Source organism: Burkholderia sp. HI2714 (genome assembly GCF_002223085.1).
GTDB lineage: Bacteria > Pseudomonadota > Gammaproteobacteria > Burkholderiales > Burkholderiaceae > Burkholderia > Burkholderia lata_D.
In genome coordinates this window covers 1-57,671 of sequence record NZ_NKFM01000065.1, presented here as the reverse complement: position 1 = coordinate 57,671, position 57,671 = coordinate 1, and the positions used below count along the sequence as shown (strand labels likewise).

The window sequence follows — 57,671 nt, the reverse complement described above, 5'->3', positions numbered from 1 at the left end:
CTCGACGGCGCGAGCGCGCGCTTCGTGTGTCGCAACGTCGGCCATTACGAAGGCGGCGATCACCTGCTCTTCATCGGCCAGATCGAACAGTTCGACACGTTCGGCCATGCGCCGCTGGTGTTCCATGCGGGCCAGTATCGCTCGATCACCGATCATCCCGATCTTTTTCGCGCCGTTTGATTAGTTATACAAATAAATAAACAGGAGGTGGTGAACATGAAATTCGGCTCTCGCGTGCTCGTCGTCGCAGGCCTCACGATCGCCGGCATGGCCGCAGGCGCGCCGGCCGGCGCAGCCGACCTGCCGGCGGTCAACCTCGGCATGACCAGCTTCCTCGACGGGATGCCGCCGGCCGGCTCCGGCTGGTACGGCACGCAGTACCTGCAGTACTACACGGCCGGCCGCGTCAACGACAATGCGGGCAACAAGGTCGGGCTGCCGAAGCAGGACATCGACCTGTTCGCGGGGCTGAGCCAGCTCGTCTATCAGTCGCCGCTGACGTTCGCGGGCATGCATCCGGGCCTCGACGTGATCCTGCCGTGGATCGCGTCCGCGCGAACCGACGACGGCATCGGCAACGTCGCGCTGAATGCGCGTGCCGGCTTCGGCGACCTGCTGATCGGCCCGTTCATCCAGTTCGACCCGGTGATGGGCGCGCAAGGCCCGCGCTTCGCGCAGCGTGTGGAATTCCAGGTCATCGCGCCGACCGGCGCGTACGACCCGTCGCGCGCGATCAATCCCGGCAGCCATTTCTGGTCGTTCGATCCGTACTGGGCGGCGACGCTGTGGCTCACGCCCAAGTGGACCGTGTCGTGGCGGCTGCATTATCTGTGGAACGCGACCAACCACCAGCCGGCCACGTCGCTCGGCCCGGACGTGACGTCGACGCAGGCCGGCCAGGCGATCCACGCGAACTTCGCGACCGAGTATGAAGTGCGCCCCGGCCTGCGGCTGGGAATCAACGGCTACTGGCTGCGGCAGACCACCGACATGAAGGCAAACGGGCAGGACGTGGCGGGCACGCGGGAGGCCGTGTTCGCGATCGGCCCGGGGGCCATGTATAGCTTCTCGCCGCAGGATCATCTGATGTTCAACGCGTACTTCGAGACCTATGCGCGCAACCGTCCGCAGGGCACGCGGATGGTGCTGCGCTACGTGCATCACTTTCAGTGACGGCCGCGACCGGATGAACGGGCCGGATCGCTATCGTCAGACCAAAAATGCGTGCTGCCGGCGGCAACGCGCCTGTCCTATAGTTTTGGAGGAGACAACGCAGGCAATACGTCACGACCACGGAGGGTCCGCATCATGGTTACGTCAGCAACCTCCCGGTTTTTGTCGAACGTATCGCGACGGCTGATGCACGGCCTGGTTGCCGTCGCACCAGCCGCGGTCATCGGCCTCGCCGTTTCCGCATGCGGCGGCGACAGTTCGCCGGCCTCGAGCACGCCCGCGTTCGCGAACGCCGCGCGCTCGCAGATCAACGCGCTGCTCACGGACACGCTGACGCCCGGCGCGGTCGTCTATGTGCAATCGCCGCAAGGCAACTGGCTCGAATCGTTCGGCACGGCCGTGCGCGGCACGAACATGCCGATCCCGACGAATGCGCACTTTCGCGTCGGCAGCGTGACGAAGACCTGGACCGGCACGGTGATCCTGCAACTGGTGCAGGAAGGCCGGCTGAGCCTTGGCGACTCCGTGAGCAAGTTCGTCACGAACGTGCCCAACGGCGACACGATCACGATCGAGCAGTTGCTGACCATGCGCAGCGGCCTCTACAACTATTCGACGAATCTCGCGTTCAACCAGACGCTCGATGCGCAGCCTGACAAGGTGTGGACCCCGTCCGAGCTGCTGGGCATCGCGGAAGGCCAGCCGGTCTATTTCCCGCCCGGCACGGATTTCCGCTACTCGAATACGAACACGGTGCTGCTCGGCCTCATCATCGAGCACCTGACCGGCATGAGCGCGGCCGATGCGATGAACGCGCGCCTATTCGCGCCGCTCGGCCTGGCCAATACCTTGCTCCCGCCGCAGCAGAACACGTCGCTGCCGGCGCCGGCACCGCAGGGCTATCAATGGGGCACCAATGCCGAGACGACCAACAGCGACGCGCTGTCGCCCCAGCGCCAGGCTGACGCGAAAAGCGGCGTGCTGCAGCCGACGAACGTGACCGGTGTCAATACGTCATGGGCGTGGACGGCCGGCTCAGGCATTTCAACCGTGACGGAACTGGCCGCCTACGTGCAGCGGATGGTCGGCGGCGGCTACCTGAACGCCGACCTGCAGGCGCGACGGCTCGCCAGCTGCACGCCGATCGATGCGACCGATCCGATGTCGGCGAGCTACTGCATGGGCCTGGCCAAGTTCGGCACGTTCTACGGACATACCGGCGAGATACCGGGCTTCAACACCTTCATGGGCTACGACCCGGTCACGAAAACGACGATCGTCACGTGGGCGAACACGGCTGCCGCGCCCGATGGACGCGCACCGGCCAACGAGATCGCGCGGATCATCATGGGCGAGCTCAGCAAGGCGGCCGAGGTGCCGAGCGAAGGGCGGCCGTGATGCGGTGAAGAGGCACGTTGCGACAGGGGATGAAGTGCGCCCTCCAGTGCTCACGCGTCGCGAACATCCTCATCGATCCGCAGCAGCCGCCCGGCGTTCGCGATCACGATGAACGTGCCGACGTTGTGCAGGATCGCCGCCCACACCGCGCCGAGCGTGCCGATCGCGGCGAGCGCGATCACCGCGAGCGTCCATGCGAGGCCGATCGCCGCATTGGTCGTCGCCGTGCGCCGGCATTGCCGGCCGAGGCGGATGCAGGTCGGAATCCGCTTCAGGTCGTCGCCCAGCAGCACGACATCGGCCGATGCGATCGCAATGTCGACGCCACGCTCGCCCATCGCGATGCTGGTCGAGCCGGCCTTGATCGCCAGCACGTCGTTCAGCCCGTCGCCGACCACGAGCGGATGCAGGCCCGCGCCGATCTCGCGCATCACGTAATCGAGCTTGTCGTGCGGCAGCGCCTGCGCGACCACCGTCTCGATGCCCGTCTCGGCCGCGACCTTGCTCGCGACGCGCTCGAGGTCGCCCGTCAGCAGCGTCTGCCGCGCAAGGCCCAGCGCCCGCAGCTCGGCGAGCACGTCGCGCGCGTCGGGCCGCAGCGTGTCGGCAAAGCCGAACCATGCGAGCAGGCGCCCGTCGAGCACAAGGCCGACGAGCGGCCCGTCGAATCCGTCCGGGGAAGACGGCAAGTCACCGGCATGGTCGGCAAGCAGCGCGGGCCGGCCGAGTACCGCCGTGCCGTCCGGCGTGTCGGCGACGACGCCGAGCCCGCGCAATTCCCGCGTGCGTTCGAACGGCGCCACGGCAACACCGGTGAGGCCGGACGCGGCGGCATCGCGGACGAGCGCGCGGCTCGCCGGGTGCGCGCTGCTTTCGCCGAGCCGCGCGGCCAGCGCACGCGCGCGCGCGCTGTCGACGCCGGGCTGCAGCCACACCTGCCGAACCTGCAATTCCCCGCGGGTGAGCGTGCCGGTCTTGTCGATCACGAGCGAATCGACTTCGGCGATCTTGTCGAGGAACGCGGCATTGCGAAACAGGATGCCGTGCCGCGCGCCGACCGCGATCCCGGCGATGGCCGTGGACGGTGCCGCGAGCACCAGCGCGCACGGGCACGCGGCCACGATGACCGCGAGCATCGCCGATGCATTCGAGGACGTGAACCAGACGATCGCCGCGATCAGCAGGACGAGCGCGAGATACGCGCCCATGTGCCGCTCGAGCACCTGCGTGACGGGCGGTTTCGCCTGTTCCGCGTGCTGCATCAGCGCGATGATCTTGCCGAGCGTCGAATCCTTGCCCGTGTGCGTGACGTCGATGCGCAGCACGCCGTCGAGATTCAGCGCGCCGCCATACACGGCGCTGCCTGCATCGACGTCGTGCGGTACGGATTCGCCGGTGATCGGCCCGTTGTCGACGCTCGACGTGCCCGCGACGACGACGCCGTCGACCGGAATGCGCGCACCGGCCACCACTTCGATGCGGTCGCCCGCACGCAGTGCGTCATACGCGACTTCGACGACACTGCCGTCGGTGCCGATGCGACGCACGCGGCCGGCCGTCAGCCGGCCGAGCGCGCGGATCGCCTCCTGCGAACCGAGCACGCTGCGCTCTTCGAGCGCGTGGCCGAACGTCATCACGATCGGCAGCAGCGCGGCCGTCGTCATGTCGCCGATCGCCCAGGCGGCCAGCATCGCGAGCGCGATCAGGCGATCGGTCACGCCGTGCAGGCTCGGCGCGCGCAGGCTGTGCCACGCACTCGCGAACACCGGCCCCGCGACGATCAGCGACGCAAGCGCGGCGAGCAGTTGCGCGAGCGTGTCGCCGCCCGACAGCATGCGCCACGCGAACGACAGCACGAGCAGGCCGCCCGCGAGCAGCGCCAACGCGATCTGCCGCGTGATCGTGCGGCGCTCGTCGGAGGACAGCGCGTAGGCTGTCGCACCGGCGGGCGCGGTGTCCGGCTGCGTAGCCGGTTCGGCGAGCGAATTCATCGGGCGGTTCCGGGCAGGATCAGGTTCGAGGTGTCGTGCGGATCGATCGTCGTCACGCGTCCGGCTTTCGACAGCACGCGCTGCACGCGATCGCGATACAACCGCGCCAGCAGCCCCGGATCGCCGTTCTCGCGGAGCGTTGCGTCGAGCTGCCGGATCTCCAGCGTGTCGGTCTGCGCCGTCGCGACGCGTTCGGCCGCATGGGCCCGCGCGTCCTGCACGATCCGGTCGGCATCCTGCTGCGCGTCCTGCCGCCGCTGTTCGGCGGCGGTGCGGGCTTCGGCGATGGTCCGCTCGGCGACCTGCAGCGACGTCAGCACCGCGTTGAACGCATCGGCGGCCGCGCCGGGAAACGCGGGCTGCACGTCGACGCGCGCGACTTCGACGCCGAGCCCCGCGTGCGCCGCGTCGAGTGCACGCAGGTGCCGCGCGATCGCATCGGCGAGATCGCCGCGCAACCGTTCGCGTCGCGTGGCCATTTGCCGGTCGGCGGCCAGCTGTTCGGGCCGCGCGACCAGGATCGCGTCGAGATCGCGGGTCGCCGCGACCTCGACGGCCGATGCGGACACGATCCGCTCGAGCGCCGCGTCGAGGCGAGCCTGCTGCAGCACGTACGCGTACGGATCGCTGACCCGGTAGTAAAGCACCGCGCTCAACGCGACCGCCCCGCCGTCGCCCGTCAGCACGTAGCCTGAACCGGCGAGCGCGTCGGACAACCGCGCGACGCCCTCCGCGGACGGCGCGAGCGCTCGCGGATCGCGGTCGAGCGAGCGGATCCGCTGCTCGAGCACGCGCGCGGCGCCCGGCACGAGCAGGACCGATTCGAACGGCCGCGGCCAGGCGATCACGAGCCCGGCGTCCTGGGTGCGCACGAGCGCGCCGAAACGCATCACGACCGCGCGGCTGTCCGCCGGAATCCGCCGGATGTTCGAGCCGGCCCACGCGCAGGCGGCGAGCACCGCGAGCGTGGCGACGAACCAGAACGACAGGCGCACGGCCTGTGCGCCCGGCCCGAGCGGCGATGCGGACGGCTCGCTCATCGCGCGGCCTTGTGCGTCTTGGGCGCCGGCGCGGCCTGCCCCGACGTGTCGGCCGGGCCCTGCACGAGCACGCGGAACGGTGCGGCGTCGGTACGCAGGATCAGGTTCGTATTGGTACCGACCACCGCGTTCAGCGTGTCGAGCGAACGCAGCATCGTGTACAGGTGCGGGTTGCCCGCATAGCTCTTGCCGTAGATGTCGGCCGCATCCTTGCGCGATTGCGCTTCGATGCCGGCCGCTTTCACGTTCGCGTCGGCCAGCGCGATGCGCGCATCGCGCTCGGCGTCCGAGCGGATCTGCGCGGCCTCGCGATTGCCGTCCGCGGTACGCTGCGCGGCCACGGTCTCGCGTTCGGCGCTCATCCGGTCGACTGTCGCGGCGAGCGTGACGGCCGGCAGCGTGAGCCGTTCGAGCCCGACCTGGGCGACGCGCACGCCGTAAGCCGCATAGAGCTGCGCATCGATCTGCCGGCGCAGCGCATCTTCGAACTCGCCGATCTTCACCTGGGCCGGATCGGTGTTCACGAGCGACGCGAGATCGTACCCGGCGGACGTCGTCTGCAGCGCGGAGCCGACGAGCGAGCGGATCTGCCGCGCCGCTTCGTCCGGCTCGTTGCCGACCGCCCGCATGAAGCGCCCGATGTCGCGCGCATCGGCCGGCACGCGCCACGCGACGTAGGCCTCGACGATGATGCGCAGCCCGTCGCGGGTGCCGACGTCCTGCAGGCCGCTCGACGTGGTGTGCAGGCGCAGGTCCACGGGCGTCACCGCGTCGATCGGCGCTGGCAGGCGCCACGCGAGCCCGGGTTCGAGCAGCACGCGCACGGGCCGCCCGAAGCGCGTGATCACCGATGCCTCGCCGGCGCGCACCTGCACGAAGCTCGCCACCGCGAGCGCGACGATCACGCACAGCAGCGCGACCGCGACGCGCAGGCGGAACGCGCCGGGCGGCTGCGGCGCACCGTGATGCGCGTGATGGTGGTGGTCGTGGCCATGGCCGTGGTGCGCATGATCATGCGCGTGCGAATGAAACAGACTCACGATGTCGTCCCGGGTGCGGCGTCGCTCGCGTGCGGTGCGGCGGCACGGCTCGTTGCCGTGTCGCGCCGTCCGTGCGGAAATTGCCGCGACATGTCAATGGATGCCGGCCAGGTCGCCGGCAGGCGTATTGCGAAGATCGACGGTCGCCCGCGTGCCGTCGGCAAGCCGGTCGTCGATGATCGTCATGCGCGCGTCGCGCAGGCCGCGTTGCAGCCGGTCGAGGTAATACTCGAACGGAAACGCGGGGCCGCCGAGCCGGTACGCGACCAGGTCGGCGTCGAAATCGATCTGCTGCACGCGCGCCGACGACACCGTGTCGCCGGCCTGCGCTTCGGCATGCGCGACCCGTTCGAGCGCCTGCTGCTGCGCGTTGCCGAGCAGGCCGGCCGCGAAGCCGCGCGCCTGCGCGACGCTGCCCTGCGCGCGGATCTGCGCGGCCTGCACGTCGTGGAACGCGGCCGCTGCGCCGGTCGGCGGATGCACGCTCTCGATCACGACCGCGATCACGTCGACGCCGCTTTGCAGCCGGTCGAGCTGCTGCTGGATCGCGCGCTTCAACTGGCCGGCCATCGCGGCCTGATTCGTTTCCAGCAGCGATTCGAGCGTATGCGACGCGAGGTAGTGCACGAGTTCGCGATTGGCGCTCGTGCGCACCGTGCTTTCCGGGTCGATCGCGCGATAGAGCGCCGCGCGTGCGTCGGCATCGGTCAGGCCGAGCCGGTAATCGACCCGCACGTCGGCGTTGACGATCTGGAAGTTCTGGCGGTCGCCGTTCGCGCCGGCGATCACCTGGGTGGTTTCCCACGGATGCGGCACATCCCACAGACGGTCGAGACGTTCGGGCGTCGGGCCATCGGCCGGCACGGGCGACGTATCGGCGCCGCCGTCGTTCGCGCTGCCCGCGATCGCGACCTGGTGCACCGCGCCGTTGTCGACGATGCGCGCGCGCCCGAACGGCCAGGGCAGGCCGACGTGCAGGCCCGGCTGCCAGACCGCGACCGGCGCGCCGAAGCGCTCATAGACCGCGCGCTGCTCCGGGTTCAGCACGACGACGGCGGTAAGCAGCCATGCACACGCGACGGTGGCGGCGAGCGCGCCGGGCAGCAGCCGCACGAAGCTGCGCCAGCCCCAGCTCTGCCGCAGGTCGATGCCGTAACGATGGCGCAGTTCCGCGCCGAGCGACGCGAACGGCGACGGGCGCCGGCTCAGCAGCCCGGCGATCGCGCTGGTCGGCACGACGGCGCCGCGCGGCCCCGCAAACCACGACAGCACGCCGCGCAGGGTCAGTTCGGCGGCGACGGCGGCATTGAGCAGCGCGACCGACTGCACGAGCCAGTCTGCCGTGCGGTGCCGGAACGCGAACCATGCAGCGGCCAGCGCACCCGCGAGCGCGGTGACGAGCGCAACGCGCAGCATCCGCGTGAGCGACGCGGACACCGCCGAACGGCTGACGGCCGCCGCATGGTGGCGTTCAGCGACGAGGGTCAGGAAGGCGAGAACGATGCAGGCCGCGCCGGCCGCGAGCGTGGGCTCGGGCGCACTCATCGCGCGCACCAGCATCACGGGCGACGGCGGCTGCCACGCGAGCACGGCAAGCGCGACGGAAAGCACACCGCAGCCGGTGACAGCCCACGGCCGCCAGTCGATCGCAGCGGCGATCGCCGGCCACGGGTTGTCGTCGTGCTCCGGTTCGTGCTTTCGGCTGAACGCATTGCGCAGCCAGTCGCCGATCAGCGTGGCAGCCGATATTTCCGGAGGATGGCGGCGTGCGCGGCCGGCGAGCAGCACGCCGATCGCGACGACGAGTACGTTGCACCATGCGCTGGCAAGGGGTGCGCACCAGCGCAGGTCGGCGGGCAGGACGTCGACGGCGCCCAGCGCGCCGAGCGTGGCGACCAGCAACGCGGCGGCGCCTGCGACCGGCGCGAGTGCGTCGCGCCCGGCCGGGTTGCCGGGAATGTCGTCGGTGCCTTCCGCCTGTTGCCCCATCGGGATTCCTTACGTACGAATTACAGGGTGTGCAGGCGTCCGTACGGAATTCTGCGAGCGGCAATGTAGCGCGGCGGATGATGAAACTCAAGGCATCGATGCGATTGAAGCGACGGATGAAACAGTCTGCGGACCGGACTTTTCCGCCGCATGGCGGGCAACGCGTCCGTCGGCCGCCCGCGCGGCGAATCATCCCGGATTCAGATCAGGTGTCGGGCCGCGGCCGACTCGATCTTCCAGCACGCGGCCGGAAATCGGCACGAACGCGATACCGATACGCTCGCCGTTGCGCAACGGTCAGGGACGGCCTTGTCGATCTGGAAGCGCCGGCGCGGCACATCGGGGCCGTCGTCGGCTACGTTCAGGCAGTCGCTCGACATGCCGCGAAAATACCGCTCTTCGAGCCGGACGATCGTGGTGTCGAGCACGAGCTTCCGATTGGCTTTCAGGTCGAGCGATGCGTTGTGCTCGCTCCGCAGGTAGATCACGCGAGCGTCAGGAGCACCAGGCCACCGCCTTTCGTGCCGCGCCGCGATTGCCGACCATGCCATAGCGCGGCGTCCATCCTGTCATCGCCGCGATTGCGTACGGGATGACCGTGGGAAAACTGGCAGCGATCCCGGATCAGGGCATCCCATGTTCCGAAACCGTGCCGTTGCCTAGCTCGCCCCCGGATCGCGACCATCGCGATCGACTCGCAGGCGCTGGCGAAATTCGTCGAAGCCCTCACCGAAGAACCGGAAGAAAAGTGCCGTCGGACGGTCTTTCGAGTCCAGCAACTCGAAATGGCGACCGACGTTTCGTCCGGCGGTCATCAGCGTTTCAGCCGAATTTTCCGTGCCTGCGAATCCTCCAGCGATGAGACGCTGCCTGCGTGCAGCGGGCGTCGTATCGGCTAGGTTGCAATAGCCGGCAAGCCCCGCGTCGACTAGCAAAACCTGAGCACGTTCATCACCGGGAATAAACTCGCACTCACCGTAGTTCGCCGTGTGCAGGCCCGTCTCGCCACCCTTTGCGATCTCCTTGACGTCCTTCAGCGAGCGATCGTACAGATTGAGTTCCCGCTCGCCGAACGGATAACAGTAGCTCCCGAAATTATTCCTGAAACTTTCGTACCGGGACGCATGTTCAGGCCGGTCAAGCCATTGCCGGAACGCGTTGGCATCGTGAATCGCCGGACCGGTTTCGACGTATGCGCAATAAGTACTCAGCGCATCTTTGAACGGATGGCCCGTCGGCACCCAGTTTCCCCGCCTGGCGGACTGGGGCGGCTCGTCCGTGGGATGCCCGACATCGCCGCCACGGTCGCCGTCGGTCACGTTGCGGATGTCATACCCGATCATGAAAAGTGCGGCTTCGAACGCGTGACAACGCGCCGCGATCGAGCTCACATCGTCGCCATGAGGCTCGCCCGCAAACAATGTCGTCCGTTCGAGCACTGCGCGAATGATCCAGCCCGCGCGCACCTGCCAGCGCGCCCAGCATTCCGCGGGCACCTGGTGCGTATAAAACTGCGGTGCGGCCGCGAAACCCAAATCGCCCGGATCGCGGATCTGATCGCCGCGCGCCTGCCCCGACGGAAAGGCGAGTGGATCGTGATGGACGCCGGACTGTCTAGCGTCATGCCGAAACAGCTCGTAAAGCATCGCCAATGCTGCGCCAACCCGGCTGTCGTAGATCGGCGACCCGGTCGTATCCAGCAACGCATGCACCTTGGTCAGCCCCGCATCGAAACGCTGGACATTTCGCGCATGCAAATCGTTCGTCGTCTGCGAGCCATCCAGCGCGAACAGCAGCTCAAGCGACTGCAGGTACGCACAGAATGTCCGGTTCCGAACCTTCGATTCGATAAAGGGGATCGCGCCGAATACACCACCCCATCGCAATATTTCGCGCGCGATCGCACCCGCACGACCGTCGTCGCCGCTGGCAACGGCAGCACGCAACAGGATGCCCAGTTGTCGAAGCGAGGCCCGCGTCGTCCGCCAATCGTGCGACTCCATCCGTCGCCCCGTGCCCGGATCGATCCACGCACTGTTCCAGCAGTAATTGGCGAGAACGTTTTCGATGCCGTTCACGTGCAGATCCAGTCCACCGGGAACGAACTTGCTGCGGGCAAACCGCAGTTGCACGGGCAGTGTCGGCAGATGCTCCGCGAGCCACGTCACAAAGTCCGCTACCGGACGTTGCGCAACGAAGTCATGGCGATTCATTGATTTCCTTGTTTCTGATTGACGCAACATCCGCGCCGTCACCGCCCGTGACACCCTATCGAGACGGCCGCGAGATCTGTCGCTTGCGCGTCACGAGTGACGCGATCTGTTCATCGAACAACAGGCGGCAGATGCCGTCGACCGTGTGGCGCGCGTGTACCTGCTCGGACTGTGGCAGCGCGTCCACCACGTCGAACAGCTTCGCACGCTGCTTCTTCGCGTCAACGATTGCCAGCGTCAGTGCATGGACGGTCTGTTGACGATCCTCGAAATGCGACTGCTGCGCGCCGCGCCGCGCCGCCTGCGCGAGCTGGGTCGCGCGCTCGAGCTCCAGCGCGCGAACCAGCTCGACGAGATCGACGGCGATCGAGGAAAAATCGGCGATCACGGCCGCGGCACCGACGATGCACCCGGATCCGCGACGACCACCTCGACCATCTTCGTCAGCATCTCCAGCGCCTGCTGACGCGACTGCGGATCGGATTCCGGAATGCCGGCCAGCACTTCACGGATCAGCTTGACCGCCGTGTCGCCGCGGGTAACGATCGTGTCCCGCATGACCGACAGGCGCTCGACTTCGGCGCGGAACGCTTCGCGTACCTGACGGGTGCGTGCCTCGATCTGATCGACCTGTGCCTGCGAGTTCGCGCGAATTTTCGCGATCTCGGAGAGATTGGTCGCGATCGTCAGCATGTTGGCTGCCGCCTGCGTGCCGCCGGCGATCAGCCCGTCGACCTGACTTTCGGTGAGGCCTCCGCGGCCGGTCGCCGGCGTGCCGGAACGTTCGGCAGGCACCGTTGCCGGCCGGCGGCCCGGCAGATCAATCGAATCATCGCTCATCATCTATTCCTTTCGTGTTCAGGGATTGACCGTTTGTGTCAGTCGGGTACGCAAACCTGCCAACTGCTGGCGCGTGCCCTGCACATCGGCCAGGCGGGCGGCGCGCTCGGGCGCCGCCACCGGATTGTTCTCAAATTCGCCGTACAGCTCGTCGACGATCGCCACGTTGGACGTGCGCAGCAACGGCAGGTGTTGATCGCTCAGCACCCGATCGATATCGGCTCGCCAATTGCCGACGGCCTCGCGGCTCTGCTCGATCAGCTTGCGCTGCCAGACCTGCGCCTCGTAGACGAACGAGCCGATCTCGACGAGCACCGTCACCGCGACGGCCAGTCGCTCCATCAAGCGCTTCGTGAAAGTGCGGCCGATCCAGTCATAGACTTCGCGCCCGAACCGCTGGCCGAACAGTTCGCCGATCCGTTTGACCGCCATCTTCGCGAGGTTGCCCGCGCCCGCGGCCGCGCCCCCTACACCACCGATTCCTTTCAGCATCGTATTCACGGCGTTGCCGGCCAGGCGCTGCGCGATCGTGCGCGATACGTTCAGCGTGAAGCGCCGCACCGGATCGTCCGGCCGCAACGACACGGTCTTGTCGAGCTCACCGATCGCGGTATTCGCGATTTCCTCGAGCCGCCGGTTCAGCGCGACCATCTCGACCTCCATGTGCGCCTCGAGCTGGCGACCGATCCGGCGCACCTCGAACGGCAGGCAATGGCTTGCGACCCATTCCGCGCAATCGGCATAGCCGAGCCATTTGTCCGCACCCAGAACCTCGGCTTCAACCTGCTGCAACGACGCGGCAACGAGCGAATCCAGCAAACGCGGCAGCGCGGTTTCGAGGTTCGCCATCGTCCGTTCGATTTCGACCAGCGACTCGGCTCTCGCCGCGCGCGTGATGTCCAGTGCGCGCACGATCGCCTCAGCTTCGTCGGCATCGGCCGACAGCGCGGCTTCCTCGCGCTCGAGCACAGTGTCGGCATCGTCGAGCACGGCCAGCACGTTCTCCTGCAGCCGCTCTTGCACGGTCTCGAGCACGGTGGAATCGAATGCGTGCCGGCGCACTTCGTCCCACAATCCGTCGGCCGCAAGCGGTGCCTGTGCGACCGGCACGCCGTTCGCCGACGCGACGAGCTGCAGCGTCAGCGGTCGCCGGAGTCCGTCTTCCGCCAGCCGGCGGATCTCGGTCACGCGCTTGTCGTCGAGGCCGCAGCCTGCCGGCACGCGGTTGATCGCCAGCACCAGGGGAATCGTGGTGTCGTGCGCGGTCGCAGCCGCGATTGCCTCGAACAGATCCTGGTCGGACTGGCCGAAGCCGGTGCGGTAGCCCACGACGAAGACGATCACGTCGCTGTTCGGCAGGAAGTTCATCAGCACTTCCTCGTGCTCGCTCAGCACCGCGTTGTAGCCCGGCGTATCGAACACGTGCAGGCCGACGTTCCCGGCTGCCTTGGGTCTCGTCCGGACCTGCAGACGCAACACGTCGCCTTCGGGCGCCTCGCTCAGCGCACGGAACCGCGCGTAGTCGATCGTTTCCTGCGTCGCGTCGCGATAGATCGCGAAAAAGCGCGATGCGGCCTCGTCGCGGCACGCGACATGGGTGACCATGCCGGTCGTCGGACGCGCGCTCGAGGGCAACAGATCCTGCCCGAGGAGCGCGTTGATCAGCGACGATTTACCGGTGCTGGTCTCGCCAACGACGGTCACATACGCCTGCGGCAACGTCAGACGATTCAGCAGCAGGCGCGCGAGGCTCGCCCGCGTGTCGTCGCCACTGTGTTCGAGCAGGTCGACGAGCTGGCCGGCCCCGTCGATCCAGTGGTGGGAGCGAGTCGTCATGCGCGTGCCTCCGTCAGCTTGCCGCGCAACGCATCGATTGCGTCGAGATCGGCGGTCAGGCCGTCAGCCGCGCGCGCTTTCTCGTCGGCCGACAGGTTCATCATCGACAGCGAACTCTGCCGTTCCTGCTCGTATGCGGCCGACTTCGCCGCGCGCCAGTGTTCGAGTACCGCGTCGAGATGGTCGACGAATTCATCGGCGATCCGATTGAGCGCGGCCGACGTCTCCGACACGTACCGGTCGATGGCGGCAAACACTTCAGGCTCCACAGCGCGCGCGCGAAGCTCGGTCACGCCCTCCTTGGCCTTGCCGCCCAGCCATTGGCCCGCCATCGCACCCAGCAGGCCGCCGACGGCACCGCCGATCAGCGCGCCGATCGGCCCGCCGCCCAGACTGCCGACCAGCGCGCCTGCTTCCACGGCCGCCCACACGCCGCCTGCGGCGCCTGCGATACGGCCAGCCACATTCTCGAATCGCGTGCTTTCCGCCTTGTCGACCGTGAATGTGATCTCCGGCATGTCGGCCGACCACGCGTCGAGGCCATCTAGATCCATGCGCAAGCGCTCCTGCATCGCGAGCGCGTCTTCCTGCACCTGATTGAAGATGTCGTCGGTCGCGTCAGACTGCTCGTCCTTCAGCGCGCGCGACAGGCGCGGCCCGTCGACAATGCCCGCCCGCATCTTGGTGCGCATGCGATTGCGCAGTTCCGCACCCTTCTCGTCCGCCCATGCCCGCAACTGCTGGCGCACCGTCCGACGAAATGCGTCCGCATCGTCCCGCATGCGCGCACCGCGCTCGTCGAGCGCCTTCAGGCGATCCATATGCAGACGCGCATCCTCGGCCATGCGGGCCGCGTGCGCGCTGCGATCGAGCTTCGTTTCGGCCAGACGGCCGCCGACGACGGCGGCCACCCGGTCGAGATCCGCCCCGATCGCCGTCGCGACGACGTCGGCCACGCGCACTGCCCATTCGGCGCCGAAGCGACCGAGTTCGGCGCCCAGTGCGGCCAGCCCCGACGCCTCGACGAGTCCGTCGTTCCGGCTCAGCGCGCCGCGCAGCGCATCGAATCCGTTCACGACATGAATCGCGGGCGGCGCGTCAAACGGAATGCCCGCCTGCTCGGCAATCTGCCGCAACACTTTCTCGTTGTGCTCGCGGCCGGCTTGCGCCTCATCGTCGGACTCGTCGTTCCAGCGGTTCTGCACGAAGATCGCCGTGCGCAGCGACGCCCACTGCAACCGGACGAACACGGCTTCGGAACGAGTCAGCGGCGGAACCGTGCGCAGCATGAAGATCACGCCGACCGCTTCCGCGAGGTACCGCTGCGTGGTTTCCCGGTTGGCCTGCGTCAGGCTGCCGACGCCCGGCAGATCGACCAGCACCAGCCCATGCCGGAACAGCTCCCGGTTCGACGTGAGCACGACGCGCGTCACCTGTTTCGCGTTACCGGGATTGTGCTCGTTGTGCACGACCGAGCGCAGTGCATCCTCGGTGCAAGGCAGCGTCTCGACGCGCCCATCGGCGAAATGAACCTGCGCGTGCGGGCTCGATTCGGCCGCCCAGGCAATTTCGACCGGCACGCAGGTGGTTTCGTCCGCATCGATCGGCAACACGGGCTCGTCGAATGCCAGTGCGTTCAGCAACGTGCTCTTGCCGCTCCCCTGGATACCGGCGATCGGCAACACGAAGCGCTCGGCCGACAGCTGGCCACGGTACGCGCGCAAGCGCTCGACGAGGCCTGGTGCGGCCTGGTTCGGATCCTGCGGATCGTAGCGTTCGCCGAGCGTCTGCCATTGCGGCGCGGCCAGCAATTCGAGCATCATGGTGCGATTCGTCATCGTGCGTCCCCCGCGGCGCCGAACAGACGCTTCCACCAAGGCTTCGACAGGTGATCAACGCGCCGCAGTATGGTTTGCAGCACATCCCGCTGGGTGGCCTGGGCCGTTTGCACGTCGAGCAACAGCGCGTGCGTCCCAAGCAACGCTTCGGTGGCCGCACCCAGCTTCTGCGCGTGATCGATCAGGGTGGCAAGCTGACGTTCATGCACCGCGGCGGTCGCGCGCAACGCGTCCGCCTTGTCGTTCGTCGTCTGCGACTGCTGCTGCAGCTCGGCGATGGTTCGCGTCTGCGCGGCCGCCGCCTGATTCGCCTCGTCGCTGCGCACGGCGAGGACGTCGACCGCACGAACCTGCTGCTCGAGCACTGCCGTCAGCGCGCCGACACGGCCGTCGAGCGTCTGCGACGAGCCGGTCAATCCGGCAAGCGTGTCGGTGACCGATGCGATCCGGGCCTGGAGTGCGACGAGCTGGGCGTCGATCTCCCCGATCGACTTGATCGGCGCGGCCAGCGCACCGCGTGTCGCATCGCGGATTTCAGTCTGCAGATCGTCCGTGAGCCGGCCGGCCCACGGCGGCGTCTGTGCGAGGTGCCCGCTGAGTTCGTCGAGTACCCGCCGAGTCTCGTCGTCGACGGTGATACGCGTGTGGTTGTTCATGGTTTTCCTTGGAACGGATATCAGGCCGCGACCGCTTTCCACGAGCGGATGATCGCGGCGGCATCTTTTCGGTTGTATTCGGCTAGCCCGCCAATGAACTGCTGTTCCTCCGCCACGGTTGCGAACGGCGTGTCCGGCACAAGCAGGCGGTTCGCCAGCACCGAGTAGACGTCCTTCTCGTCGTTGACCAGCGCCCCCGCGAGCCGATAGCCTCGCTCGTCGCACAGCGTCTTCAGCTCGCGCAATGCTTCGACAATCGAATCGGATTGCTCCAGTTCGCGGATCGATTGCACGACGGCGATGATCGGATGCTTGAGCGACCCGTAGCGAATGCCGGAGCGATCCAGCGCGCTCTTCGTCGCGCCGATCTGCTGAATGTCGAGCATCAGGAAGATCACGCACGGCGACGTCAGGAAATCGTTCACCTTGTCGAGCGCGTCGGCGTCCGGCACGGCCACGGCGATCTGGTCAAAACGCCCCCCGTCGAAGTACTGCGACGCGAAGCCCTCCACCCTGCCCGCATCGACGGTCAGCGTGTCGAACCAGAACCGGTTCACGAACTCGCCGAGGCTGTCCGCGTCGTAGCCGAGCATCAGCACGCGCCTGGCGTCGCGCGAACGCCTCGACGTCGCGCCCGCCAGCACCTGATCCCGCACATCGGGAAAGCGCCGCCGCGAGATCAGTTTCGCGAGACGCGCCATCGACGCCGCTGCCGCCGGAACATCGATGTCGTGCCATTCGGGCTCGACGACGGGCGCGGTCATCGGCGTGACGTCGGCGTCCGCACGCGGAGCACGGGGCGCCTGGCGCGGCTCGACCAGCAACGCCTCGAGTTGCTGCGCGATGGCCTTGCGTTGAACGATCGCGCTGGCCGCCGACATCTTCGCGAGCACGCCTCGCTCCTGCGCCGCGATTTCGTCCTTGAATTGCTTGCCGATCTGCTTGATGCGCTTGACGGCCGCTTCGACGAACCCGTCGACGAAATCGAGCTCCTTGTCGACTGCCTGCGCGACGGCCTTTCGGAACGCATCGACATTGCGTATTTCCGTCCAGTTCTCGGTTCGCTCGTTGTAGCCCCAGTTCTGATCGAAGAAATCGACCTTGCGCTTGAACCAGCCCCAGCCGCTCGATTGTTCGGTCTTCACCGTTCGCGAGCGCTCGGCGGTTTCGAACTGGAGCGTGCTCGCGGGCCGCGCCAGCTTCGCGGCAAGGTCGATATCCTCGGTGCGCAGATTCAGTGTGGTGCAATCTTTCCCGATTTGCGCATTCAGGCGCTTGTTCAGTTCGCTGAGCGCTTTCACCGATCGCTTCTGCCATTTCTCGACGCTCGTCTTCAATTCACGGGCGGCTTCGATGTTGGTCGCGGTCAGCGTCGCGGCTTCGCTCCGTAGCGCATCGGCTTCGGCGATGCGATCGGTCGACTCGCGCGCGGCCTCCTCGAGCAACCACGCATAACGCGCAGCAAGCTCCTGGCCGAGCGCGGACAGCCGCTCCGCCTCCTTGCGCTGACGCCGGAGCACGGCGGCCTGATCGCCCGGCTTCAGTTCGCGCTCGATCAGCTTGTTCAACCAGCCATCCAGTTGCCGGCGGCGTCCGTTGGCAATCGCGGGCGCCAGCGCATCCAGCTGCCGCTGAATCAGCCCGACGCATTCGGGCATCCCGGAACGATCGTCCCATTGCTCGAGCGCCATCCTGGCCGATACCTGGGAGATCGACACGGACGGCAGGCCCGCCTTGCTCATCACGCCGGCGACGCGCCAGCGATGCTCGGCGAGCACCTCGGTGCGACTCTTCTGTTCGTCGCCTTTCGGCCCCAGCTTCGCGACCACGCTGTCGATCATGTTCTGCACGACGACGATCGGCTTGCCGAGCTCGTCCGCCATGCACACGTAATCGCGCATCTTCTCGTCGGAGTTGGCCTTGCAGGTGGTCAGGAACACGACGACGTCCACCGTCGGCAGCAGCACCTCCAGGGTCAGCCGCTCATGGTCGTCGTGACCCGCCGCATCGAGCCCCGGTGTGTCGACCAACGCAACGCCGCGTCGGAACCGAAAATCCGGCGAGCGCAGCCGGATCTCCGCGACGCCTTCGCGGTTGCCCGGATTGGTCTCTTCGTCCGCGTAGAATTTGAGCCGTCTGGCGATGGTGCTGCCGGTCAACAGCTTCGGCTTCACGCCCGGCGCGTCGAAATGGATCGTGCATTCGAGCTGTTCGCCCCATTCGCAAACGACCAGGCTGTTGGAGCTCGGGCGCACCGCACGCGGCAGCAGCTCCGCACCGAGCAGCGCATTGACGAGCGTCGACTTTCCGGAACTGGTGACGCCCATCAGGCCGATACGGAACACGTCGTTCCGCCAGATTCGCTCGCGGTCATTCAACCACCGATGTTCGTCGTCGAAGTAGTTGCCGATCGAGTCGTCGCTCGAGATGATGGTCCGGATCTGATCGATCAGCTTGCCGAGTTCAGCGTGTCCCGCCCGCGCGCTTTGCATGAAAATCCAGTGACGTTTTGAAGTGACCTTGCCGGCATCGTTCGCCCCCCGGCCCGGCCTGCGCGCCGGGAGCAGACGGCAGCAACGGATCTAACGGCATCTGCGTGCCGATCTTTAGGGCACGAACCGATGCCTGAACCGGCAGGAAACGAAAGATAAAGCGGGCTTTGGACAATTCGTGTCCGGAGCCCGCGGTGTGGTGGATACGGCGTGCGTGCCCCTGGCAGGCAGCGTCACCCGCGACGCTCCTGTCCGGGATCGCGCGCCCCGAACTGGTCATCGTTCTGCGCCGTGCGCTGCATGACGCCGGACGGTTCGGCAGTGGATTCCGGCGGCGGCGTGAAATTCGGCGCAGCGTCGTTGATCTCTTCGATCCATGAGGCCAGCTCCGGGTGACGATCCGCCAGATTCGACGAGACGACGACACCGTGCAGTTGCGCGCGCAGATCTTCCCAGCGCTCGTGCAGCACGCGCCAGTTCACTTCGTCATAGGTCCCCTTGAATACCACCGGGCAAAACTCGATGCGCGGAACGTCGTGCGGTTGCTCGACGTGTCTCCCGGCTTCGATCAGCGATTCCCAAAGACTGCCGAGGCGGTCGACACGCCCGATCTGCTGCTCGACAACTGCCGGATTCCATTCCGGATGCAACAGCACCACGGTTCGGCATGCACGGTGCAGGTTGAGCCCCTCGCGCCCGACCATCGACTGCGCGACGAGCACGCGCGGATAGACATGCGCCCGATTGAATGCAAGCTGCTGCATCCGGCGCGTCTCCGGCTTCGTGTCGCCGTGCATCAAGCGGGCGAAGCCGCCCTCGGGACGGTTGAACTCTTCGTTCAGGCGGTCTTCGATCGTCTTCCATGCCGCATCGAAATCGACGTCATCGAAATCCGCGTCGCCAGCAGCATCCATGTCGACCTGCTCGACGTCGCGATCGCTGGTCGCCTCGACCAACTCGACGAAGGCCGCCGCATAAGCCAACGGATCACGCCGCTCCAGATCGCCGCCCCTCAGCGCGTGCATCGCGCGTGCGACGAGGGCACGCGGATTCGCGTCGGCACTGCCGACGCGCTGCATGTCGGCGGCCCGCCCGAATGCATCGAACAGATTCTTCGCCCAGGGATTCGACGTGTCGCCGGCCCAGCCCTGCTCGATCAGACTCAGCAAGTCGCCGCGATATTTTTCGCGCTCGCTCTCGAGCGTCCTGTAGTTTTGCTCGAGCGCGTGTTCGAGCTCGCTGCGTTCAAGCGGGCCGGCGCGCTTCAATTGACGATGTGCCGCCTGCACCGCAGGCCACTCGCGATCGTGCAACTTGCTCTGTGGCCACGGCTTGCCTGCGTCGAGACATGTCAGCATCTCGCGCGCGTTGAGGAGATCAACCAGCGCCCGCAGCGGGCGCGTGAACCGGCCGAACACGAGAACCTTTTCGCCGCGCCGCGTGACGGCCTCGATCGCATTGACGGCAGCCAGGATTGCGGGGTGGTCGTAAAGCGGACCCTGACCGCCGCCAAACGGACGCGTCGCGACGTCGATCCAAAATTGCGCGCGCTGTCGCGCCTTGTCATCGGTGTCGGACGGCGGATCCGCCCGTACCGGTTCGGCCGCCGCCGTCTGATCGTGCTCCTCCTGCTTTCGGTCGGCCTCGGCATCGTGCGTCGCTTGATCCATCAGCGTCGCGATGCCGTGACCATTCCCCATCGTCAGCCGCAGACGTGTTGCCTTGCTCGACCAGTCGGCGTCCGCCTGCCTGCCGACGAACGACAGGGACTCGGCCGCACATACCGCCTGCTTCCACCCATCGTCGAGCTGGCCGGTATCGACCACGATCTCGCGTTCGCGCCGATACGCGTGCCCCGGTTCTCCCGCCATTCGTGCGAACGCCTGTACATAGCGGTCATTGCGCTTGTCGCGCCTCAGCACCCAGCGCGCGAGCGCATCGCGAAACGCCGATGCTGCCGCCTTGTAAGCGTCGCGCGCGTCGTCGTTGCCGATACATTGACGAACCCGCCGGACCGCCTGCGAATAGCGCTCGATCACGTTGCCCACCGCCTTGGTATCGGCGCCGATGCGTGCCAGCGTCTGCTCCCATTGCCCGGAATCGAGTTCCACCGGTGTCGCCGTCAGCGCCATGCGCCGTGCGGACGGCGACGCGAGCACCACGTTGTCGAGCAGTCTCGACAAGCCGCTGTCGTCGCCGCGGCTCTTGTGGGCCTCGTCGATGATGACCAGATCGAACGCGCCAAGGCCGGCTCCGACCGCGCGCTCGAGGGCCGGGCGCAGCGTACCGCCGCTGCGGTACGCTGCCGCGTCGTTCAGGCCCATCCGGCGCCCGTCTGCCGGCATCATGTCGCCGACCAGCGTGGTCAGACGTTGCGCCATCGGCGCGTCCGCGTCGATCGACGCCGCCTCGACGATGCCGGCCACCGCACGGCGCAGGTATTCCAGTTCGCGATCGCCGCGCCGGGACGACTGACTGCCGCGCCGGGGTTCACGCCAGCGTGCGCAGAGCGCTGGCAGCAGCCGCCAGCGCCATGCCTGACGGTTTCCGCCGAGCGACCAGTTGGCAAATGCGTGCGAAATCAGGACCGCGCGTTCGTCGAACCAGGGCTCACGCAGGGCGGGATCGTCGTTTTGCCATGCGCACAAGTATTGCCAGAGGCTGCGCAACAGCAGCGGCGACTGCACCTTCCCGTCCCGCAATTCCGAACGCCATTGATATCCGAGACCGGGCGGCACGAGGATCGCGACACGCCCGCCGCAATCGATCACGGCCCGCGCGACGGCAACCGCGATCCGTGTCTTGCCCATGCCGACCTCGTCCGCAATGATCAGCCCATTCTCGGGCAACCGGCGGGCAATTGCGCGCAGGCTCGCGCGCTGCCCGTCGTTCAGTCGCCAGCCGGCGGCCCGCGCCGGCTCGTCGGCCGTGGCCTGTGCAGCGTCGGCGAGGTCCAACAGGCGCGCACCGACCGCCCCCCACCCCTGGAATACCTGCTTCATCTCGTGCTCCCCAATGGCGGCAGCGTATCGACGCCCCAAGCCTGTTCAATGGTCGTCAGAGCCGCTTCATAGCGCGCCCCGGCAACGCAGTCGCCGGTTTCCGCGAACACCGGCCGGAAGGGTGCTGCCCGCAACGGTGACAACGGATTCAGCTTGAGTTCGGCAAAGGCCGTTACCCCGGCGCTGTCCGCGGCACGAGCGAGCGTCTGCTCCAGCCTGCTGCACCACGCGGGCCAGTCTGCCGCGTCGATCGCCGTTTGCCGCTGCGCGATGTTCTCGACGAGTTCCATCATCTGGCGGATGGGATAAGTGCGCCCGTCGGCAGTCGCGACGCCTGGCGGAACGGCGAGTGCCGGATCGAAGCCTTCACCAAAGCGATCCGGCACATCGTCGTCGGGTGCCATCGGAAAGCTGGCGAGCTGCCACCAGATTTCGTCGACGTCCAGCGACGTGAGGGGCGTCGCGGCAACCCGCCCGAACTCGTCGAGCACGGGTACGGTGGCACTGCCCGAGCCGGCTGCATCGACCCAGCGGACTTCGACTTGCCGCGGACGATCGCCCGGCCACACGAACGCATCAGCGCGCCTGACGCACGGTGCGCCAGCGGAATCGAGCACATTCATTTGCGACAACCCGTCCATCGGTTCGGACGGGCGCAACCTGGCTGGCCCGGACGCATCGGCGTTGCACCATGTCAACCATGCAACCGGCGCCGCCACACATTCGTCGGGACGCTCGGGCATGTCGGCACCAGGCGTGAGCGCCTGATCGGTCTCGATGGATTCGCCGCGATGCACCGGCAGCACGTTGCCGACGACCTGCTCCGGCGGCACGCCGCGCCGCGCCTCCCATTGCAATTGATCTGTGGCAAACACGACCCCGGCTTCCAGGTTGCCGCCACCCGGCTTGGCGGACGACAGGAAACCCGGCTTCGTCAGGTTGCCCGAACCCAGATAGAGCCACGCGCTCGTGCATGCATTGGAGTTGCCGCGCTCGTTCGCGGCAAACAGAAACTTTGCATGCAGCAACCGCCGCTCGTTCGCCGCCTTGCCGAACACGGCTTCCGGCGCATGCGCACTTCGCACCGTCACGCCGTGCTCCGCCAGTGCGGTGACCGAGCTTGCGACCGCCTGGCACGCGTCGGGATTGACGAACACGTCGATCTGACAGTTCGCGGTGATTCGACCGGCTCGCTGCAGCTCGGCGATGATCTTCAGCAGCGAAGGCGGCGCGCCACCGGCTTTGTCCGGCACCGACTCGAAGAAGCCTGAGCCCATCGCGAGCCGGTTGCACGCCGCCCCACCCGTCGCACGCTCCGCCAACGCGGGCAGTTGCGTCAGCAACGGCTTGTCCCAGTTGTCGATGAAGCGAGGGCGTGCGCGACCGGCGGCCTGCTCGCACTGCGCAATCCACTGCCGCAATTGTCCGTCCGCGTGCGCCGACTCCCCCGGCAATGCCCCGCCAATGGCCGAGAAGATGCGCGCATCGAAATGCGGCATGAGCCGCTCGATCATTCTCCACGCCGTGCGCACGTCGGCACACGCCGTCTTCGTGTCGTCGTCGCCAGCGGCCAGCGAGTCGCTGTCGACGTCGATGCTCCACACGAGATCCAGGCAGTCCTCGAGCGTCTGGCGCGTCCAGTTGCCGGTGGAGACGATCAGGCGCACGCGCCAACGCGATGCGTCCTCCTGATGACGAAAGCCGAGCAACGCCACTTTCGCGTGCAGCAGATGGAACGGACGTACCAGGCCGCTTCGCACGGGCAGATGAATCAGGCCCGGCACGTCGACCACCGTGATCAGCGGATTGCCCGGATCGAGCATCATGGCGAGCGCAACGCGTCCGCCGGCCGCTCGCCGCGCATGGGTCTGGCCTGTAAAGCGCTCCTGCGCGTCGTTGAGAAACGCCGCATCGGCCGAATAGCCGCACAGCCACCCGAAGTGACCGAGATGGCCATCCGGTGCATCGAAATGTTGTGCCAGCGACGGCCGCTTGACGGCCTGTGGGTTGCCGCTCATGCGCCTGCCTCCGGGGTGCGGGGTTCGAGCCAGTGTTCGAGCTGGCCGTGCAGATCGGCATTCAGCAGGAACAGATTCTGAATGCGATACGAGATGCCCGCGGGCCAGACGATCCCCGCGCGCACCGTCGGCGCCGCTTCGTCGGATTCGGCCGACTCCGCCGCGGCGGTCGCACCAGCCCGAAATGCCGGGCCTGGGACGACCTGCCCATGCTTGAGGCGCAATACCCGATCATCTCGCATCACCAGTGTCTCCAGGCGTTTCGTATGATCGGGATCGATACATTCGCGGCAAAACTGATTCGCGCCGATATCGGCATGTCCTTCGTCGAGAAACGCTTGCGCGGCGAGGGCAAGCATTTCGAGCCGCTCCGCAACGGCATCGGGAATGGGGGTGCCCAGCACGAAGCAAGGCCGGCTTCCGTTGGCCGCAATCGCGCTTTCCAGCGCGTCGAGCACGGCCAGCGCTTCGTCCCGGGCGCGAAACAGCCGCGAACCCGCGCGCAAGTCGTTCCAGTGCGCATCATCGATTGCGCCTGGCCGCCGGTCCCAACCGAGCGTGCGATCCTCGTCGCCCCCCTCGCGCACCGTGTTCACCCACGCGAGCGCGGCCCGGCGTCTTGCCTGCCAGGCATCCGTATCGCCGCCGCCGATGCGCAACTGCTGCGCGACCAGTTGCAGCGCATCCGATGCCATTGGCACCAGCGGGGACAACGCATCGGCCAGCGCATCCTTGTCCGTCAGACGCTCGCCGCGGCTCATCCAGTGCACCAGATAATCCAGCACGCCCTGCGAGTAGTAGCACGGCTCGTAACGGCTGGCCTGCGCGTCGATCAGTGCAGCCCCGGTCGACGTGCAGCGGAACGCATTGAACCGGCTCGCGCCGGTCTCGACGAGACCGAGCGACGGCAGCGCCTGAACGGTCGACATGCGCATCGGCTGGGTGACATAGAATCCCGGCTTGCGTACCCGCGCGAAAGTCAGGTTCTGCTGGCCGTTGAGCTTGCGAAATCCGCGCAGCCGCGCATCCTGCGCATGTCCATTGCGGCGGAAGCCGGACCAGCACGCAATCGCCTCGATCGCGTTTCCCGCTTCGATATTGGTTACCTTCAGCCGGCTCGCGCGCGCTTGTTCCGCCGCGCGCACCCCGAGCGTCGCCATGAACAACTGCTTGGCAAACCACAGTCCACCCAGCCCCGGCACCGCCCGTTCGTTGAATGCTCGCACTGACGCGCCGAGATTCAGCGTCCGCGTCCGGCGTTCGACCATCAGCGATTCAGGGCCCAATAGCCCCCACGACATCTGCATGAACGACACCCCAACGATGATTGAATCAATGGCAGGGGACGTCCACGTCAGTGGCCGTCCCGCTCCCGGTTTGGCCCGCTACCCGATCCGCTCCATCAACATCCGTGCAGCACGGTCGGACATCACGACGATCAGCTTGACGGTCGCGCGCGTGGCGCCGACGAACAGCCGACGCAGCGCGATCTCGTCGAATTTCTCGAAATCGACCTCGGTCAGGATTACGCACGGCGCACTTTGCCCCTTGAACCTGAACACCGATTCGAAGCGCAACTCGCCCTCCCGGTAAACCGGCTCGCCGCGCGCATCGTATGTGCCGGTGAAGCTGCGCAACGTGTGCCTGCCGAGCCGGTCCAGCACGGTGAACAGCGACTTGTCTCGCCCGTGAAAACTGAGCAGCGCAATGTCCGGCAGCGCGAATCCGGCTGCGAGCGCGGCATCGATCGCCTGCCGCGTCGTCTGCGCGGCACTCGTGTCGGCGTAGGTCATGAGGCCGACGTCCGAGCCGTCGAACGGGCTGGCCGCTTCGAATCCCATCGGCGCGCCTGCGAACGCGCCGACGAAGCGCACGATGTCCCGCGGGCTGCGATAGTTCGACATGGCCCGCACTTCGACCCAGCCCGGCAGCTCGACACCGTCCCGCAGATAGAGGTTCTGCATCGGATCCTCGAGCCACCACAGCCGGCCGTCGCCGCGGAGCAGCCGCTCGATCGGCGCCACCCATTCCTGCAGAAAGTCCTGCCCTTCGTCGACGATGATCGTGTCGAAACGCTCGGCGTCGCTCGGTGTCGAGCCGCCGAACACGCGTTCGAGCCGCTCGAACACGTTTCCGTCGGAAAAGTCGAGCGTGACGCCGTGTCGGGCTGCGGCCTGCTGACAAAGCGTGTGATAGGTGAGCACGGTGGCATCGGCCGGCGCGATCCGCCGCAGATGATCGGCCAGCGGCCGGTTAAAGCACAGATAGAGCGCCCGCCGTCCGGCCTTCGATGCGTCTTCGAGCACGCGTAGCGCGAGCTGCGTCTTGCCGGAGCCGGCCGTGCCGATCACCCGCAGGCGAAACGGCCGGCATTCGATCGCGCGCGCCCACGTCGCGAGGCCACCCGAAATTCGCGTGACGATGCGGGCCGCCGCGCCGATCGCCGCGCCCACGTCCGGGATCAATGACAGCTCGTCGGCCAGGAACGCGTGAATCCGGTCGACGGAGGGAAGGCGCGGTTCGTCGGCGGGAAGGATCGTCTGGATGATCGACGCCAGCTCGGCACGGCGTTCCGAGTCGACGATCCGCGCCGGGTTGACGCCGGCGATGTCCGGCTGCGCCACACGGTAGTCCGGGCAGTACAGCAACTCCTCGAGCCGATACCGCGTCGCGCCGAACGCCGCGTAAAAACGGCCGTGCATTCCGGCGATCGTCCGGGCCAACTGCGACCGCACGCTCTTGCGGGTCGTCCCGTACACCTTGGTCAGTCCGTCAGGGGTTTCTTCGAGCAAGCCGGATTTTTGCTCGATCACCAGCACACGGCCCGACGGCCCCACGATCACGAAATCAGCCTCGCCGAAAATGGCAAAACCCTTGTCGAGCTGAGTCCAGTGCACGCCGTGGTAGACGGTGTAGCTGTCCGGCAGGCCGGTGCGCAACGTCTCGAGCGTCTCGATTTCGCGCTGTGCCGCGCCACTGACGGGAAGCGCATCCCAGCCACTCGGAAAGATCAGTGCCATGCGTCGCCCGCTATTCGCCGTAGATCTGCGCGAGCGCACGTGCCTCGGCCGCCAGTTCGGCGCGCAGGCTCGCCGGACCCAGCACCTCGACGTTCGGGCCGAACGATCGCAGCCACCAGCGCAGCCGCTGGCTCAGCATCGCGGTGCCCTGCACGAACAGCGCATCGTCGGCGCGACGCGTCGTCTGGTCGAGCGACAGCGGCGCCTCCAGCAGATGGTCGCCGGCCTGGTTGACGAACTTGAGCGAAAGCGCCACTTCCTTGTCGACCATGAAGTCGAAGCGGCGCTGCTGCTTGACGTAGACTTCGAGCGAAAACGACGCGGGATAATCGAACGATTCGAGCATCGCCTCGGCGCGCCAGAGCCGGTCCATCCGGTACAGCGTCGGGTCCGGCCGGCCTTCCGTGCCCCCCACCATATAGACGAGACCGCCGACTTCGACGAGGCCGAGCGGCAGCACGACCTTCGACTTCTCGTTGTCCGCGTTGTGGCGCGGCCGGTAAACGATCCGCAATTTGCGCTCTTCGAACAGCGCGCGCGACACCGCCGCAAAAATCTTGCGATCGATGGCCGGATAGTGCAGCGAGAAGCCTCCGCTCTCGACCGCGACCTTGGTCGTCCAGCGGGCGTACTTGCGCTCGGATTCGCTGACCGGCCGCTGCAGCCGCGTTTCGGCGATCTGAAACAACGCGGAAATCGAATCGGCCACGAGTCCCGGAATTTGCCGCGACGAAAAGCGCCGTAGCGTCTGCAGCGCGAGCGCCTCGTCGAAGCTCATGATCGACCCGGCCTTCGCGGCCATCCCGCTCGCGCCGGCCTTGCGCCGCCATACCGATGCCGTGCCGCGCCGGTCGGTCTCGACCAGCCCGCGTGCTTCCAGTTCGGCGAGACGACGCAGCACGGTCTTGATCGACGGAATGTCGGGCACGGTCTCCTGCATGCGCACATACAGGTCTGGCGTGGTCACGTAATCGGCCTGAGTGCCGGCATCCGGCAACAGGCGCATGATGTCGCGATCGAGGTCTGGCATAGCGATCAATCCGGGCGTTGAAAATGGAACCTCACTGGTTAACGGCACCCGACCCGATTTCTTGAATGCCCCTTCGCTCGGAGATCCGCCCAGACATCGGAGATTCGGGCAAAGCCGCCAGCACGCACGCCCCGCCCCCCGGCATGCCGGCGCCCGACGGCGCGCTCAGTTGCCTTCCGTCGCCACTCGCCGTGCATCGGCCGCCACCTTGTCGATGTATTTGGCGAGCGCGGCCGTCGACAACACGCCGGCGGCGAACGCAATGGCAAACGCCGCAAGACTTTCGAGCGGTGACGGGTAATGGGTCATGTTCAAACCTCGAATTAAGTTGTGCGCGCATCGATTCGGTCAGACGGCGTGCCATTGCGACAGCGCCGAAACCGAAACGATGGCACGGGAGCGGCGCTGCTTTCCACGGAAAATCGTGCGCCGTACAACCTCTCCGACCTTTGTTCGGAGAGAACCTGCCGATCAGATCGACGAACTTCTCGCGGTCGACTCCGCTCGATTGCGAGCGGTGTATCCGGCTGCGTCGATCATTCGGTTCGCTACGTTAACCGCGCATCGGGACAAATGACGTCCCGAGATCCGGCCGGCAATAGCGGCGCCCCAAAAATAATTCGTGTGATCCCGCTCGACAACACGAGATCTGCACTTCCAAACGGAACGGGACAGATTTTGACCCGATGGAGGCGCACCATCGGCATCCCTTCACTTGCGAATCCCACCCATGACCCAACCCATCGGTAACCCGAACCTCGACAACGCATCGAAAGCGCGCGCCGTGCACGGCGACCGGACGGCACTTCGCATTGCGTTGCGGTTGTGGGGAATCGACGAACACGAGGCACAAGCATGGCTCACCGGACCAAGGTCAAAGCCTACGCGACTGGATTGGCGCATCGCTCGCGATCGTGCTGCCGCCGGCGCCGACATCGTGGTGCACGTCGTCAAACCGGCTGCACGTCGGTCCGATGGATTCTGCTGGAACTGTATCGGCGCAAACGGTGCATTGAACAGGTCGCTCGATCACGCCCGCACCGAAATCGCGCTGTTCGCCGGTGATGCACGCGAGCTTCCCCGGAAGCGCTCGGGACACTGGGCCATCGCGGGCGCGCTCGACATCCCGTCGGCGCTCGACACGCTCGACCGTTCCCTGCATGCGTCCGCCGCGCGTCTGCCCGACGGACGAATCACGGTGCGGCGGGATCTGTTCGCGCTGATCGCTACGCGGCTCGATGCGATGGTTGCATCTCACGCCGAGAATCGATAGTCGGACGGCGCAAGCTGCGACCCGGTTTGCGTCGATCCGAATCGACTAAATATGGAATCCGAATCACCACGACAGGTGTCGACACGAATCGGCAGATGGCGAGCATGGTGTCCCGCATCAGGACACCATCTGTCCGAATCGGCATCGACAATACCCGCCCTCCAACGACAGGACACCACGCTTGCTGCCATTCACCTCGGATATTCGCCCCTTTACCTGCCCGATCTGCAACTGCGGAGATAAAAATGACATGAATGGCGAATCGCTTCGGCGTAACAACACGATGTCATTTCATGCGTCGAGCGACAGCGTCGAACGCGGGTGACCCGAATGAATCCGCAACGATCCGCGCGCCGCTGAACGAATGGCCGATGCCGACGAAAATTCGGCACGTCGCCGAGTGGATGGCATGCAACTTCGCCCACCCGGTGACGGTGCGACAGGCCGCCAGCCTCGTCGCCATGAGCGAGCGCACCCTGCTGCGCAATTTCACGCGGATAATCGGCACGTCGCCCATCGCCTATCTGACGCAAGTCCGGCTGGCCAACGCGTGCCGGATGCTCGAACGCACCGCGCTGTCGATCGACTCCATCGCGCGCCGCTGCGGGCTCGGCAACGGCGATTACCTGGCGCGCTTGTTTCGCCGGCACTTCAACAGGACGGCGACCGATTATCGGCATGCCTGTGCGCTCGCCCGCGCCGATTCGCCATCGCAGGTTTTGCGAAAGCAGTAGGGGGCCACCCGTGTGGGCGGTGGACTACGGCTCGTTCCATGGCCGACCATGGGTCCAGGATGCCTTGACGCCGCTATGGTCAACCTGTCTCGCGGCGCCGCCTGGGGAGGGAGCCTCCATGAAGCCTGTTACCGTGCCGGCCGGCGGGGGTGGCCGTCCGGCACGCAAAACCTTGATCGACGAAACCGGCGCAACGCCGCTGCGCCACTCACTGCCCGATGCCCACGAACGTCGGCAGCAGCACGCGATAGACGTGAATCATCGCCGGCCCGAGCAGCACCATCATCAGTGCGGGGAAAATGAAGAAGATCAGCGGGAACAGCAGCTTCAGCGCGATCTTCGCGGCCCGCTCTTCCGCGCGCATCCGCCGCCGCGTGCGCAGCATGTCGGACAGCACGCGCAGCGATTCGCTGATGCTCGTGCCGAAGCGGTCGGCCTGGATCAGCATCGCGCAGAACGACTCGATGTCCTCCACGCCGGTACGCAGCGCGAGATTGCGCAGCGCCGTCTCCTTCGTGAAGCCGGAGCGCATCTCGAGCAGCAGCAGGTCGAGTTCGCTCGCGACCACCTCGCTGCTGAACCGCAGCTCCTCGCTCACCTTCATCAGCGCGGCATCGAGCCCGAGCCCCGCTTCGACGCACACCGTCAGCAGGTCGAGCGCGTCCGGGAAATCCTCGAAGATCTTCTGCTGGCGCACCTTGACCCGCTGCGACAGCACGACGTTCGGGATGTAGTAGCCGATGCCGGCGAGCGCGACGAGGATGACCGACAGGATCGCACGCTCGTCGCCGAGCGACGTCGTGATCAGCACCATCAACGCCACGCACGGCAACCCGAGCGCGAGCGCCGTCTTCGCGGTGAAATACAGGGCGGCCGCGCTCTGGTTGCGCCAGCCGGCATTCATGAGCCGGATGCGCAGCGGTGAATTCTCCCAGCCCTCCTTCGGCACCGACAGCTTCGAGATCGGCGTGGACAGCTCGACCAGCTTCGCGACCCAGCGCGACGCCAGGTCGTCGCCGTCGCCCGTGCCCGCCGCGCCGGTCGCGCCCGCCCCGGTCCCGCCGGCCTGCTGGATCCGGCGCTGGATGCTGCGTGGCGCGAACAGCAGCATCGCGACGAGCGCGCCGCCGGCCACGAAGAGGAACAAGCCGCCCAGCATCACGGCCTGGACTACGCTCAGGTTTTGCATGACAGCCTCGCAACGGTTCGTTATACGGCTCGCGCGTCAGACGCGAATGCGGACGATACGGCGGATCCAGATCAGCCCGAACAGCATCGACACCAGCATCGTGCCGACCATCCGGATCCCCGCCGGGTCCTCCCAGAGCACGGACAGGAATTCGCGGTTCAGCAGCGCCATCACCGCGGCGGTGCCGAACGGCAGCAGCCCGAGAATCCATGCCGACAGCCGCCCTTCCGCCGACAGCACGCGCACCTTGTCGAACAGCTTGAAACGCTCGCGGATCAGCGCGGCGATGCTGTCGAGCAGCTCGGCCAGGTTGCCGCCCGTCTCGCGCTGGATCAGCACCGCGATCACGAAGTAGCGCAGGTCCTGCACCGGCACGCGCGTGACGAGATTCAGCAGTGCGTCGTGCAGCGACACGCCGTAGTTGACCTCGTCGAACGTGACCCTGAACTCGCCGCCCATCGGATCGGGAAACTCGTCGCCGACCATCCCGAGCGTGCTCGTGAACGAGTGGCCGGAACGCAGCGCGCGCGCGATCATGTCGCAGATGTCCGGCAACTGCCGCTCGAGCTTGCGCATCCGCTTCCCGCGGCAGCGCATCACGTACATCATCGGCAGGCATCCGGCGAACAGCGCGACCGGCAGCGCCGCGAGCTGCGGCAACGTCGCGAAGCTCAGCGCAACCCACGCGAACGCCGCGAACGCCACGCTGAGCATGATCAGCTTCGGCAGCGTCCAGTCGAGGCCCGACTGCTGGATCACGAGATCGAGCCGATGCACGCGGGGCATGCGCAGCAGCAGCCGGTCGAACGGCTTCGATTCGTCGAGCATCCGCTTCTTCAGGATCGACAGCCGTTCCTGCTGGACGTTGCCGCCGGCCGACATCGAGCGGATGCGCGATTCGATCCGGCGCGCGGCAGCGCCATGCCGCGCGTTCCACCATTGATAACCGCCTTCGATCGCGAGGACCACCGCGACGAAGGTGAGAATCACAAAACCGTAAAAGATCGTGTTCATGAAGCCTCCCCGGCAGCGAACGGCGCCCTGTCGTCAGTTCGTCTCGTACCGCTGAGACGGGTCGTACAGCGAATCCGGCAGGTTGATGCCGAACGCCTGCAGCCGCTCGACGAACTTCGGCCGCACGCCGGTCGCGCAGAAGTGGCCGCGTACCGAACCGTCGCGGTCCACGCCCGTTCGCTTGAACGTGAAGATCTCCTGCATGTTGATGATGTCGCCCTCCATCCCCGTCAGTTCCTGGATGCTGACGATCTTGCGCCTGCCGTCGGTCAGCCGCGCGGCCTGCACGACCACCGAGATCGCCGATGTGATCTGCTGGCGCATCGTCTTCGGCGGCAGCGTCAGGCCGGAGATGCTGACCATGTTCTCGAGCCGCGTCAGCGCGTCGCGCGGGGTGTTCGCGTGGATCGTCGCGAGCGAGCCTTCGTGGCCGGTGTTCATCGCGTTGAGCATGTCGAGCGCTTCGGCGCCGCGCACTTCGCCGAGGATGATCCGGTCCGGGCGCATCCGCAGCGCGTTGCGCACCAGCGTGCGCTGCGTGATCTCGCCCTTGCCTTCGATGTTCGGCGGTCGCGTTTCGAGCCGCAGCACGTGAGGCTGCTGCAGTTGCAGTTCGGCGGCATCCTCGATCGTCACGATCCGCTCGTTGCGCGGAATGAAGCCGGACAGGATGTTGAGCAGCGTCGTCTTGCCGCTGCCGGTGCCGCCCGACACCAGCACGTTCACCTTCGCGCGCGACAGCGCGTCGAGCAGCTCGGCCATCGGCGGCGTCAGGCTGTGGTAGCGCACGAGGTCGTCCATCTTCAGCGGATTGACCGCGAAACGCCGGATCGACATCAACGGCCCGTCGATCGCGGACGGCGGGATGATCGCGTTCACGCGCGAGCCGTCGGGCAGCCGCGCGTCGACCATCGGGCTCGATTCGTCGATGCGGCGCCCGACGCGCGACACGATCTTCTCGATCACCTTCATCAGGTGTGCGTCGTCGTAGAACGTCACGTCGGTCAGTTCGAGCTGGCCGAAGCGCTCGACATAGACCTGCCGGTACGTGTTCACGAGGATGTCGGAAATGCTCGGGTCGCGCAGCAGCGCTTCGAGCGGGCCGAAACCGAACATCTCGTCGTACACGTCGATCGCGAGCTGCCGCCGCTCGATGTCGTTCGCCGGCAGCCGCTCCTCGTCGAGGATGCGCGTGATCAGCAGGCCGATCTCCATGCGGACCGATTCCTGCGGCATCCGCGACAGGCGCTCGAGCTCGACGCGTTCGAGCACGGCCAGGTGGATTTCGCGGCGCAGCTTCTGGTATGCGTCGCGCACCGACGAATGGGCCGGGCCGGCCGGGTCGCTGCCCGCCGCCGGCGGCTGGGCCCGTTGCAAGGACATCTGTTCGCGCAATGACATGATGGTTCCCCGAAAGATTTACATGGACTTGAGCTTCGGCGTGGCCTTGCGGCCGAACAGCCGGGACATCAGCGGTTCGCTGTGCGTCGCGCCGTGCTCCGCGCGCACCTCCCCTTCGACGAGTTGCTTCGCATACCCCTGCAACGCACGGACGACCCCCGTGCCACGCGCGACCCGCGACACCGGATGGCCCTGGTTGATCGCTTCGAGCACGGTGTCGGCATCGTCGGGAATCATGCAGGCCGCGTGCAGGCCGAGCACTTCCTCGAGCGCCGTGCGGGTGCGGTCGCTCGCGCGCGTCGCGCGGTTCACGATCAGCCGCATCTGGTCGGTCGAGTAGCCGAGCGACACGAGGATCTCCAGCAACCGGCGGCCCGCGCGCACGTGCGGCATCGCGGGTTGCAGCACGAGCTCGATCTGGTCGCTGCGATCCAGCGCGACCATCGACAGCGGATTGATGCAGACGCCGACGTCGAAGACCACGAAGTCGTAACGCGGCGCGGCGACGCCCAGGATCCATTCGAGCGCGTCCTCGCGCATCTCGGCGGCCTTGACCGGATCGCCTGCGCCCGCGAGCACGTGGAAGTTTTCCGTCACGTGCGCGACGCTCGCGTCGAGGAACGCGCTGTCGAGCCGCTCGATCTGCGCGCACAGCTGCGGCAGCGTCGACGGCGGGGTTTCGTCGCTGACGAGGAACGCCGCGTCGGCGAACTGCTGGTTCAGGTCGATCAGCAGCACGCGGCGCTTGAAGCCTTCCGCGATCTCGAATGCGAGGTTGCTGGCGGCGAAGCTCGTGCCGGCCCCGCCCTTGCACGACATGAACGACACGATCCGCGTATCGTCGGTGTCGCGTCGCGTGCTTTGCGCGGCGGCCCGTTCGAGCGCGTGGCCGAGCGCCTGCGGGTCGAGCGGCCACTGCAGCACGTCGCGCGCGCCCGCACGCATCGCGTCGAGCAGCACGTGCGGCGACGCATCGGCCGTCACGAGAATGCAGGTCAGGCCCGCGTGCGCGCGGCAGATGCGCTCGATCGCCGACAGCTCGGACGGGTCGAGCGACGTGCCGTCGACCAGCAGGATGTCGAACGCGTCGAGCCCGTCGGTGCGATGTTCGATCTGCGACGGGCGGCCGGTCGCGCGTGTCGCGCGATAGCGTCCGCAGTCGGCCACGAGGCGCGCGATCTGCGTGAGTCGCGCGGTGTCGTCGGAAGCTACGAGAATGTTGATCATGTCGTGTGCCTCGCCTGTTCGATCAATTGCAGTTGGCGCCGCCGGTCGCGGAAGTCAGGCTTTCGCGCGGCAGTGTCGTCGTGAACGGCGGCATCGTCACCGTGACGTTCACGAACGGGATCATCGTCTTGACGGTGACGTTCGTGACGCTGACTGTCACGAACGCGCACGAATTCACGTCACAGCTTGCGGGCGAGTAGTTCACCGACACGTTCGCGTTCGACAGCAGCGGCAGCAGCGATCTCACGCGCTTCACGACGCCGGCCGCATTCACGTCGCAGACCACCGCCGTGCGCGCGCCCAGGCGCACGGCTTCGCTCGCGGTGCTCCAGTAGAACAGCACGCGGCCGAATTCGAAGATGCCGATCAGCAGCATGATCAGGATCGATGCGATCAGCGCGAACTCGACGATCGCCGAGCCGCGTTGGGCGCGCCGGCGCGACGGGTGGGCATGGCGCGTGTTCATGACACTTGCCTCATCACGGTGACGATGTTGTTGAAGGTGATCGACGGCAGCCCCGGGAACGCGGGGATCGGCTGGTACTTGTAGCCCGTGATCTTCACTTCGACGACGTTGATCGCGCCCGTCGCGGTGCCGCCTGACGCGTTGTTGTTCGAGTCGTAGGTCGGCAGGTTCGCGAACTGCGCCGGGTCGGACGTGTCGCTGCAGCCGGTCGTGCGCTGCGCGTCGCAGATCGTCACCATCGACGTCGTGAGCCCCGGCACCAGCTCGGTGCCGGCGGCGCCGCACGTCGTGCTGCCGTAGACGACGAGGCACTGCGCCTGCGAGGCCGGATACGCGCTGTCGCTCGGCAACCAGACCGACAGGTAGCGCGCCGCATCGCGCGTCGCCTTGGTCAGCGTCTCGAACTGGTAGATCGCGCGGCCGAACTCGGCCACGCCGGTCGCGAGCATGATCATCGGCATCAGCACGAGCGCGAACTCGACGGCGACGGCGCCTCGGGTGCGCGAACGGCGAAACGGGGGCTTTTTCATGATCCGCTCTCCGCTATTGAACGAGCATCGGGACCTGGGTCCCGGACGCGCTGCCGCTGCCCGGCAAGCCGTGCGTCGCGCACGGATTGTTGCCGGAGACCGACGATCCGAGGTATTCGAGGTGCGCGACAAGCGGGCCGCTACCGGAGCTGAACGGCAGCGGATCGAGCATCAGCACGCAATCCCATTGCGTGACATGCACCTTGCCGCTGCTGCCCGACAGCGTCGAGCAGTCGCCCTCCGGCGCGAGCGCGACGCGGCGGTCGCTGCCGAAAGTCTGGTAGTTGCTCGCCGTCGCGGTGCCGTTGGTGTTGATCCCGCTGCCCGTCGGCGGCGCGCCGTCGCCCTGGTAGGACTTGAAGGCTGCACGGTCGGCCACGAACTGCGTGTACGCATCGCCCTTGATGCCGGCCGTTCCGGGCGGCCCGTAGTTCGGGCCGACATACGCGTAGCCGGTGAAGTCGGGCTGGCCGCTCGAGCCGTTCGCGCCGTTCGTATAGATGCCGAAGCGCGTATTCCAGGCGCGCAGCGACGCCGACTTCAGGCCCGTGGTGGCGAGATCCGGCGGGCTCTTGATGTTGCAGGTGTTGCCCGACAGCTCGCCGGAGAGCGTGGTTTCGTTCGTCGTGCCGTCGAGCGCCGCCCAGCCGAAGTTGCCCGGCCCGTAGGTCGACGACGACCCGGACGGCGACGAGATCCAGTCGCCGACCTTGTACGCCGGGTCGGACGGGCCGCGACACACGAACACCGGGATCGCACAGGTCGTCTGCCCGCCGCCGACGGTGGCGATCGCGCTGGCCGACACCTCCGCCGCGTTCGCGAGCTTCGTGCCCGGCAGCACGTTCAGTATCTCGACGAACCAGTGCGCGATGTTGCTCAACGTCGCGGTGCACTGCACGTACTTGATGTTCGCCGGCGTCGTGACCGAGTTCTTCGTCAGGAACGCGTTGGACAGCGAGTCGCTGAACGTGACGTTCGCGTTCGTCGACATCTGCACCGACTTGTTCTGGAAGAACACGAAGTTCAGGTGGCCGGCGGCGATGCCGTCCGCCTCGGCCACCGACAGGCTGATGGCCGAAGTCAGGTCACGCGCAGCCGACAGCGCGCAGGCATCGGCGCTGTTCTGCAGTTCGCTGCGCGTGACGTACAGCTTGCCGAGATCCAGCGCCAGGCCGACGAACCCGATCATCACCGCCAGCGAGAGGCCGACGATGATCGCGACGGCACCGCGCTGGCGATGCAGGCTGCGACGCATGACTTTCGGATAACGGGCTGCGCTGTTCATGGCGTTCTCCCTGAGCGTGCCGTCGTTACTGGGTGGACTTGCCGATGCCGATCACGAACGCATTGGCGGGCGGCACGGTTTGCTTGAACGACTTGTCGTAATTGTCGAGCGCGGCCGCGGCGGCAGCGCCGTCGACCCCCGGCGCCGACACCGAGGCCGCGTGTTCGCCGGCATGCGGGTCGATGATCTGGGCCTGGGTCACGGCGCGGACCGAATCGCCGAAGCGGGTGTCCCACACCGGGGTCGACGACATGCAGCCGGCAAGCGCGAACGCGAGCGGTGCGGCGAGCGCCACGCGGCGCACGATAACGAGGTAGGCGGATTTCATGAGCGTCCCCTTGGATGGCTTCAACGATCGGTGGATTCGGGTGCCGCGCTCACGCGCACGACCTGCTGCGCATGGGCCGCCGCCGGTGTCCGGCGCTTCGGCTGCCCCGCCGGCTGGGCCGGCGTGTCGGAACCGGCTGCCGCAAGACGTGCGGCGGCGGCTTCGATGCGCGCGATGCGGGCCGCGTTGGCGGTATCGTGCTGCGGTACGGCTGCGGCAACCGGTGCAGGTGCAGGCGTCTTCTGTGGCTCGGCCGGCGCCGGCGGCTGTGCGTCCGCCCCCTGCGGCGCGCGCGGTGCGGGCAGCGCGGCGGCCGGGCCGGCGGGCGCTTCCGATTGCGGTACCGGTGCGGGGGCCGGTGCCTGGGCCGGGGTCTGCGGTGCGGCTGCCGCGCCGCTCGCCGGTTGAGCACCAGGCTTGCGCACACCACCGCGGCCTTCCATGTTGCCCGTCGCGTACACGTCGATTTCGTTCGGCTTCGAGAAGCTGTCGGTCGGCAGCGGCACGTCGGCGGTCTGCAGCGGCTTCACCAGGTGCGGCGTGATCACGAAGATCAGCTCGGTGCGGTCCTGCTGGAACGATGTACTGCGGAGCAGCGCGCCGAGCACGGGAATTTCGCCGACACCCGGGAGCGCCTTCAGTGCGCCGGTCCCGTTGTCCTTGATCAGCCCGCCGATCGCGAACGTTTCGCCGTCACCCATCTGCACCGTCGTCGATGCGCGCCGCGTCGTGATCAGCGGCAGGATCGACGTGCCGCCGATGTTGGTCGCGCTCAGCGTGACGCCCGTCTGCGACAGCTCCGACACTTCCGGCGCGACCTTCAGGCTGATCCGGCCATTGCCCAGCACGGTCGGCGTGAACTTCAGCGCGACACCGAATTCCTCTTCCTGCAGCGTGATCGACGACGTGCCGTTGCCGCTGCTTTGCGGGATCGGGATGAAGATCTTGCCGCCGGCGAGGAACGTCGCTTCCTGGCCGCTGATCGTCACGAGATTCGGCTCCGCGAGGATCTTGACCAGGTTGTCGGTGTTCTGCGCGTCGGCCGCGAGGTTGAACGGCTTGTTGTTCGCCTTGCTGAAGGCGATCCCGGTTGCGACGCCCGCGAGCAGGTTGCTGACCAGCGCGCCGCTCCACGAACCGAACCCGCCCTGGATGTTGAGCGCGCTGCCCATCTGGTTGATCAGCGTCTTCGACACCTCGGCCACCTTCACCTCGAGCATCACCTGCTGCGGCGACGTGACGTTCAGCATGTTGAGCACACCACCCGCCTTGCCGCCGCCCGCCGGATCGCCTGCGCTGTCACCGTACGCACGGGCGATCTGCACGGCCTGCTGCGCGGCCATCGAGCTCGACACCGTGCCGGCCAGCACGATCGTGCCGGCGGCGGTCGACACATGGATGTCGCGCTCGTTCGGCATCAGCTGCATCAGCGACGCCTGCAGGCCGCCGGCATCCGCCCCGACCGCGACGTCGATCACACGGCATGCACCGCTCTTGCCCTGCACGATCATGTTGGTCGTGCCGACCGCAAGCCCGAGGATGTACAGCGTCTGCGGCGATACCATCGTGGCCTGCGCGACGGCCGGATTGCCGATCGTTCGATTACGGACCGGCTCCGGCATCGGCACCAGCAGCGACTTGCCGAGCGGCACGTTGACGCTGGTCGATTCGCGCACGGCGCCGACGCAGTTCGGTCCGCGCAGCGGCCCCGCCGCTGCGGCGGGCGCGGCGGCCGCCACCGGCGCCATGCTGATCGTCATCTGCATCGGCCCCTTGCCGACCGCGGCCGGCGCGCTGGCGCCGCCCTTGGTCAGCGCGGCCGACTCGACGCCTTCCTGCGCGAGTGCGCCATAAACGGTCAGCCATCCCGAACAGAGGATCGCGGCCATCATCGTGCCCCGTGCGACGCGTGTCTGCAGCGGCCCGGTACCTGTGCATTGCGGTTTGATCTTCATTTCGTCTGATCCCCCGAGAGACCGGCGCCGTGCCGGTTATCGACTTCCAGGGCCACCGCGCGTTGCCGGCGGCCGTTTATGTGACTTCAATGAACTGATTCAGAAACACTCGACGCTGCCCTTCACGCCCGTCAGCACGCCGACGCAGTCGCGCCGTACCTCCGGCGCCGCGTGCGATGCGACGTGCACGCGTACCGTCTTCACACGGGCCGGTGCCGGGGGCGCTTCGGGTGCGGGCTCCTTGCCGAGCAGCGTCAGCTTGGTCGCCCCGTCGGTGTTCAGCGTCTTCTGGTCGACCTGGTTGCGCAGCACGAGCGACAGCGTGCCGACGCTGCGTGCGAGATCGAGCCGTTCGGCCTGGTCGGGCGTGACTTCCAGCGTCACGGCGTTGACGACCTTCGGCGCCGTGTCGTCGCGGCTGACCTGCTGCGCGACGGCGAGCACGAGGATGTGCTCGAGCACGATCTTCGAGATGCTCTGCCCGTCGGTCTTGCCCTGTTGTTCCTGCGTGTTGACGATCACGTCGACGTAGTTGCCCGGCAGCGCGAAGCCCGCGACGCCGACCACGTCGTTCACGCGCACCGTGATCGCGCGGCTGCCGTCGGCGATGACCGCGGACAGCCCGCCCTTCGTGCCGACCGGCGCGAGCTTCGACTCGATCACCGGCTCGCCGCGTGCGAGGCTGGTGCGCACGACGCGCCCTTCGAGCCCCTTCGTATCGGTGAACGCTCCGTTGGGCACGCTGCCCGACGGCCAGCTGACCATGTGGATCTGGTTCGGCCCGAGCGGTTCGCCCAGGTTCAGGTCGGTGTTGGCCACCGCGACCGGCGTGACCGAGCTCGTGGATGTCTGCACCAGCCAGTGGGACGCGAACACGACCGCGGCAAGACCCGCGATCATCGCGACGACCAGCATCATGACCGCTCGACTGTTTTTCATGGCAATGCTCCTCGACGAATCGTGAAAGAAACGGCTCAACCGGTAATGAACGTACGGCCACCGCGCTCGACGGGCGGCGGATGGCTGCCGTCACGTTCGGGTGCCGCGCCGAAATAGCTCGCCCACGCGTCGTACAGTGCGTCGTGCGTCACCTCGGGCGGATCGCCGCGGTAACGCGCGCCGGCGGCCACGAGACGCAGCAGGTCCGCCGGGAAACAGGCGAGAAACGCCTTGCCGGTCGGCAGGTGCAGCCGATGCAGCAGGTAGTCGAATGCATCGCTCGCCGATACGAGTCCGAGCGATGCGCAGGCCGCGTTGTACACCTGGCGGTAGTCGTCGATCGACATCGCGCCGACGTGCAGCTTCGAACCGAGGCGGCGCAGGAATGCCTCGTCGCCCAGCTGCTCCGGCGACAGGTTGCTCGAGAACACCGGCCAGACGTCGAACGGCATCACGAAGCGGTTGCCGGATTCGAGCGTCAGCAAATCGACGCCACGATCGAGCGGGCGCAGCCAGCGATTGAGCAGGTCGCGCGGCTCGACGCGCTGGCGGCCGAGATCGTCGACGACGTACATGCCCAGGTTCGCCTTCATGTGCGGCGGCGCCTGGTAGAAGCCGGCGGCCTCGTCGCGGCGCAGGTCGAGCTCGTCGAGCGTCAGTTCGCCGCCCGACATCACGACCGGCCGTTGACACAGGCGCCAGCGGCGATCGACCGACAGGCCGCCGGACGGCGTGTCCGCGTCGACGTGCACGAGCGGGTCGTAGATCTGGATCACTTCGCCGGCCGCGCAGATCGCGTGCGGCACCGGCACGCGGCCGCGCATCAGCGAGCCGAGCCGCTCGGCGAGGAAGGTCTTGCCGCTGCCGGCCGGGCCGTAGATCAGCAGCGGACGGCCGGCGTTCAGCGCGGCAGCCGCCGCATCGAGCAGCGACGTGTCGATCACGATCCCTTCGAACGCCGCCCACACTTCGTTCTGGCTGATATTCAGCTTGCGTACCGAATGCGCGTTCAGGCACTCGATATAGGCATCGAGCGTCACCGGCGCGGGACCGCTGTAGCCGCTGCGCGCCCCTTCTTCCAGTGCGAGCACCCGGCCCGCCTCGGTCAGGCGGAACGTCACGTCCAGATCGGTCGCACCGCGATGGGTGAGTTCGACGAGGTGCTCACGCACCAGGAATGCGAAGACGTCGTCGAGCACCGCGAGCGACAGGCAGTGCCGTTCGACCAGGTCGCCGTATGATGGGCGGCCGAGCACCAGTGTCGACTTCAGCACGAGGCCGGCAACGAACGTCAGGCTCAACCCGGTTTCCTCGAGCGAGCGCGGCGCCGCGGGCAACTGCGCGCCCAGCTTCGTATGCACTTCCCGCGACGGCAACGGATCGGGCAGGCGTGCCACCTGTGCGTCGCGTCTCGGTTCGGTGTAATTCGTGTTCATGATCGTTCCGTCCTCGTTGCGGATGCGTCGCGCTATGCGCACGACGCGAACAGCATGCCCAGCGTGCCGGCCGCGATCGCCACGCCGTACGGCAGCGTGCCGACCGATGCGATTTCGACGGGGCCGCCGGCGGCCTCGGCGCTCGCGCCTCGCGAGCGCAACGCGATCAACGCGTGCACGTTCGCCCACATCTGGCGCATCCGCCCGCGCAGCAGCGCGACGGCGATGGCGCCGATCCCGCCGGCCAGGAAGGTGGCCAGCACAATGTAAAACGTCATTTCCGCGCCGACCCAGGCGCCGATCGCGAGCATCAGCTTCACGTCGCCGGCCGCCATGCCGCGCAACAGGTAGAACGGCAGCAGCATGCCGAAGCCGGTCGCGGCGCCGGCGAGCCAGCCGAGTGCACCTGCCACGACACCGTGCAACAGGCACTGGGCAACCAGCGCTCCGGCCAGGCCGAGCAGGACGAGACGGTTCGGAATGCGACGGGTCGCGATGTCCGTGCTGGCCGCGGCGACGGCGAGCAGCGTCACGCACAACGGAACCGGGTAAGGCGGCGCAACGGGGAGCATGGCGAACCTCGCAGTCGAATCGGTGGAACCGGTGGAATCGGTGGAGTCGGCGGATCAGGAGACCATTGCCAGCGCGGTGACCACGGCGGCCGTCACGGCTGAAGCGATCACCTCGTACGTATCGGCAAGCGAGCCTTTCAGCGTGACGACGCTGCCCAGCACCGCAACCGCGAACATCGCGCCGAGCAACGCATATTCGGTCGACGTCACACCCTGCTCGTCGCTGATCCAGCGACGTACGACGCGCATCCTGGCTTGCATGATGGTCTCCGGTTCCGGGTTGATCAGATGACCGGGGACGGCTCGAGCGCTGCACCGGCAGAGCCGTCCGCGGCACGATCCATCAGATGGCTGCGACCGCCGAATCCAGGTCGTCCGCGATCGTGGCGAACACGGTCTTGAGGTCCTTGCCGACCGTCGTCAGGGCGCCAATGATGCCGATGGCGATCAGTGCGGCGATCAGGCCGTATTCGATGGCCGTCACACCGTCTTCATCGCGGATGAAACGGCTGGCTTGTTGAATGAACTTGGACATGATGATCTCCTTGCGTAATCACTTTCAGATCCCTCGCGGGCCGGCAGGATCGATTGATCCGGCATCGATACGTCGAGGCATGTTGTTAATGCCGTGTGGTGCCAACGAACGAATCGGACGAGCCGTTCGCCGCACCGTCCATCAAATCGCAGCTACTATCGAATCCAGATCGTCGGCGACCGTGTTGAATACGGTCTTCAGATCGGTACCGACGGTCGTCAACGCGGCGACGATGCCGATCGCGATCAGCGCGGCGATCAGGCCATATTCAATGGCCGTCACGCCGCCCTGATCCTCGACGAGCCAGGCGATCTTCTCGATGATTCTTGACATGAGCACTCTCCTTTCGGACTGCTATGAAATACCCTTCGTCTGTCAGGACGTCGGGGGTGGGCACCACCGGCACTACTCGAAAAATCGGAACGCGTCGCTCAGCTGCGCGAGCGGGGATAGTCACCCCGGTCCGTGCGAACGGGTATCAGTGAGGCAGTGAGCGAGAGAGGCGTGTACGGTGCGACCGGCCGGATGAACCGGACGATCCGATCGACCGGAACGGCACGACTGCCGTTCGACGCGTGGAATCCTGTTGAACGGGAGACAAACTCCCGGAAAATCCGCAATGTGTCTTTAACGCGGTTTGCGATCCGCAATATGCTGTGGTCTTTCATTTTTATTCCCCATATGCTGCCATGCCAATTTCTTATTGCCCTGACGCTACCGGGTCTCATGGGTCATTCGACGTAGTCTTGCTCGCTTGATCGACCTAGAGCTGCGTGTTCCCCGTCGCGCTCCGGCCCTCCTTTCCGCAGGTGATTCCGAAGCGGGTTCCGTCCGTTCTTTGCCGAAACCGCCCGGTCGTCACCTCGTCGACTGCCGTGCCAACGCTTACGCAAAGAGCAGGCCATCCCGAACGAAATCCAGGCGCATCAAGCGTTCCAGCGATGCCCGTCCTCCCCGGCCCGAGGCCCGATGCGCGAAATGTTTCAAAATTGATATATCCGCCCACGCAAGCGTTGCACGCCTGAACGCCTGTCGCCGCGCTGCACCAAGGGTCCAAATTTTTTCTCGGGACTTTCCCGAACGCGTCAGACCGCTCGCGCGCCGTGGTATCGGCGGCACGCTAACCCGGTAAAAAACGCGGAATGTTTCAAGCCGGATACATGAAATCCGGCCGCGCCGTTTTCTCATACGTGAAAACGCGGTTTTCACGCGCATCGCTGAACAATTTAAATACCCGCCGTCCGTACGCGGTTTGCGTCGCGCGATTTTTTCTCCAACAATGAATTCACCGGACAACGCGATTTCGGCGCGATTCGATCCGTAGGCACGACAACATGAAAACGGCTGTGAAAGACCACGCAGCCTTCACGACAGACGGGGAATCATGTACACAGCCAACCGTGAATTGCGCGGGCGTGCAATACGCCGCATCCAATGGCTGACAGCCGATCGGATCATTCCGTACAGCTGCATCATGCTGATGCTCTTCGCCGCTTTGATGATCGTGTGGGGCATCGTGACCGACGGCTTCACGTCGTCCGCCACGGTCCGCCCCGGCACCGACTTCTCGGTCTTCTGGACCGCATCGCATCTCGTGTTGCAAGGCCACGCCGCATCGGCCTACGACATTTCGTTATTCAAGCAGGCCGAGTTCGCGCACTTCGGTGCGTCTCTGCAGCACCAGCCGCTTCCCTGGCTCTATCCGCCGACGATGTTGCTGTTCATCGCGCCGCTTGCCCTTGTGCCTTTCCTGCCCGCGTATTTCCTCTTTTTGGCGGGCAGTCTTTTATGCTACGCGTTCGCAGTCTCGCGGTTGTCGGGATTGCGCGCGCATCTTCCCCACCCGCGCGCCGCCATGCTCGTCGTGGTCGCGTATTCGGGCGTGTGCGTGTCCGTGATGTTCGGCCAGAACAGCGTCCTGACCGCCGGCCTCGCCGCGCTCGCGCTGCATCTGCTGGGCAAGCGCCCGGTCGTTGCCGGCGTGCTGATCGGGTTGCTTGCGATCAAGCCGCAACTCGCCGTCGTGTTCCCGTTCGTGCTGATCGCGGCGCGGGCATGGCGCACGTTCGCGGCGGCCGCGCTGAGCGCGACGCTGTTCGCGGCGGCCGGGATTGCACTGGCCGGCCCTGGCGCACTGCACGGTTTGAGCCAGGCCATGTCGACGGTACGCGACATGCATTTCATGCTCGCGTCGTACTGGTTCGCGTCGCCGACGCCGTTCGCCGCGTTGCGGCTCGCGGGTGCACCGGTGGCCGCCGCGCTGGTCGCGCAAGCGGCAATCGCACTGGTCGCCATCGCCGCGGCGGTCGATGTATGGCGCCGTACGCCCGACATGCGCCTGCGCGGCGCGGTGCTGGCGGTCGCCACGCTGCTGACGACGCCCTATCTGTGGCATTACGAACTGACGTGGCTCGGCATCGCGATCTTCTGCCTGATCTCGCATGGCCTCGACAAAGGCTGGCTGCCCGGTGACCAGGGCATCCTCGTGCTCGCGTGGCTGCTGCCGGTCTTCGAGCTGTTCAACCGGTTGACGAAGCTGCCTCAGATCGGGCCGCTCGTGCTGCTCGCGGTGCTGCTCGTCGTCGTGCGTCGCGCGGCCCTCGCGTCACGGAGCACGTCATGAAAGCGCCTTCGTTCGCCCGCCACGCGCATGCCGCCGCCGATGTGCATCCGGAACTCCCGATCGCGGGCCCGCGCCGCTATCCGCACTGGCTCAATCGCGAACGCGTGCGCCTCTATGCGGCCGCCGTGCTGATGACGGAACTGCTGTTCGTCGTCATCTACTCGATCCGCGTGTTCCTGTCGCACCACGGTGCACCGGAACCGCTGTCGCCGGATTTCTCGCCGATCTGGAGCGCGGCGTGGCTCGCCGCGCACGGGCACGCGGCCGATGCATGGCATTTTCCCGCGCTGTTCGCGGTCCAGAAGCTCGCTGTCCCGGCGATGAATCTCGCGGACGGCACGCTGCCGTGGCTCTATCCGCCCTCCATGCTGCTGCTCATGCTGCCGCTCGGCTGGCTGCCGTACACGCTGGCGCTCGTGCTGTGGCTCGGGCTCACGTATGTGCTGTTCGCGGCAACGATCCGCGCGACCGTGCAGCGCGATGCCGCGTGGCTGTGCGCGCTCGCGTTCCCCGGCGCGTTCGTCACGGTGATCGTCGGGCAGACCAGCCTCTTCACCGCGTTGCTCGCCGGTGCCGGCCTGCTCGCGCTGAACCGCCGCCCCGTGTACGCCGGGATCTGCTTCGGTTTGCTGACGATGAAGCCGCAGCTCGCGGTGCTGTTCCCGCTCGCGCTGCTGTGCGCGGGTCAATGGCGTGCACTGGCCGCGTGGGCCGCGACGATCGCGTGCAGCGTCACGCTCTCGACCCTCGCGTTCGGGTTCGGCCCGTGGCTCACGTTCGCGCATGTGATCGACAACGTCTACGCGATCGTCGGCTCCGGCCAGGCCAAGCTCGTGCGCATGCCGTCGGTGTTCGCGCTCGCCACGATGGCAGGCTGGCCCGCCATCGTCGCGAACGGCCTTCAGCTGCTGTCGATCGCGACCGCGGCCATCGCCGTCATCTATGCATGGCGCGGCGCCTGCTCGTACGCGCTGCGCGCCGCGACCCTCGCCTGCGCCTGCCTGCTCGTCAGCCCCTATCTGTACGACTACGACCTGACCTGGTACGGCATCGTGATCGCGTGGTACGCCCGCTATGCGTGGACGCACGGCTGGCGGCGCTTCGACCGCGAATGGCTGATGCTGCTGTGGCTGATGCCGCTCGCGGGCCTCGCGGTCGTGCCGCATCTGTCGTTCCAGTTCATGCCGCTCGTCACGCTGGCGTCGCTCGGGCTGCTCGTCAGCCGGATCGCCCGGGAACGACACGACGTGCCGTCGATGCCGGACGCACGCGACAACTCGACCGAAACCGCCTTCACGCATCAGGCCAGAACGCACCACCGCCCGGCGTACGGAATGCGCCGCACCGGCCGACCGACCATCGGCACGCATCGGTGAAACGACATCACAAGGGGAATCATCATGCGGGAACCACTCTATACACCGCTCATCTCGCTGGTCGTGCCGTTCTATAACGAAGGCGAGGCCGTTGAGCACTTCTTCGACGTCGTGATTCCGCTGATGACGTCCATCGACGCGATCCGTTTCGAGATAGTCTGCGTGAACGACGGCAGCCGCGACGACACGCTCGACCGGCTGATCCGGATCAGCACCGCCGAGCGGCGCGTGCGCGTGATCGATCTCACCCGCAACTTCGGGAAGGAAGCCGCGCTCACGGCCGGCCTCGACGAAGCCCTCGGCGACGCGGTGATCCCGCTCGACGCCGACCTGCAGGATCCGCCGAGCCTGATCCCCGTGATGATCGAGCACTGGCGCGACGGCGCGGAAGTCGTCGCCGCGAAGCGCAGGAACCGCGCGTGCGACTCGTTCGCGAAACGCACGTCGGCCGCGATCTACTATCGCGTGCACAACCTGCTGTCGGACGTGAAACTGCCTGAGAACGTCGGCGATTTCCGGCTGATGGACCGCAAGGTCGTGAACGCGCTGCGCAACCTGCCCGAGCGGCATCGCTTCATGAAGGGGCTGTTCGCGTGGGTCGGCTACCGCACCGTGATCGTCGAATACCAGCGCGACGCGCGCAGCGCCGGGCACTCGAAGTTCTCCGGCTGGAAGCTGTGGAATTTCGCACTGGAAGGCATCACCAGCTTCAGCACCGTGCCGCTGCGCAGCTGGACCTACATCGGCGTCGGCATCGCCGCGCTCGCGTTCCTGTACGGCACGTTCATCATCTTCCGCACGCTGCTGTTCGGCAACCCGGTGCTCGGCTACGCGTCGCTGATCTCGGTCACGCTGTTCATCGGCGGAATCGAGCTCATCGGGATCGGTGTCGTCGGCGAATACGTCGGGCGGATCTACGACGAGTCGAAGCAGCGGCCCGTCTACCTGATTCGCCGCCGCTACCAGGCGCACGGCAAGGTGATCGAACTCCCGGTCGCGCGCGATGCGCGCCGCCAAATCGCCCGCCGGCGCGTGCAGCCCACCCGTGCGCGGGTCGGCGCACGCTGACCCGCACCGACGGCCATGATCGGCCTGCTCCATGCCGAGCGCACGCGGCTCGTGCGCTTCGGCGTGTCCGGGCTCGGCTCGACCGCGATCCATACGCTGGTCGCAACGGCGCTGTTCGCGCGGTTCGATGCGACGCTGGTGACGGCGAACGCGATCGCCTTCCTCTGCGCGACGGCGTTCTCGTATCTCGCGAATACGTTGTGGAGCTTCTCTTCGACGGTGGGCACGCGCAACGCGGTGCGCTTTCTCGCGGTCACGCTGGCCGGCTTCGTCGAAACGATGCTGCTCGCGCGTGCAGCCGAAGCGCTGGACGGGTCCCGCGGGATGAGCATCGTCGCGATCGCGCTGCTGGTTCCGCCGACCACGTTCGCGCTGCACCGGCTGTGGACCTACCGGTAAGCGGTCTTGCCCCTCCCCCGCAATTCCCGCACTCAGGTGCGCGGCAGCCCCGGCGGATTGGTCTGCGACCGGTCGATCGCTTCGGCGTCGAGGCTCCAGCGGCCGAGCACCTTCCGGTAGCTGCCGTTCGCGATCAGCGCATTGATCGCGATCGTCAGCGGATCGGCGAGGCCGCTGCCCTTGCGCGTCGTGATCGCGATGTCCGCGGTGCGCGGCCAGCCGCCGCTCACGGTGCCGATCAGCTTCGCATCGCCGCGCAGCGACGCCTGGTACGCGAGCATCGAATTCACGCTGAAGATCGTATCGACGCGCCCCGACTGCAGCGCGACCCAGCGCTCGGCCGCATCCGCGTAGTACTGGATCTCGACCGGCGCGAGGCCGCGCGCGACGTTCTGGCGGTTCCACTCGAGCAGGATCTTTTCCTGGTTGGTGCCCGAATCGGTCACGACGCGCAGCCCGGCAACATCTTTCGGCTCGCGGATCGCGGCAATCCGGCTGCCGTTCTTCACGTAGAAGCCGAGCTGATCCTTCCGGTAGGTCGAGAAGTCGAATTTCTCCTTGCGCTGCTCGGTCACCGTCACGTTCGAGATCACCGCGTCGACCTTGCCGGACTGCAGCGCGAGCGGCCAGTCGGCCCAGGAAAGCGGCACGATCTTCAGCTTGCGGCCGACGCTGTCCGCAACGAGCTGCGCGAGATCGGGATCGAAGCCGACCACCGTTCGCGCATCGGTCGCATAGGTGCTGAGCGGCGGCAGGTTCGGCGCGATGCCGATCGTCAGTGTGTTCGCCTCGGCAAACCGGAAGCCGGCCGGCAAGGCCTGCTCGACCGCCGGGTTCACGGTGCCGCGCTGCCGGCCGGGCTGCTCGGGGCTCAGGTCGAACGTCGCGGCCTGCGCGGCCACGCTGCCGCCGATCAGGACGGCGGCCAGCACGCGAACGACGCGCACAACGGGAAATGTTGTTCTTCTCATGTCTTCCGGATTCCTTTGTTTTTTGATGACGCGTGCGCGGAACGCGGGCGGGGCCGAACGATATTCACCGTCCGTCGCCGCCTGGCGTTCCCGGCCCGCTCAGGCGGGCGTCGCTTCGAGTTCGACCGCGGCTGCGCGTTGCGTCACCGGCTGGGCGACCGGCGACGGGCGCGTTGCGTGCGACTCGCCCGCATACAGCGCCTTCGGATCGAACACACGCGCCTGCAGCGGCGTGAACGCGCGGAAGTTCCACAGGCTGCGCGCGACGAACACGCGCTGCACCCAGCGGAATGCCCGGTCGTTCTCGTCGTATTGCGGATCGAAACGATCGCGCGAATGCAGCGTGAAATGATTGTTGATCAGCACCAGCTTGCCCGGTTGAATCTGCACGCCGAACGACACCTCGCGCACCGCGCGATACAGGTTGGCCAGCGCCTCCTGTGCGCGCTTGTTGACCGCCAGCACCATGTCCGGATAGAACGCGACCGTCACGCGCGGCGCATCGAGCGGCCCCGACAGCACCGCGCTCAGGTCGGTGTTGTCGCGCGGCGTCGGCGCCGCCCCGCGCCACCGGTACGGCACGCGGATGATGTAGTGCTCGCCGTAGAGTTGCGCGATGTCGTCCGGCGACAGCAGCTGCAGCGCGCGACGCGCATCGGCGAGCCGCGTGTACGGGCCGCCGCCGGCTTCGCTGCGCACGCCGAGCAGCAGCAGCGCGAACGGTGACGTATCGCCTTCCGGCATGTGCGCCTGTGCGGCGTTCTCGATATGGAAATCGAGCTCGACCTCGGAGCCCAGGCCCGTATAGTCGCGCGCGGTCGCCTTGTGCGGCGTGAGGTTGTTCACGAGCTCGCGGCCTTCGTGCGCAATCGAATACGGTTCGCCGGCCAGCGTGCTCAATGCGACCAGGACGTTCTCGCTCAACACACCGGCCTTGAACGAGCGGCCGGTTTCCTCGAACCTCGGGCTGCCCGTCACGTCGTCGTCGATCGGCAGGTTGTCGATCTCGATCGAGCCGTGCGCATCGGCGGTCGGCGCCTTCGCGCGATCGAACGCGTCGACGACCCGGTCGGGAAACGCGGTGTAGGCAAGCTTGCGCACCGCGCTGATGTAGCCCGCGCCGCCGGCCGGATCATACGCCAGTGCGCCGAGCGTCGTCCGGATGTGACTGGATTCCGCTGCCGTCAAAACGATGCGTTCATCTGCGAGATAGGTCATAGGTCTCTCGTATAAAGATCGGGGGTCGATAAGCGGTATGGCACTACCGCCGCGCGTTGCCGTCCTCGGGGCCCGGCGCTCGACAAGACTAGGAGACCGTCATTGCATTGCGAAATGATATTAATTCGATTGCAAACAAAAATTTTCGATATAAGTTCAGCAACGCGGCAGCGGCGGGCCGCGTCGTTCGCACCGTCGCTTAACACGAATGGTTGTTAAATAATCTCGGCTTATTATTTGTATTCGCTAACGGGTCAATGCTAGTTTTCTGTCGGATTCGACGATGCGCCGGCCGTCGATCGGCAGCCGGCGCCCTTCCTCCGCCCCACGGAAACCCGTTAGATGAACCGATTCCACCTGCTGCGCAGCTCGCTCGGAAGCGACGCACCGTTGGCTGCGTGCCGCCCCACCCGCCACGCGGCGCGGAGGACACGATGAGCGATCGCGCGCCGGCACTCGAGCGCACGCTGACCGCCGGTGTGGCGCCGCACCGCACGTCGCTGCGCGCGATCCTCCCGACCGTCGCGGCCGCGAGCCTCGGCTTCGCGATCGTCCAGCTCGACGTGACCGTGGTCAACGTCGCGATTCCGAGCCTCGGCCATTCATTCGGATCGAGCGTCCACGGGCTGCAATGGATCGTCGATGCGTACACGCTGTCGTTCGCCGCGCTGCTGCTGACGTCCGGCACACTGGCCGACCGCTTCGGCAGCCGCCGGCTGTTCGCGTACGGCCTCGCGCTGTTCCTGCTGGCATCGCTCGGCTGCGCGCTCGCGCCGTCGCTGGCCGCGCTGATCGCCGCGCGCGTCGCGCAGGGCGTGGGCGCCGCGATGATCCTGCCCACGTCGCTCGCGCTCATCACGCACGCGTGCGCCAACGATGCCGCCGCCCGTGTGCGGGCCGTCGCGTGGTGGAGCGCGACGGGCGGCGCGATCAGCGCGGCCGGGCCGACGCTCGGCGGCCTGCTGATCGATTCGCTCGGCTGGCGTGCGATCTTCTTCATCAATCTGCCGATCTGTGCGGGTGGTCTGTGGCTCACGCTGCGCCATGTGCGGAATTCGGCCGCCGCGCGCACGCGGCTGTTCGATCCGGCTGGCCAGATCGTCGCGGTGCTCGTGCTCGCGCTGCTGACGGGCGGGATCATCCGGGCCGGCGCGCACGGGGTGGGCGATCCGTATGCGGCCGGTGCGCTGGCCGCGTCGGTCGTGCTCGGCGCGCTGTTCGTCGCGATCGAGCGGCGCGTGGCCGCGCCGATGCTGCAGCTCGCATTCTTCCGGATCGCGCGCGTGCCGGGCGTGCTCGCGATCGGCGCGGTCACGAATGCCGCGTTCTACGGGCTGATCTTCTCGCTGAGCCTCTATTTCCAGAACGCGCGCGGCTTCACCGCGACCGAGTCGGGGCTCGCGCTCGCACCGCTCACGATCATCATGCTCGCCAACATCGCGAGCGCGCGTCTCGCGGTCCGCCATGGATTCCGCACGACCGTCATCGTCGGCCTCGCCGTGTCGTTCGCGGGCTACGTGTGGCTGTGGCAGACGCTCGGCGCGCACACGCCGTATGCGCTGCTGGCGCCCGGGTTCGCGGCGATGGCGATCGGTGGCGGCATCGCGATTCCCGCGCTGACGTCGACGATGCTCGGCAGCGTCGAGGCCGGCCGCTCGGCCACCGCATCGGCGATCCTCAATACCGCGCGCCAGGTGGGCGCAGCGGTCGGCGTCGCGGCGCTCGGCGCGCTGGTCGCGGGCCAGGGCGCGGCGATCGTGGCCGGCGCGGCGCGCGGGTTCGCGATCGCGGCCGCGCTCGTCGCCCTGTGCATCGTGCTGGCCGCGCGCTGGCCCGGCGATGTGCCCGATAGCGGCCCGCGGGCCTGAGCCCGCGCCCTCTTCAACCGATCCCACAAGCCCGGCGAGGCATCCATGCCACATCGTTTCATCGATACCGTCCTGATCGTCGACGGCGCGTCGACAGCCGCCTATCTGGCGCCCGCGTTCCGCGCCTACGGCATCCGTTGCGCGCACGTGATCAGCGACCCCGATCTGCCGGAAATCTACCGGAACCAGTTCGTCCCGTCCGACTATATCCGCCAGGTCCAGCATCGCGGCGACGTCGACGCGACGCTCGCGCAGTTGAGCGACCTGCGGATCGGCGCGGTGCTGCACGGCCTCGACGCGGCGCTCGAACTGGCCGACACGCTCGCCGAACGGCTCGACGTGCTGACGCGCAATCCGCTCGCGACGTCGGCCGCGCGGCGCGACAAGTACGCGATGAACGAGCGCATTCGCCAGGCCGGCCTGCGTGCCCCGGCCCACTTCCACAGCACGTCGGTCGACGCCGCACTCGAATGGGCGCGCGCGTACGGCACGCTGCCGCTCGTGGTGAAGCCGGCGCGCAGCGCGGGCGTGACCGGCGTGAAGATCTGCCGGACGCTCGACCAGGTCGAGGCCGCCGCGCGCGACGTGCTGGCCACCCGTTCGCTGTACAACCAGCCGAACGACGACATCGTGATCCAGAGCTATTCGGAGGGGCAGGAATACATCGTCGATTCGGTGTCGTTCGAAGGCCGCCATCGGGTGGTCAGCCTGTGGGAAGTGCACCGCGACCGCACGCATGCGCCGCGGCTCGACAAAATGCTGGTGCTGAATCATGCCGATCCGCGCTACGCACCGCTGCTCGACTACGCGGCCGCGGTGCTCGACGCGCTGGACGTGCGCTTCGGGCCGACTCATCTCGAACTGTTCGATACGGCGGACGGCCCGACGATCGTCGAGCTGAACGCGCGGCTGCACGGCAGCCTCGATCCGCGGCTGACGAGCGCGGTCAGCGGCGAGAATCACGTGTCGGCTGCCGTTGAAGCGGTGCTGCATCCGGAGCGGCTGTTCGGCGACGCCGCCGCGTCGACGGATTTCCGGGGTTACTGCGGGCACGTGCTGCTGCTGTCGTCGCGCAACGGCGTACTGCGGCAGGACTTCACGTGGCAGGCAATCCAGGCGCTGCCGTCGTTCGTCGGGCTCAAGCAATGGGCCAAAGTGGGCGACACGCTGCGCGTGACGACCGACCTGCAGACGGCGCTCGGCACGGTCGGTCTTTACAGCCCGACGTTCGAGCGGCTGCTGGAGGATTGCCGGCGGATTCGCGAGATCGAGGCTGAATTCTTCGCGGATGAACGGGCGGTTGCGCCGGCGTAGCGCGATCGGCGCAGCGCTCGCGGTGCGGAGTGCCGCGGTGCGCTCCGCTAGCGCCCAAGCAGCGCCCCCGCCTGCCGCCCCAGCACCGCGCGCAATGTATCCAGTTCGGGCAGTTCAGGCGCTTCCTCGGACGTGACAAGATAGGTCGTCACACTGTCGAGATCGTCGAACGCGTGCGCCCGCAGTTCCTTGCGCGCCACGTGCTCGGTCGTGATCCGCTTCGGCAGGATCGCGACGCCCATGCCGGCCGCCACGCAGCCTAGGATCGCGCCGAACGTGCCGAACGACGCCACTGACTCGATCGCGATGCCGCGTGCCTTCAGCCAGTGCTCCGCGACCGCGCGATACGGACAGCCGTCGTGAAACGCGAGCAGCCGCACCGGGTTGTCGGCCAGCACCTGCCGCCGCGTGGCCGTGGCCGCGCTCACCAGCACCATCTCTTCGGCGAACGCCGGCTCGTAGCGCAACCCGGGGCGCACGACCGCGCGCGCCGTGAGCGCCGCGTCGATCCGGCCGCGCAGCAGTGCGTCGGCCAGATCCGGTTCGCTGCCGATCTGCACCGCGAGCCCGAGCGCCGGGTCGCGTGCCTTCAACGCGGCGGCGAGCGCCGGCAGCCGCGTGGCCGCCGTGCTTTCCATCGAGCCGAGCCGGAAGCTGCGCGCGACCGGTGCTTCGCGCACCACCTGCGTCGCTTCGTCGACGAGGCGCAGGATACGATCGCAATACGGGATCAGCCGGCGCCCGGCGTCGTTCAGCACCAGCCGCTTGCCGTGCCGGTCGAACAGCGGCGCATCGAGCGACGCTTCGAGCTGGCGCAGCCGCGCGGTGACGTTCGACTGCGTGCAGTCGAGCCGTTCGGCTGCGCGCAGCGCGCTGCCTTCCTGAACGACGGCCCGGAAGGTTTCGAGCAGAGGGATGTTCATATCACTTTCTCTTGTTACAGAACGTGTTTATATCATTTTACTTCGCCAAAAATCCGGATTAGCCTTGCGGATACCCGGTGCCCGACGGCCCGCTTCCGAGGAATCCGCATGCCATTCTCCGCCTGCCCTGGTCGCACGACCGTCCGCCGTCGCCCCGAGGCTCGCCCGTGCGCACGCTGATCGCCGCGCTGGTGCGGCGCGGCCCGACCGTGCTCGCGTGCGGCGTCGGCCTCGGGCTGCTGGTGCCGCCGCTCGCCGACCTCGCGCGGCCGCTGATGCCCGTCACCGTGTTCCTGTTCGTGCTCGGCACGCTGCTGCGCGTCGAGCCCAGCGCGGTGCGCGCGGTCGCGCGGCGGCCGGCCGTGTCGCTGCTGCTGCCCGCCGTGACGATGATCGCGTGCCCGGTCGCGCTCGGCATCGCCGCACGGCTCGCCGGATTGCCGTACGACTGGGTTGTCGCGCTGGTGATCGCGTACTGCGCGCCGCCGTCGAGCGGCACGTCGACGATCGCGCGGATGCTGTCGCTCGACGCGAGCGTCGCGCTCGTCGCAACCCTCGCGTCGATGGTGTTCGTCCCGCTCACCGCGCCGCTGCTGACGGCCTGGTTCAGCCACGATGCGGCCGTGTCGATTTCGCCTTTGACGCTCGCGTTGCGGCTCGCGCTGCTGATCGGCAGCGCCGAGGGCGTCGCGCTGCTCGTGCGGCGCTTCGCCGGCTCCCGGCTCGACCGCTATGCGACGCCGATCGATGCGACCGTCGTCGCCGCGCTGCTGGTGTTCGCGCTCGGCACGATGGCGGGCATGCAGCAATCGATCATCGACGCGCCGCACCGCGCGTTGACCGCGATCGCACTCGCGTTCGCCGTCAACGCGGGCTTCCAGGTGATCGCGTACGGGCTCACGCCCGGCGACGTCCGCACGCGGCTCAATGTCGCGCTGATCGTCGCCAATCGCAACGTCGGCCTGATGTGGGCCGCGCTCGGGCTCGCCGCGACGCCCACCATGGCGCTCGTGTTCACGTGCGCGCAGTTGCCGATCTACACGCTGCCGCGCGTCGTTCAGCATCTGCTGCCGCGCCTCGAAGCACAGCGCCTGCGCCGCCGTGCACGCTAGCCGGCACGCGATGCCGTTCCACTCTTCCGCCTTCGATCAAGGATCCAGCATGAAGCGACTCATCGTGATCGGCGCCCGCGCCACCGGCAGCAGCCTCGCGCTCGTGCGCGGCGCGCTTGCGCGGCAAGCGGCCGTGACCGTGATCACCGCCCCCGGGCACCGTCTCGACGGCGTCTTTCCGACCGGCGTCGAGACGATCAACCTCGAACCCGATGCCGGCCAGCTCGTCGGCTGGCTGCGCACGCGCTATCCGGACGAGATCGACACGCTGCGCGTGACGACCGCGCACGACACCTATGCGCGCACCGCCGCGTGGGTCGCCGACGCGCTCGGCCTGCCCGGCCCCGATGCGCACCGCGTCACGCACGCGGTGTCGAAGTCGAACCAGAAGGCGCTGCTCGCCGCGCACGGCATCCCGGCCGCGCAATTCGTCACGGGTACGCTGGCCGCGCCGGCGGCGCTCGCGGCCGCGGCCGACCCGCTGCGTTTCCCGGTGGTCGTCAAGCCGTCGGAAGGCTCGGCGAGCGACGGCGTGCGGCGCTGCGAGGACATCGCCGAGGTCCGTGCGCAACTCGACGCCCTCGCCGCCGGACAAGCCGACGCGCAAGCGCTCGCGACCGAGCGCGTCGTGATCGAGGAATTCCTGAGCGGCAGCGAATACTGCGTCGAGTATTTCGACGGCCGGTACGTCGGCGCGCTGCGCAAGCTGAAACGGCATGGGGCAGGCTTTCTCGAGCGCGGCTATACGTCGGAACTCGACCTCGATGCGGGCACGCTGCGCGCACTGATCGACGTCGGGTCGCGCGCCACGGCGGCCGCCGGGCTGACCTGGGGGCCCGTGCACCTGGACTGCATCGTGCACGATGGCGTGCCGCACGTGATCGAACTGAATCCGCGCATCGCGGGCAGCTTCATCTGCGACATCGTGCGCGACGGTTATGGCTTCAACGTGGTCGAAGCGTTGCTCGACAAGCTCGACGGACGCCCGGTGGACATTCCCGCGCTGTTTGAACCGCATGCGTATGCGCGCGCCGAATTCCTGCTCGACAGCGATCCCCGCGCGTGGCGTTTCGCGCAGGCGGGTGAGATTCACGACGGCACGGTCACGATCAGTTACGGACCGCAGGTGCTGCCCGATCGCGAGCGGCGTGCGTTTCTTTATGTGCGGGTTGCGCTGCCGGTCGCGCACGGTGTGGAAGGCGCGCCGGAGCAACCCGGTTCGTCGGCCCACGGGAATCCGGTCGGGCAGCCCGCCGTTTCCGGCTCGCCGTGAAACGATCGACTGAACGCCGTCCCGGGCTCGACCGAAAGCCGTCGTGCCGCGCGGCTTCGGTCAGGCACGGTCACAAACGACGCCCCAACAACTGCCCCGGCCACCCGTCCACGTCGAAGGGTGAAATTCGCTCATAGCCGCACGACTCGTAGAAACGCACCAGCGCGCCGGTCCCGCCGCCATAGCAGTCCACCCGCAAGCGCTCCACCCCGGCCGCCCGGGCGCGCTCGTCCGCGAAGGCCATCAGGCGCCGGCCGACACCCCGCGCCCGTGCGTCGCGCGACGCAACCAGCACGCGCACATAGATTTCGGGCTCGGTCGCCGGCGGCACGTAGGGCATGGACTCGCCGAGGATCAATGCGCCGAGGACGCGGCCGTCCTGATCCTCGGCCACCCACGCGTCGGGCAGCGCGCAGGCTTCGGTCACGAGCGCTATCCGCCTGGGTTGCGTCGACCAGGGCTCGCGGCCCCATTGCCCGTCGTTGCCGATGGCGACGAACCACGCAATCACGTCGTCGAAGATCCCCAGCACGGCCGGGGCATCGAGTGCGCTGGCACGACGGATCCTCACCTTGTCCACGCCTGTCGACGTCACGTTCAACCCTCCTTCGCCTGCGTCATCGACCGGCGCGCAATGGGATGTCAAGCCGGGCTGCCCAAGGACACGCGATGGAAGCCCGGCGATCAAGCCTGCTACGGTACTGAAATTCCACCCGATTGATCAAGATGTGACGGCCCGCGATTCGACATGACGGGTGGTCTTCGTGAAAACGCCTGGAGATCAGCGCAAGGCGGGGTGTCAATCGACCTTCGCATGCATGGGCGTGGCCGACCCAGGCCAACCAGCCGCCACGTTGCCGGCGGATCGGCACGGCAAACGTGGTTCGGGGCGTGGCAACGGAGCCGAAAGATCATGCCGCAGCGCGTTGCCCACGGCAGCCCCGTTACTATCTTCACGCCCCGATAATCGGGGCTTTGGCCAGCCAGACCCGGCATGATTCCCGCCCCCAGTCGCAGTCATGATCCGGGGGGTGTTGTCACCGGGTCTGGTGGGTGGCTGGTGATC

Annotated in this window: 50 protein-coding genes (1 of these 50 running past the window's edge); 13 read left to right on the top strand and 37 right to left on the bottom strand. The window is 67.2% G+C overall.

Annotated features, from left to right (window positions below):
• The 3 genes from CFB82_RS35850 to CFB82_RS35840 form a co-directional block, all read left to right on the top strand.
• On the top strand, positions 1–180 hold the 3' portion of the coding sequence (locus CFB82_RS35850) for a flavin reductase family protein (protein ID WP_089487109.1). 348 nt of this gene lie to the left of the window's left edge; 180 of the gene's 528 nt are visible here — the last part of the coding sequence; the start codon falls outside the window, past its left edge; it ends in the stop codon at positions 178–180.
• A gap of 36 nt (positions 181–216) precedes the next feature.
• The gene (locus tag CFB82_RS35845; protein ID WP_089487108.1) at positions 217–1,173 is read left to right on the top strand and encodes a SphA family protein; all 957 of its coding nucleotides are present in this window, start codon (positions 217–219) and stop codon (positions 1,171–1,173) included.
• A 135-nt stretch (positions 1,174–1,308) separates the two neighbouring features.
• Complete coding sequence (locus CFB82_RS35840; RefSeq protein ID WP_089487107.1) at positions 1,309–2,571, top strand: serine hydrolase domain-containing protein; 1,263 nt, start codon at positions 1,309–1,311, stop codon at positions 2,569–2,571.
• Between the two features lie 50 nt (positions 2,572–2,621).
• On the opposite strand, the gene CFB82_RS35835 is transcribed toward CFB82_RS35840, so the two are convergent.
• The 18 genes from CFB82_RS35835 to CFB82_RS43505 form a co-directional block, all read right to left on the bottom strand.
• Complete coding sequence (locus CFB82_RS35835; protein WP_089487106.1) at positions 2,622–4,562, bottom strand: heavy metal translocating P-type ATPase; 1,941 nt, start codon at positions 4,560–4,562, stop codon at positions 2,622–2,624.
• A complete protein-coding gene (hflK, locus tag CFB82_RS35830) occupies positions 4,559–5,602 on the bottom strand; it encodes a protease modulator HflK (RefSeq protein WP_089487105.1) in 1,044 nt (347 codons plus the stop codon). The genes CFB82_RS35835 and hflK (CFB82_RS35830) overlap by 4 nt, the downstream gene beginning before the upstream one ends.
• The gene (gene hflC, locus CFB82_RS35825) at positions 5,599–6,642 is read right to left on the bottom strand and encodes a protease modulator HflC (protein ID WP_069249583.1); all 1,044 of its coding nucleotides are present in this window, start codon (positions 6,640–6,642) and stop codon (positions 5,599–5,601) included. The genes hflK (CFB82_RS35830) and hflC overlap by 4 nt, the downstream gene beginning before the upstream one ends.
• A 93-nt stretch (positions 6,643–6,735) precedes the next feature.
• Positions 6,736–8,631: a protease modulator HflK gene (hflK, locus tag CFB82_RS35820; protein WP_089487104.1), complete on the bottom strand. Its 1,896-nt coding sequence runs from the start codon at positions 8,629–8,631 to the stop codon at positions 6,736–6,738.
• Positions 8,632–8,831: 200 nt separating this feature from the next.
• Complete coding sequence (locus CFB82_RS35815; protein WP_089487103.1) at positions 8,832–9,119, bottom strand: hypothetical protein; 288 nt, start codon at positions 9,117–9,119, stop codon at positions 8,832–8,834.
• A gap of 171 nt (positions 9,120–9,290) precedes the next feature.
• Positions 9,291–10,844, bottom strand: a complete 1,554-nt coding sequence (locus tag CFB82_RS35810) for a hypothetical protein (RefSeq protein ID WP_174946797.1) — start codon at positions 10,842–10,844, stop codon at positions 9,291–9,293.
• A 55-nt stretch (positions 10,845–10,899) separates the two neighbouring features.
• On the bottom strand, positions 10,900–11,232 hold the full coding sequence (locus tag CFB82_RS35805; RefSeq protein WP_089487102.1) for a hypothetical protein: 333 nt from the start codon (positions 11,230–11,232) through the stop codon (positions 10,900–10,902).
• Positions 11,229–11,684: a hypothetical protein gene (locus CFB82_RS35800; protein ID WP_143751021.1), complete on the bottom strand. Its 456-nt coding sequence runs from the start codon at positions 11,682–11,684 to the stop codon at positions 11,229–11,231. Before CFB82_RS35800 ends, CFB82_RS35805 begins: the two co-directional genes overlap by 4 nt.
• 18 nt (positions 11,685–11,702) lie before the next feature.
• The gene (locus tag CFB82_RS35795) at positions 11,703–13,520 is read right to left on the bottom strand and encodes a dynamin family protein (RefSeq protein ID WP_089487100.1); all 1,818 of its coding nucleotides are present in this window, start codon (positions 13,518–13,520) and stop codon (positions 11,703–11,705) included.
• The gene (locus CFB82_RS35790) at positions 13,517–15,358 is read right to left on the bottom strand and encodes a dynamin family protein (protein ID WP_089487099.1); all 1,842 of its coding nucleotides are present in this window, start codon (positions 15,356–15,358) and stop codon (positions 13,517–13,519) included. Before CFB82_RS35790 ends, CFB82_RS35795 begins: the two co-directional genes overlap by 4 nt.
• Positions 15,355–16,014: a hypothetical protein gene (locus CFB82_RS35785; protein WP_089487098.1), complete on the bottom strand. Its 660-nt coding sequence runs from the start codon at positions 16,012–16,014 to the stop codon at positions 15,355–15,357. The genes CFB82_RS35790 and CFB82_RS35785 overlap by 4 nt, the downstream gene beginning before the upstream one ends.
• Positions 16,015–16,034: 20 nt before the next feature.
• Positions 16,035–18,506: a dynamin family protein gene (locus CFB82_RS35780; protein WP_089487097.1), complete on the bottom strand. Its 2,472-nt coding sequence runs from the start codon at positions 18,504–18,506 to the stop codon at positions 16,035–16,037.
• Positions 18,507–18,739: 233 nt separating this feature from the next.
• Complete coding sequence (locus CFB82_RS35775; RefSeq protein WP_089487096.1) at positions 18,740–21,508, bottom strand: DEAD/DEAH box helicase; 2,769 nt, start codon at positions 21,506–21,508, stop codon at positions 18,740–18,742.
• Positions 21,505–23,526 carry a hypothetical protein gene (locus CFB82_RS35770; RefSeq protein WP_089487095.1) on the bottom strand — a complete coding sequence of 674 codons (2,022 nt, stop codon included), beginning with the start codon at positions 23,524–23,526 and terminating at the stop codon, positions 21,505–21,507. The genes CFB82_RS35775 and CFB82_RS35770 overlap by 4 nt, the downstream gene beginning before the upstream one ends.
• Positions 23,523–24,833, bottom strand: a complete 1,311-nt coding sequence (locus CFB82_RS35765) for a hypothetical protein (protein ID WP_143751020.1) — start codon at positions 24,831–24,833, stop codon at positions 23,523–23,525. The genes CFB82_RS35770 and CFB82_RS35765 overlap by 4 nt, the downstream gene beginning before the upstream one ends.
• Positions 24,834–24,911: 78 nt before the next feature.
• Positions 24,912–26,546, bottom strand: coding sequence for an ATP-binding domain-containing protein (locus CFB82_RS35760; RefSeq protein ID WP_089487093.1), 1,635 nt, complete (start codon positions 26,544–26,546; stop codon positions 24,912–24,914).
• 10 nt (positions 26,547–26,556) lie between these two features.
• Positions 26,557–27,576 carry a helix-turn-helix transcriptional regulator gene (locus CFB82_RS35755; protein WP_069249598.1) on the bottom strand — a complete coding sequence of 340 codons (1,020 nt, stop codon included), beginning with the start codon at positions 27,574–27,576 and terminating at the stop codon, positions 26,557–26,559.
• 165 nt (positions 27,577–27,741) lie between these two features.
• On the bottom strand, positions 27,742–27,885 hold the full coding sequence (locus tag CFB82_RS43505) for a hypothetical protein (protein ID WP_174946787.1): 144 nt from the start codon (positions 27,883–27,885) through the stop codon (positions 27,742–27,744).
• A gap of 421 nt (positions 27,886–28,306) precedes the next feature.
• Between CFB82_RS43505 and CFB82_RS42660 the strand changes: the two genes are divergently transcribed.
• Positions 28,307–28,849 (top strand): hypothetical protein, encoded by a 543-nt coding sequence (locus tag CFB82_RS42660; RefSeq protein WP_143751019.1) that lies wholly within the window; start codon positions 28,307–28,309, stop codon positions 28,847–28,849.
• A gap of 293 nt (positions 28,850–29,142) precedes the next feature.
• Complete coding sequence (locus tag CFB82_RS35745) at positions 29,143–29,583, top strand: helix-turn-helix domain-containing protein (protein WP_218829082.1); 441 nt, start codon at positions 29,143–29,145, stop codon at positions 29,581–29,583.
• Between the two features lie 208 nt (positions 29,584–29,791).
• Here the strand turns inward: CFB82_RS35745 and CFB82_RS35740 are convergent, their stop codons facing one another.
• The 15 genes from CFB82_RS35740 to CFB82_RS35670 all read right to left on the bottom strand — a co-directional run bounded on the left by CFB82_RS35740 (position 29,792) and on the right by CFB82_RS35670 (position 42,793).
• On the bottom strand, positions 29,792–30,772 hold the full coding sequence (locus CFB82_RS35740) for a type II secretion system F family protein (RefSeq protein WP_069249601.1): 981 nt from the start codon (positions 30,770–30,772) through the stop codon (positions 29,792–29,794).
• A gap of 36 nt (positions 30,773–30,808) precedes the next feature.
• On the bottom strand, positions 30,809–31,786 hold the full coding sequence (locus CFB82_RS35735; protein ID WP_089487090.1) for a type II secretion system F family protein: 978 nt from the start codon (positions 31,784–31,786) through the stop codon (positions 30,809–30,811).
• Positions 31,787–31,819: 33 nt separating this feature from the next.
• On the bottom strand, positions 31,820–33,187 hold the full coding sequence (locus CFB82_RS35730; protein WP_069249603.1) for a CpaF family protein: 1,368 nt from the start codon (positions 33,185–33,187) through the stop codon (positions 31,820–31,822).
• Between the two features lie 18 nt (positions 33,188–33,205).
• Positions 33,206–34,414 (bottom strand): AAA family ATPase, encoded by a 1,209-nt coding sequence (locus CFB82_RS35725; protein ID WP_089449534.1) that lies wholly within the window; start codon positions 34,412–34,414, stop codon positions 33,206–33,208.
• Between the two features lie 22 nt (positions 34,415–34,436).
• Positions 34,437–34,880, bottom strand: a complete 444-nt coding sequence (locus CFB82_RS35720) for a TadE/TadG family type IV pilus assembly protein (RefSeq protein ID WP_089487089.1) — start codon at positions 34,878–34,880, stop codon at positions 34,437–34,439.
• Positions 34,877–35,410 (bottom strand): TadE/TadG family type IV pilus assembly protein, encoded by a 534-nt coding sequence (locus CFB82_RS35715; RefSeq protein WP_089449535.1) that lies wholly within the window; start codon positions 35,408–35,410, stop codon positions 34,877–34,879. The genes CFB82_RS35720 and CFB82_RS35715 overlap by 4 nt, the downstream gene beginning before the upstream one ends.
• Positions 35,411–35,423: 13 nt before the next feature.
• Positions 35,424–36,695, bottom strand: coding sequence for a pilus assembly protein TadG-related protein (locus CFB82_RS35710; protein ID WP_089487088.1), 1,272 nt, complete (start codon positions 36,693–36,695; stop codon positions 35,424–35,426).
• Between the two features lie 25 nt (positions 36,696–36,720).
• Positions 36,721–37,023, bottom strand: a complete 303-nt coding sequence (locus CFB82_RS35705) for a hypothetical protein (RefSeq protein ID WP_069249608.1) — start codon at positions 37,021–37,023, stop codon at positions 36,721–36,723.
• A gap of 20 nt (positions 37,024–37,043) precedes the next feature.
• On the bottom strand, positions 37,044–38,978 hold the full coding sequence (locus CFB82_RS35700; protein ID WP_089487087.1) for a type II and III secretion system protein family protein: 1,935 nt from the start codon (positions 38,976–38,978) through the stop codon (positions 37,044–37,046).
• A 99-nt stretch (positions 38,979–39,077) separates the two neighbouring features.
• On the bottom strand, positions 39,078–39,917 hold the full coding sequence (cpaB, locus tag CFB82_RS35695) for a Flp pilus assembly protein CpaB (protein ID WP_089487086.1): 840 nt from the start codon (positions 39,915–39,917) through the stop codon (positions 39,078–39,080).
• Between the two features lie 35 nt (positions 39,918–39,952).
• Positions 39,953–41,353, bottom strand: coding sequence for an ATPase (locus tag CFB82_RS35690; protein WP_089487085.1), 1,401 nt, complete (start codon positions 41,351–41,353; stop codon positions 39,953–39,955).
• Positions 41,354–41,385: 32 nt separating this feature from the next.
• Positions 41,386–41,925, bottom strand: a complete 540-nt coding sequence (locus CFB82_RS35685; protein WP_089487084.1) for an A24 family peptidase — start codon at positions 41,923–41,925, stop codon at positions 41,386–41,388.
• Between the two features lie 54 nt (positions 41,926–41,979).
• The gene (locus CFB82_RS35680; RefSeq protein ID WP_089487083.1) at positions 41,980–42,186 is read right to left on the bottom strand and encodes a Flp family type IVb pilin; all 207 of its coding nucleotides are present in this window, start codon (positions 42,184–42,186) and stop codon (positions 41,980–41,982) included.
• An 82-nt stretch (positions 42,187–42,268) separates the two neighbouring features.
• Positions 42,269–42,460 (bottom strand): Flp family type IVb pilin, encoded by a 192-nt coding sequence (locus tag CFB82_RS35675; protein WP_069249613.1) that lies wholly within the window; start codon positions 42,458–42,460, stop codon positions 42,269–42,271.
• A gap of 141 nt (positions 42,461–42,601) precedes the next feature.
• On the bottom strand, positions 42,602–42,793 hold the full coding sequence (locus CFB82_RS35670) for a Flp family type IVb pilin (RefSeq protein WP_069249614.1): 192 nt from the start codon (positions 42,791–42,793) through the stop codon (positions 42,602–42,604).
• A 1,051-nt stretch (positions 42,794–43,844) separates the two neighbouring features.
• Between CFB82_RS35670 and CFB82_RS35665 the strand changes: the two genes are divergently transcribed.
• From CFB82_RS35665 to CFB82_RS35650, 4 genes are read left to right on the top strand one after another with little or no spacing between them, the layout of a single operon-like run.
• Positions 43,845–45,083 carry a glycosyltransferase family 87 protein gene (locus tag CFB82_RS35665; protein WP_089487082.1) on the top strand — a complete coding sequence of 413 codons (1,239 nt, stop codon included), beginning with the start codon at positions 43,845–43,847 and terminating at the stop codon, positions 45,081–45,083.
• A complete protein-coding gene (locus CFB82_RS35660) occupies positions 45,080–46,459 on the top strand; it encodes a glycosyltransferase family 87 protein (protein ID WP_089487081.1) in 1,380 nt (459 codons plus the stop codon). Before CFB82_RS35665 ends, CFB82_RS35660 begins: the two co-directional genes overlap by 4 nt.
• Positions 46,460–46,483: 24 nt before the next feature.
• A complete protein-coding gene (locus CFB82_RS35655; RefSeq protein WP_089487080.1) occupies positions 46,484–47,527 on the top strand; it encodes a glycosyltransferase family 2 protein in 1,044 nt (347 codons plus the stop codon).
• Positions 47,528–47,542: 15 nt separating this feature from the next.
• Positions 47,543–47,926: a GtrA family protein gene (locus CFB82_RS35650; protein ID WP_089448730.1), complete on the top strand. Its 384-nt coding sequence runs from the start codon at positions 47,543–47,545 to the stop codon at positions 47,924–47,926.
• Between the two features lie 32 nt (positions 47,927–47,958).
• Here the strand turns inward: CFB82_RS35650 and CFB82_RS35645 are convergent, their stop codons facing one another.
• Entirely contained in the window at positions 47,959–48,897 is a 939-nt protein-coding gene (locus CFB82_RS35645) for an ABC transporter substrate-binding protein (protein WP_089487079.1), read from the bottom strand.
• 99 nt (positions 48,898–48,996) lie between these two features.
• Complete coding sequence (locus tag CFB82_RS35640) at positions 48,997–50,115, bottom strand: TauD/TfdA family dioxygenase (protein ID WP_089487078.1); 1,119 nt, start codon at positions 50,113–50,115, stop codon at positions 48,997–48,999.
• Between the two features lie 434 nt (positions 50,116–50,549).
• On the opposite strand from CFB82_RS35640, the gene CFB82_RS35635 reads away from it, so the two are divergent.
• The gene (locus CFB82_RS35635) at positions 50,550–51,983 is read left to right on the top strand and encodes an MFS transporter (RefSeq protein WP_089487077.1); all 1,434 of its coding nucleotides are present in this window, start codon (positions 50,550–50,552) and stop codon (positions 51,981–51,983) included.
• A gap of 45 nt (positions 51,984–52,028) precedes the next feature.
• Positions 52,029–53,297 carry an ATP-grasp domain-containing protein gene (locus CFB82_RS35630; RefSeq protein ID WP_089487076.1) on the top strand — a complete coding sequence of 423 codons (1,269 nt, stop codon included), beginning with the start codon at positions 52,029–52,031 and terminating at the stop codon, positions 53,295–53,297.
• Positions 53,298–53,344: 47 nt separating this feature from the next.
• Here CFB82_RS35630 and CFB82_RS35625 read toward each other — a convergent pair whose 3' ends face one another.
• Positions 53,345–54,220 (bottom strand): LysR family transcriptional regulator, encoded by an 876-nt coding sequence (locus tag CFB82_RS35625; protein ID WP_089487075.1) that lies wholly within the window; start codon positions 54,218–54,220, stop codon positions 53,345–53,347.
• Between the two features lie 167 nt (positions 54,221–54,387).
• Here CFB82_RS35625 and CFB82_RS35620 point away from each other — a divergent pair, with 167 nt between their 5' ends.
• Positions 54,388–55,332 (top strand): hypothetical protein, encoded by a 945-nt coding sequence (locus tag CFB82_RS35620; protein WP_089487074.1) that lies wholly within the window; start codon positions 54,388–54,390, stop codon positions 55,330–55,332.
• A gap of 49 nt (positions 55,333–55,381) precedes the next feature.
• Positions 55,382–56,605 (top strand): ATP-grasp domain-containing protein, encoded by a 1,224-nt coding sequence (locus tag CFB82_RS35615; protein WP_089487073.1) that lies wholly within the window; start codon positions 55,382–55,384, stop codon positions 56,603–56,605.
• Between the two features lie 70 nt (positions 56,606–56,675).
• Here CFB82_RS35615 and CFB82_RS35610 read toward each other — a convergent pair whose 3' ends face one another.
• Complete coding sequence (locus CFB82_RS35610) at positions 56,676–57,200, bottom strand: GNAT family N-acetyltransferase (protein WP_089487152.1); 525 nt, start codon at positions 57,198–57,200, stop codon at positions 56,676–56,678.
• Positions 57,201–57,671 lie beyond the last annotated feature (471 nt).

Coding starts and splice junctions, on each gene's coding strand:
- CFB82_RS35675 (WP_069249613.1), bottom strand. CDS start 42,460: ATGTCCAAGTTCATTCAACAAGCCAGCCGTTTCATCCGCGATGAAGAC.
- CFB82_RS35800 (WP_143751021.1), bottom strand. CDS start 11,684: ATGAGCGATGATTCGATTGATCTGCCGGGCCGCCGGCCGGCAACGGTG.
- CFB82_RS35845 (WP_089487108.1), top strand. CDS start 217: ATGAAATTCGGCTCTCGCGTGCTCGTCGTCGCAGGCCTCACGATCGCC.
- CFB82_RS35745 (WP_218829082.1), top strand. CDS start 29,143: ATGCGTCGAGCGACAGCGTCGAACGCGGGTGACCCGAATGAATCCGCA.
- CFB82_RS35690 (WP_089487085.1), bottom strand. CDS start 41,353: ATGAACACGAATTACACCGAACCGAGACGCGACGCACAGGTGGCACGC.
- CFB82_RS35775 (WP_089487096.1), bottom strand. CDS start 21,508: ATGAAGCAGGTATTCCAGGGGTGGGGGGCGGTCGGTGCGCGCCTGTTG.
- CFB82_RS35785 (WP_089487098.1), bottom strand. CDS start 16,014: ATGAACAACCACACGCGTATCACCGTCGACGACGAGACTCGGCGGGTA.
- CFB82_RS35795 (WP_089487100.1), bottom strand. CDS start 13,520: ATGACGACTCGCTCCCACCACTGGATCGACGGGGCCGGCCAGCTCGTC.
- CFB82_RS35705 (WP_069249608.1), bottom strand. CDS start 37,023: ATGAAATCCGCCTACCTCGTTATCGTGCGCCGCGTGGCGCTCGCCGCA.
- CFB82_RS35810 (WP_174946797.1), bottom strand. CDS start 10,844: ATGAATCGCCATGACTTCGTTGCGCAACGTCCGGTAGCGGACTTTGTG.
- CFB82_RS35770 (WP_089487095.1), bottom strand. CDS start 23,526: ATGAGCGGCAACCCACAGGCCGTCAAGCGGCCGTCGCTGGCACAACAT.
- CFB82_RS35740 (WP_069249601.1), bottom strand. CDS start 30,772: ATGCAAAACCTGAGCGTAGTCCAGGCCGTGATGCTGGGCGGCTTGTTC.
- hflK (WP_089487104.1), bottom strand. CDS start 8,631: ATGGGGCAACAGGCGGAAGGCACCGACGACATTCCCGGCAACCCGGCC.
- CFB82_RS35760 (WP_089487093.1), bottom strand. CDS start 26,546: ATGGCACTGATCTTTCCGAGTGGCTGGGATGCGCTTCCCGTCAGTGGC.
- CFB82_RS35615 (WP_089487073.1), top strand. CDS start 55,382: ATGAAGCGACTCATCGTGATCGGCGCCCGCGCCACCGGCAGCAGCCTC.
- CFB82_RS35670 (WP_069249614.1), bottom strand. CDS start 42,793: ATGTCAAGAATCATCGAGAAGATCGCCTGGCTCGTCGAGGATCAGGGC.
- CFB82_RS35710 (WP_089487088.1), bottom strand. CDS start 36,695: ATGAACAGCGCAGCCCGTTATCCGAAAGTCATGCGTCGCAGCCTGCAT.
- CFB82_RS35765 (WP_143751020.1), bottom strand. CDS start 24,833: ATGCAGATGTCGTGGGGGCTATTGGGCCCTGAATCGCTGATGGTCGAA.
- CFB82_RS35840 (WP_089487107.1), top strand. CDS start 1,309: ATGGTTACGTCAGCAACCTCCCGGTTTTTGTCGAACGTATCGCGACGG.
- CFB82_RS35640 (WP_089487078.1), bottom strand. CDS start 50,115: ATGACCTATCTCGCAGATGAACGCATCGTTTTGACGGCAGCGGAATCC.
- CFB82_RS35730 (WP_069249603.1), bottom strand. CDS start 33,187: ATGTCATTGCGCGAACAGATGTCCTTGCAACGGGCCCAGCCGCCGGCG.
- CFB82_RS35835 (WP_089487106.1), bottom strand. CDS start 4,562: ATGAATTCGCTCGCCGAACCGGCTACGCAGCCGGACACCGCGCCCGCC.
- CFB82_RS35665 (WP_089487082.1), top strand. CDS start 43,845: ATGTACACAGCCAACCGTGAATTGCGCGGGCGTGCAATACGCCGCATC.
- CFB82_RS35725 (WP_089449534.1), bottom strand. CDS start 34,414: ATGATCAACATTCTCGTAGCTTCCGACGACACCGCGCGACTCACGCAG.
- CFB82_RS35780 (WP_089487097.1), bottom strand. CDS start 18,506: ATGCAAAGCGCGCGGGCGGGACACGCTGAACTCGGCAAGCTGATCGAT.
- CFB82_RS35735 (WP_089487090.1), bottom strand. CDS start 31,786: ATGAACACGATCTTTTACGGTTTTGTGATTCTCACCTTCGTCGCGGTG.
- CFB82_RS35790 (WP_089487099.1), bottom strand. CDS start 15,358: ATGACGAATCGCACCATGATGCTCGAATTGCTGGCCGCGCCGCAATGG.
- CFB82_RS35685 (WP_089487084.1), bottom strand. CDS start 41,925: ATGCTCCCCGTTGCGCCGCCTTACCCGGTTCCGTTGTGCGTGACGCTG.
- CFB82_RS35715 (WP_089449535.1), bottom strand. CDS start 35,410: ATGAAAAAGCCCCCGTTTCGCCGTTCGCGCACCCGAGGCGCCGTCGCC.
- CFB82_RS35650 (WP_089448730.1), top strand. CDS start 47,543: ATGATCGGCCTGCTCCATGCCGAGCGCACGCGGCTCGTGCGCTTCGGC.
- CFB82_RS35720 (WP_089487089.1), bottom strand. CDS start 34,880: ATGAACACGCGCCATGCCCACCCGTCGCGCCGGCGCGCCCAACGCGGC.
- CFB82_RS35680 (WP_089487083.1), bottom strand. CDS start 42,186: ATGCAAGCCAGGATGCGCGTCGTACGTCGCTGGATCAGCGACGAGCAG.
- hflK (WP_089487105.1), bottom strand. CDS start 5,602: ATGAGCGAGCCGTCCGCATCGCCGCTCGGGCCGGGCGCACAGGCCGTG.
- CFB82_RS35755 (WP_069249598.1), bottom strand. CDS start 27,576: ATGCCAGACCTCGATCGCGACATCATGCGCCTGTTGCCGGATGCCGGC.
- CFB82_RS42660 (WP_143751019.1), top strand. CDS start 28,307: ATGACCCAACCCATCGGTAACCCGAACCTCGACAACGCATCGAAAGCG.
- CFB82_RS35655 (WP_089487080.1), top strand. CDS start 46,484: ATGCGGGAACCACTCTATACACCGCTCATCTCGCTGGTCGTGCCGTTC.
- CFB82_RS35630 (WP_089487076.1), top strand. CDS start 52,029: ATGCCACATCGTTTCATCGATACCGTCCTGATCGTCGACGGCGCGTCG.
- CFB82_RS35635 (WP_089487077.1), top strand. CDS start 50,550: ATGAGCGATCGCGCGCCGGCACTCGAGCGCACGCTGACCGCCGGTGTG.
- CFB82_RS35625 (WP_089487075.1), bottom strand. CDS start 54,220: ATGAACATCCCTCTGCTCGAAACCTTCCGGGCCGTCGTTCAGGAAGGC.
- CFB82_RS43505 (WP_174946787.1), bottom strand. CDS start 27,885: ATGACCCATTACCCGTCACCGCTCGAAAGTCTTGCGGCGTTTGCCATT.
- CFB82_RS35700 (WP_089487087.1), bottom strand. CDS start 38,978: ATGAAGATCAAACCGCAATGCACAGGTACCGGGCCGCTGCAGACACGC.
- CFB82_RS35660 (WP_089487081.1), top strand. CDS start 45,080: ATGAAAGCGCCTTCGTTCGCCCGCCACGCGCATGCCGCCGCCGATGTG.
- CFB82_RS35645 (WP_089487079.1), bottom strand. CDS start 48,897: ATGAGAAGAACAACATTTCCCGTTGTGCGCGTCGTTCGCGTGCTGGCC.
- cpaB (WP_089487086.1), bottom strand. CDS start 39,917: ATGAAAAACAGTCGAGCGGTCATGATGCTGGTCGTCGCGATGATCGCG.